This is a genomic window from Paracoccus caeni (genome assembly GCF_016629665.1).
Lineage (GTDB): Bacteria > Pseudomonadota > Alphaproteobacteria > Rhodobacterales > Rhodobacteraceae > Paracoccus > Paracoccus caeni.
Map to the genome: position 1 here is coordinate 110,990 of NZ_JAEPRQ010000003.1, position 53,764 is coordinate 164,753.

Here is a 53,764-nt window from a genome sequence, read left to right on the forward strand (position 1 = left end):
GCCTTCCATCAGCAACAGCTTGGCGCCGTGGAAGGGGGCTTCTTCGTTGTGAAAATACCCGGCTTCGGATGCCACCACAGCCATCAGTCGTTGATGTCGCGATCCCAGATCCGCACATCGCCCTTGCTGCCGCCGACCAGCCTGCGCAAGGCGAACCAGACCACCGCCGACATCAGCGCCGTCACGATCAGCGTTAGCGGCAAGCCCGCCGTCCAGACCCCGGACAGCAGCATCACCCCCATGATGCCGACCGCAGCGGCCAGCCCCATGAAGGCCCAGCCGGGCACGAACAGCTCGATCGCGGCCAGCACCAGCGCGGCGATCAGCCAAATCCAGCCGTTGACCCACATCACGATGATCTCCGGCCGGGCAGCAGTTTGAACGCGTCGGTAAAGGCATCCAGCGCCGCCGCAGGCACCACAACGGTTTGCTTGCCGGCGCCTTTGCCAACCTCGGCCAAAGCTTCGACCTGCTTCATCGCCACCTGATATTGCGCGGCTTCCAGACCGTTCTGCTGGATCGCGGCGGCAATCGCAGAGGTCGCGAAGGCTTCGGCCTCGGCAAGAACGCGCTTGGCCTTGGCCTGCTGTTCGGCTGCATAAAGGTCACCATCGGCGGCAAGTTCGACCGCGCGGCGTTTGCCTTCGGCCTCGGTCACCTGCGCGCGGCGGGCGCGTTCGGCGTTCAACTGTTGCAGCATGGCGGCGCGTGTCGCCTGATCCAGATTCACGTCCAGAATTTCGGCCCGCGTCACCTCGATCCCCCAATCGTCCACCACATTGGCCAGCGATTCGCGAATCCGGGTAATCAGAGAGGCACGGTTCGACTGCACCTGATCCAGCTCCATCGTGCCGATCTCGGACCGCACGATGCCTGTGACGGTGGTGGCAATGGCGGCGTCGATATCGCGGATCCGATAAACGGTCTTTTCCGGCTCGATGATGCGATAGAAGACGCTGGTTTCGACCTGCACCAACACGTTGTCAGCGGTGATCGCGTCCTGACTGTTGGTCGGCAATTGCCGCTCAAGGACTGAAATCTTGTGGGCGACCCGGTCAAGGAACGGGAAGATGAAGTTGATCCCCGGCCCAAGCACCGAACGCAGGCGACCGAAGCGTTCGACCACGAATTTCTCGGATTGCGGAACGATACGCACGGCCGAGCTGACGGCCAGGAAAATCACCACCGCGAGAACGATCAGCGCAACGTTCTGCAGCAGGAAATCGGTCAAATTCGTGGCTACGTCATCCATAGAAATGCTCCTTAAAGTAAATATGCCCTATTCGGCGGCGATGGCCGGCTCGGTCGGGCTGTCGGCCTGAAGGCCTGACAATCGACGGATCACGCGGGACATCCGCTCGGCGAAAAGCTCGAAATCGGGGCGCGGCGTGATCGATTTTTCGTCCATATACAGCGATCTGTTGATCTCGACCTGAATGACATGGACGTCTTTGCCGGGGCGGCCATAGGCAGAGCAGATATAGGCCCCCGAGAAGGGCGAGTTGCAGCGAACGCTCCAACCCTCTTCGCTGAGAGCGGCGGTGACCGCTTCGGTCACCCGGGCCGAGGCGGACAGCCCGTGGCGATTTCCCAAAACCATGTCGGGCCGAGGCTCGTTCAGGTGCAGCAGGGCATCTGCAGGCATCGAATGCATGTCGATCAGGATCGCCTGACCGAATTGCGCCCGCGCCTCGGCGATCAGCGCAGTCAGCGCCTGATGATAGGGCCGCCAATAATCGTTGATGCGGCGATCCGCCTCGACCCGGTCGATCGGCTGATCGAAGATCGGGCGACCTTGCGAAACGACGCGCGGAATCACCCCAAGTCCGGCCAATGTGCGCTGGTTCAGCGGATGACGCGGCACGCCGCGCACCGCCAGCGGGTCAATCTCGTCCGAGCCGCGATTCAGATCGACGATACAGCGTGGCACCTGCGCGCAGATGGTGACGGCACCAAGTTCAGGCGCGGGTTCGATCAGCCGATCGACGAACGCATCCTCGGATGAGCGAATCTGTTCGGGGGAAAGACGGGTATCGGCCAGGAACCAGTCAGGATATATGCTGCCGGAATGAGGCGACGCAAAAATGACGCCGCTGGCCCAGTGACGGGGCCGGCTGATCAAGACGGGCAGATCCGTATTGGTAGTCAATGCTAGACCCAGCAAGTGATTCAATATGGTCTTTATAGACGATATGTTTCTTGCGCGGATAGCCCTTGAATCCCCCTGAGGCCGACTATATAGACACGCGAACCGACGGCGGCTTGGCCACGTTTTCCCGAAGAAATTCAGGAGAATTGGCAGAATCACCGAAGGACGGGCGGTTAGCTCAGCGGTAGAGCACTACGTTGACATCGTAGTGGCCACTGGTTCGATCCCAGTACCGCCCACCATTTTTCGCCGCCCCCGGCTCAGGCGTCGGGGGCATTTCGTTTTCCTGCGGCTGCGAGCCGCGTGATGGAGAAGACCGATGAAGGTTCGCAATTCGCTCCGCTCGCTCAAGAGCCGGCACCGCGACTGCCAAGTCGTGCGCCGCAAGGGCCGTATCTACGTGATCAACAAGACCAACCGCCGCTTCAAAGCCCGTCAGGGCTGATCCGGGCGGGATCACTGCGAAGACGAAATGACCCGCCGCCGGCGGGTTTTTTCATGCGGATTTCAGAGATGATCGTCAGAACGCATCAGACAGATTCCAGCTTTTCGACCGCGATCTATTCCGTTTGCGAATCCTATCGCTACGCGCTGACCCGCGAATGGGGCGACGGGCGGCGGGTGATGTTCATCATGCTGAACCCCTCGACCGCGGACGAACGCCGCAACGATCCCACGGTCGAGCGTTGCGAGCGCAGGGCGCGGGCGCTTGGCTGCGGTGCGTTCCGGGTGACCAATCTTTTCGCGTTCCGTGCCACCGATCCGCGCGACCTGAAGCGCGCGGCGGAACCCGTGGGTCCGGCGAATGATCAGGCTCTGCGTGAGGGCGCGGCATGGGCCGATATGATCCTGTGCGGTTGGGGAGCCCACGGTGTTCATCAGGCGCGTGATGCCGAGGTAATCCAGTTGCTGCAACAAAGCGGTGCGGAATTGTGGCATCTGGGTCTGACACTGGCGGGCGCGCCAAGGCATCCGTTGTATCTGTCCTACGCCGTTCAGCCGAGCCTCTGGCGTTAACGCTGTTCCAAGAAAACATTTCGTTAACCGATGGTTGCGGGTGTATCGAGGGCGCGTGAAACGCCTTTAGGCAGTGGTGAAAGGTTCCTGACATGTTGTTGCTCGCCAGTCTGCTGGGGCTGGTTGTGGCGGGTCTGGCGATCGACCTGTCCGGCTCCTCGGCTTCGGATGATGCGCTTGGACAGGATGATGATGACGACGGCCTTTCCGGCACAGGGCAGACGGTTGATGTTGCGCCTCTGCATGTTGTTCTGGGTGAACCCGATCCGGGTGCCATCGGCGATACCCGCAGCAGCGAGGTAGAGACCGGCGGCCCGACCCCGGTTGAACCGCCCGTTGACGGGCTTACTGATCCCCCGGCACCGCAGATTCCTGTGCCCGATGGGCAGATCTATCTTGGTGGCGACGGTTCCGATTACCTGATGGGCGGTGCGGGTGGTGACTCGCTGGATGGCGGTGCGGGCGATGACGATCTGCGCGGCGGGCTTGGTGACGATACAATCCGGGCGGGCGACGGAAATGACTGGGTGCAGGGCGAGGCCGAATATGGGCCGGGCGGCAATGACGAAATCTATGGTGGTGCGGGCAATGATCTGCTGGCCGGACAGTGCGGCGATGATCTGATCTGGGGTGAGCAGGGCGACGACACCCTCTACGGTGGCGAAGGCAACGACACGCTTCATGGTGGCAGCGGCACTGACTGGCTGTCGGGAAATGATGGCGACGATGTGCTGATCTCGGGCGGCGGTGCCGACGATCTGGATGGCGGGCGCGGCAATGATCTGCTGATCGGGGACGACGACCCCGAGACCGTCTGGATGCATGGCGGCGAGGGCGACGATACGCTGATGCCGGGTGCGGGCGACTTTGCCGAAGGGTTGGCGGGCGCTGATCATTTCGTTCTGCGGCAGGTCGATGGCGAGGTGCCGGTGATCGCTGGTTACAATGGCGTCGAGGATCAGATTTTCCTGCATTTACCCGCAGATATTGCCGTGAATGCTGAGATCGCCTTGCAGCGGGATCAGGATGATACGTTGCTGATCACCGTCAACGGGTCGGCTATCGGTCGGTTGTTGCAGGATGGTGGTCTGACGGTTGAAGATATCGTCATCGTGCCTTTGGGCCAGCGGTGAGGGTGGCGGGACGAAGGCGATCAAGAATCGCTTTCATTTCGACGACATTTCCCCTATAGGCGCTCATCTGCCCGGCTAGGGTAGGTGACTCCATGGGCCAGTGCTGGACGACATCCCGGCTTGCGCCATAACCCCAATTTCCGAAAGGAGACCCCGATGTCGATTACTGTTGAAGAAAAAGCCCGCGTCATCAAAGAGTTCGGCACCGTTGCCGGTGACACCGGTTCGCCCGAAGTTCAGGTTGCGATCCTGTCGTCGCGTATTGCCACGCTGACCGAGCACTTCAAGACCCACAAGAAAGACAACCACTCGCGTCGTGGTCTTCTGAAGCTGGTCGCACAGCGCCGTAAGCTGCTGGACTATCTGAAGAAGAAAGACGAAGCCCGCTATACCGATCTGATCGGCAAGCTGGGTCTGCGTCGCTGAGGTGACGGTGGGCTGAAAGCCCACCCAAGGCTTTCTATGATGGCGTCCGTGGCGAAAGCTGCGGGCGTTTTTCTTTGCGCAACACCGCGTGGGTGTTGCGGTTTGGGTGTTAACTTGACGCAGAAATTGATCCTGCGGGTTGGGCCAGCAAATGCTGGAGTTTTAGCTGCACAGGGCGTGCACCGCGCATGCGCAGGACGTGCACAGGGCGTACACAGCTTGCGAACGGTGTGTTGCGTTCTGCCTGTGACCGCGCGGGACGATCAGCGGTCCTGCATGCCTTTGCCCTGAAGGATACGCGGCGCGGCCTTGTCGATGCGTGAGGCGCGGGTGGCCGACTGTTTCGCCTGCGAGAAATGCAGCACCCAGCCACGGCGGCGACCGGGGGTCAGGGCCTCGAAGGCGGTGCGGAAATCGGTGTCGCTGTCCAGACGGGCCACCAGCTCCTCGGGGTAGTCCAGATCGTCCTTGGGGAAATCGACCTTCAGACCGGCCTTCTCATTCGCGATCGCCTCGTCGATATAGGCGAGAAGCACCGGCTTCAAAGCCTCGATCCGGGCGGTGTCGGTGAAATTCACACCGCGCGACGAACGGGAATTGTCGCCGGGCGCTTCAAGGATGCCTTCGGAGTCTTTCAGCAGCACGCCCTTGAAAAAGCCCAGACTGGCGCGGTCCTTGAAGCCCCAGATGATCGCGACATTGGCGCCGTCATGGGTATAGACCGGCGAACGCCATTTGAATTCCTCTTTCAGCGGGCTTTCCAGCAGCAGGGCACGCAGCGCCAGAACCTCGTCGCGCCAGTCGGTGATGCCTGCAAGAAGCTTGTCCACCTTCGGGTCGGTATCGCTCATTCTGCGGCTCCCTGTCGTGAACGGCTACTGTGGCCCGCGCGAGGAATGTTGTCGAGGCTGTCTAAAAGCGGCGATCCCGCCTTCGCTCGCGGTGGTGAATTTCGCGCTGGCATCTGTCACGCTTTCATGCGACCTGCGCTGCGGTGGAGAAAATCTTGATGTGGTTCGCGCGTCTTTCCCAAGTCCTGTGCGGGGATGGCGTGTGACAAAACCGGAAAGGCCCTCCCTTGAAAACCCCTCCTCAATATTCCCCAGACACTGACGCGCGAAGCAAAGGGGCCACGCGCGGCCATGTCGTGATGAACCGCCGACAGCTTCTTGGCTCGACCATTGCGGCGGCGGCGGTCGCGGCGCTTCCGATCCCGCAAGCGCGGGCGCAGGAAAACGCGCGCACCGTTGATGTCGTCCTGATCGGCGGCGGCATGATGAGCGCAACCCTTGGCGTCCTGCTGCACGAGCTTGAGCCGGGCTGGACCTTCGAGATGATCGAGCGGCTGGATGCCGTGGCCGAGGAAAGCTCGAACGGGTGGAACAATGCCGGCACCGGCCATTCGGCGCTGTGCGAGCTGAATTATACGCCCGAGGATGTGGACGGAAACGTCACCATCAACCGCGCCATTGCGATCAACGAGCAGTTCCAGATCTCGCGCCAGTTCTGGTCGCATCAGATCAATCGCGGCACGCTGAGCAATCCGCGATCCTTCATCAACTCGACCCCCCACATGAATCTGGTCTGGGGCGAGGAGAATGTCGATTACCTGCGCCGCCGCTATGAGGCGCTGCAGGCCAGCCCGCTTTTCGCCGGGATGGAGTTCACCACCGACCACGCGCAGATTGCCGAATGGGTGCCGCTGATGATGGCGGGGCGCGATCCGGCGACGAAGCTGGCGGCGACGAAATCCAATCTGGGCACGGATGTGAATTTCGGCGAGATCACCCGCCAATATGTGGACTATCTGTCCGGGCAGGATCAGTTCAGCCTGCGCGTCTCTGCCGAAGTCCGGGCGATCTTCCGCAATGAGGACGGGACGTGGCGCGTGACCTCGGCTGGGCCGGACGGTTCGGAAGAGGTGGTCAACGCGCGCTTTGTCTTTGTCGGCGGGGGCGGCGGCGCGCTGCCGCTGTTGCAGCTTTCGGGGATTGCCGAGATCGATGATTTCGCAGGCTTCCCGGTCGGCGGATCGTTCCTTGTGACCGAAAATCAGGAGATCGTGCAGCAGCATCTGGCGAAGGTCTATGGCAAGGCCTCGGTCGGGTCGCCGCCGATGTCGGTGCCGCATCTGGATACGCGGGTGCTGGACGGGAAAGAGGTTCTGCTGTTCGGTCCATTTGCCACCTTCTCGACCAAGTTCCTGAAGAACGGGTCTTATTTCGATCTGCCCGCCTCGATCACGCTGGAAAATATCTGGCCGATGCTGAGCGTGGCCTGGGACGAATTCGATCTGGTCAAATATCTGGCCGGTCAATTGATGATGTCGCAAGAGGACCGGATGGCGGCTTTGCGCGAATATTATCCGCAGGCCAAGGACGAGGATTGGTATCTGTGGCAGGCCGGTCAGCGCGTGCAGATCATTCAGCGCGATGCGGATGAGGGTGGCGTTCTGAAGCTGGGGACCGAGATCGTCAGTGCCAGTGACGGATCAATCGCGGGTCTGCTGGGCGCGTCGCCGGGCGCCTCGACAGCCGCGCCGATCATGCTGAATCTGCTGGAGCGGGTGTTTGCCGACCGGCTAGCCACGCCGGAATGGCAATCGAAGCTGCGCCAGATCGTGCCGAGCTATGGGATCGAGTTGAACGGCGACCCCGACATGATCGCCAGCATCTGGGCGATGACTGAAAAGACGCTGGATCTGGCAATCCCGTCGCCGCAGGTCGAGGGGGCGGTGATGCCGATGCCCGCGCCGGAAGGCGAGATCGAACGGGTGCCGGATATGGCGCTTTAAGCTAACGTGCCGCGCCTGCCGTTATTCGCGGCGGGCGCGGAATTTCCCGGCGGATCGTCGGTGCCTGCCTTGTGAGGGGCATTTCGGCCCCTATCTCTGGACGAAAGCCCCCTCTCGCGCTACGTCACCTGCATGGAACATTCGATGTCGCCCCTGACCCTTTATCTTGCCGCGCCGCGCGGGTTTTGCGCCGGTGTGGACCGCGCGATCAAGATCGTCGAGATGGCGCTGACGAAATGGGGCGCGCCGGTCTATGTCCGGCACGAGATCGTCCATAACAAATATGTCGTTGATTCTCTTCGTGAAAAAGGCGCGATCTTTGTCGAAGAGCTGGACGAATGCCCCGATGACCGCCCGGTGATCTTCTCGGCCCATGGCGTGCCGAAATCGGTCCCGGCCGAGGCGCAGCGGCGCAATATGATCCATGTGGACGCCACCTGTCCGCTGGTCACCAAGGTCCATAACGAAGCTGCGCGGCACCATTCCGACGGTTTGCAGATGGTCATGATCGGCCATGAGGGGCACCCGGAAGTGCTTGGGACCATGGGGCAATTGCCGGATGGCGAGGTGATCCTTGTCGAGACGGTCGAGGATGTGGCGGCGATCCAGCCCCGCGATCCCGAGCGGCTGGCCTTCATCACCCAGACCACCCTGTCGGTCGATGATACCGCGGCGATTGTCGAGGCTTTGAAGCTGCGATTTCCGGCGATCACCGGCCCGGCGCGCGAAGATATCTGCTATGCGACGACCAACCGTCAGGCGGCGGTGAAGGCAGTGGCGCACAAGATCGATGCGTTGCTGGTCATCGGTGCGCCGAATTCCAGCAATTCCAAGCGGTTGGTTGAAGTGGGCAGTGCTGCCGGTTGCGCCTATTCGCAGCTTGTCATGCGGGCCGATCAGATCGACTGGCGCGCGATTGAGGGTGCCCGTGCGGTTGGTGTGACCGCCGGTGCCAGCGCCCCCGAGGTGCTGGTGAACGAGGTGATCGACGCCTTCCGTGCCCGTTATGACGTCACCGTGGAACTGGTTGAGACAGCGCAGGAAAATATCGAATTCAAGGTTCCGCGTGTCTTGCGCGAAAGCGCCTGAACCGCCACTCTCCGCCCTTGCATCTTTTTGGCGGGAAGGACCGTGATGAAGCTTTATTCGATGCCCTCTTCGGGAAACAGCTACAAGGTGCGGTTGCTGCTGGCATTGCTGGGGCGCGACTATGAGATCGTGCATGTCGAGGACGCATCCCCCGCGCTGGCCGAGGCCAAGGCAGAGGGTCGGTTACCCTTCGGCAAGGCTCCGGTGCTGGAGCTTGATGATGGTCGGTTACTGCCGGAATCGAATGCGATCATCTATCATCTGGCCGAGGGCTCGACCTATATCCCGACCGATCCGCTGCAGCGGGCCACGATGCTGAGCTGGCTTTTCTGGGAGCAGAATCAGCATGAAGGCGTGGTCGCGGTGCGTGGGGCGCTGAATTTCTATCCAAGCCGCAAGCATCTGGCGACGCCCGAGCGGATGGCCGATTTGCTGGATCGCGGGCATGCGTTGCTGCAGATCATGGAGGATCGGCTGAAGGGCCACGACTGGCTGGCGGGCGATCAGATGAGCGTCGCGGACATCTCGCTTTACGGCTACACTCACACCGCGGGCGCACGGGGCGGCTTTGACATGGCGCGTTTCCCCGCAATCAATCAATGGCTTGGGCGCATTCAGGCCCTGCCCGGATATGTAAGGATCGATGCATGAGCCTCGACTATCTTCTGACGGTTCTGATCGTCTGCGTCTCACCGGGAATCGGTGTCATCTACACGCTGTCGATGACGCTGGGCGGGGGGATGCGGGCGGGCTTCTGGGCTTCGGTCGGCTGCACCATCGCGACGGTGTTTCACATGATCGTTGCCATGGCCGGGTTGGCGGCCGTGCTGCATACCAGCGCGGTGCTGTTCCAGATCATCAAATTCGCGGGCGTGGCCTATCTGTTGTGGATGGCTTGGGCGGTGCTGAAGGATCGTGGCAGCATGTCGGTTGTTCCGGCGAAACCGGCCACGGCGGGACGGATCGTCTGGCGGGGCATTTTGCTGAATCTTTTGAACCCGAAACTGCCCTTGTTCTTCGTGGCCTTCATTCCGCAATTCATGCCCGCAGGCTCGGGCATGGGGTTGCTGATCGAACTGGGCGCGGTCTTCTCTGGCGTCACCTTCCTGACCTTTATTGGCTACGCGATTCTGGCCGCTTGCGGGCGTGATGCGCTGCTGGCCTCCGAGACGACGATGCGCTGGATGCGACGCGCCTTTGCGGCATCCTTTGCGGCGCTTGGGCTGAAACTGGCGGTGGCGCGGGCGTGACGGAACTGCATGCATGGACCGACGGCGCGTGCAGCGGCAATCCCGGCCCCGGTGGCTGGGGCGTGCTGATGCGGGCGCTGGATGGCGACAAGATCCTGAAAGAGCGTGAGCTTGCCGGCGGTGAGGCCGACACGACCAACAACCGGATGGAACTGATGGCGGCGATTTCGGCGCTGGAGGTGCTGACCCGGCCAAGCCAGATCATCATCACCACCGACAGCGCCTATGTTAAGAACGGCGTGACCCAGTGGATTCACGGCTGGAAGCGGAACGGGTGGCGGACTGCGGACAAGAAGCCGGTCAAGAATGTCGAATTGTGGCAGCGTCTGGACGAGGCGCAGAAGCGGCATCAGGTCGAATGGCGCTGGATCAAGGGCCATGCCGGCCATGCCGAGAATGAGCGTGCGGATGAATTGGCGCGGGCCGGGATGGCCCCGTTCAAGGAAGCCGCTGCGACATGAACCTGACCGCGATCCTGCCGGTTCTGGATTATGGATCGGTGCTGATCTTCGCGCTGACCGGCGCGCTGGTTGCCAGCCGCGCCCAGCTTGATCCGGTAGGGTTCATCTTTATGGCGGCGCTGACAGCTGTTGGCGGCGGCACCTTGCGCGATCTTCTGCTGGGGCGGGAATTCGTTTTCTGGGTGGCGCGACCGTCCTATGTGCTGATGGCGGCGGCGGCGGCCTTGCTGGTCTTCTGGACGGCGCATCTGTTCGAAAGCCGATATAAATGGCTGGTCTGGCTGGATAGTGTGGCGCTGTCGGTTGCGGTTGCGGCGGGCGCTGGTGTGGCGATGGATGGCGGCTTTGGGCCGGTGATCATCATCATCATGGGTGTCGTGACCGGGACATTCGGCGGGTTGATGCGCGATGTCGTCGGCAATGAGGTGCCGCTGGTTCTGAAGCAGGGCGAGCTTTACCTGACGGCGGCCTTTGGCGGGGCGACGGCGGCGGTTCTGCTGGATATCTGCGGGTTCGAGCGGGTCGTCGCGTTGATCTGCGGCGGGATTGTCGTCTGGACCCTGCGGGCGGGCAGTTTGTGGTGGGGCTGGAAGCTGCCGGTTTACAAGCCTCGCCCGCCACGCAACCGGGGATAGCCGGGGCGCTTCGCCCCCGGACCCCCGAGGATATTTCTTTGAAGAAGAAGCTATCGGAGTGAGGGCGGCGCGCCGGTCGGGCGTGTGTCCTCTTCCACGCCGAGGCGTAGGCCGCGTCCGATGCGATGGGCAAGCGCGGACCAGCTTGCGGCCTGATGTTCCGGCAGCGATTTGGTCAGGGTGTCATCGAACAGCGCCAGCCAATGCGCGAAATGTTCGGGTTTCACATCGCCTGCGGCACGGTGGACCTGCATCGGATTGCCGTCATAGGCGGGCTGGCCAAGGATCGCCTTGCGCCAGAAGCGGGCGATCTTGGCCTCGTGTTCTGGCCAGTCGGTGACATGGTTGGCAAAGACCGGGCCAAGGATGTCGTGGCGGCGGATGCGGGCGTAGAAGGTCGCGACGATCCGGTCGATCTGGTCTTCGGTGATGGGGAAGCGGGGCGGCAGGGTCATGCAGCCTCCGGCAGCAGTTCGGGGCGGGGATCGGGGAAATGCTCGCCCGCGATCGGTGGCAGCAGCGTGCCCGCGACCAGATGGGTCAGGATCTGGCGAATGCCCGGCAGTCGCGCAGTGGGGGCCAGCAGGTGATCGCGCAGCAGCGGCAGGGCGCGGCTGTGCGACTGATACATCGGGGTGAAGGCCGCGCTCATCATCTGGTAGCTGCGGATATGCCAGCGGCGCATCTGGGCATAGGCGGGCAAAGCCTCGTGCAGCGGTTGGCGCAGGGCCAGCGCGAGGGCGCAGGCGTCAAGCAGCGCCATATTCGCCCCCTGACCAAGTTGCGGGCTGGCGCGGTGGGCCGCGTCGCCGATATGGACCAGCGCCTCGGCATAGGGGCGGCGGAGGGTGCCGTGGGTATAGGTGGCCGGGGTCAGCGCCCCACGCGCGAGATTGGCGAGGAAGGGGCGGGTTTCGGGCCAGAAGGCCATCACCTGATCGCGCCACGCATCGAAGGGACGGTCCGACCAGTCGGGAATGCTTTTGGCGGGCAGCGACCAGAAGACAGCCGCCATCGGGGTCGGGTCGTCGGGCAGGTGGCCGATGGGCAGAATGCCCGCCATGTGGTCTGCGCGGCGGTAGCATTGGCGCAACTCGGTCCGCGGAAGGTTGGTGGCGTCGGGCCAAGGCACGCTGGCCCAGAGCGCACCGAAGTTAAGCGGGCGGGCCTTCAGCGGCGATAGTGGTGAGCGACTGCCCGAGGCGTCTATGATCAGATCGAACGGGCCTTCGCGGCGGCCATCCTTCAGGTGCAGCATCCGTTTCGCGCCGGTCAGAGGCGCATCGGTGATGATGGCAGAGGTGATGACCGGGATCGCCTTGGCCGCGACCTGTTGCCAGAGCAGATCGAACAGGCTGGATCTGTGAAAGGCGCGGCCCGGCGCACCAGCGGGGTAAGAGACATCAAGGATGCGGCGGCCGGATTTCGCCTCGTGACCCAGCATGTGTTGGACGGGTGAGGACAGTGCCCGCGCCTGTTCGCCCGCGCCCAGGATGTCCAGAACCGCAAGCCCGACCGGCTGGATCACCAGTCCGGAGCCGACCGGACGGGGGTGGTCGAAGCGTTCGAACAGCACCGGGCGGTGGCCTTCGCCTGCGCAGAGAATGGCTGCGGCGAGACCGCCGATCCCTGCTCCGACGATGGCGATGTCCTTGGTCATGTTCACTTCCTGCGACAGGCGGCGCGGGGACGCAAGCCGACAGTTTGACGCTGGCGGGGCGGGCTGCTATCCGCGCGGCTCCGGTCGCAGCCCACCCGGTCAAAACAGGAGCATCAGATGAGCCATTATACCGACGCGCTGACCCAGCTTGGCGCAAAGATCGATCTGCCGGACAGTCCCGAACAGGCCGTGCTGGAACGGGTGCCGAACCCGCAGCCGGGCGAGGCTTATGTCGTCCGCTTCACGCAGCCCGAATTCACCAGCCTGTGCCCGATCACCGGCCAGCCCGATTTCGCGCATCTGGTCATCGATTATGTGCCGGATGAGTGGCTGGTCGAGTCAAAGTCGCTGAAACTATATCTGGGCAGTTTCCGCAATCACGGTGCGTTCCACGAGGATTGTACCGTCGGGATCGGCAAGCGGCTGGTGCAGTTGCTGGCGCCGCAATGGCTGCGGATCGGCGGATACTGGTATCCGCGGGGTGGCATGCCGATCGACGTGTTCTGGCAGAGCGGGGCCGTGCCTGCCGGGCTTTGGCTGCCCGATCAGGGCGTGCCGGGGTATCGCGGGCGGGGGTAGCTGCGGCGGTCATTGGCCCGACCGCAGACCCGTTTCTTATCCGCCGAAGCTGCGTGATCCGCCGCTATTGCCGAAGCCCCCGCGCGATGTGGCGGTTGCCCGTGACATCGGCGGCTGGCCTGCGGTTGCGGTGGGGCGGGTGAATTGCTGGCTGCTCATCGCGCCGCGTCCGCTGTTCGAGTTGAAGGTGCTGGTCCGCGCCGCGTTGGTGTAGCCGCCCTGACCGTTGCTATACATCGGCTGCGATGCCGCCATGCCGCGCCCGGCGCCGCCCAGCATGCTACCGATCAGATAGCCCGCCAGCAGCGGCATGAAGATGCTGCCCGACCCGCCATTCGACACCTGCTCCTGTTCCGAGCCGCAATTGCCGGCGCCGTGCTGTTCCTCGCAGACGGCAAGGCTGTCATAGCGGGGGGCGGATTCGACATGCAGTTGCTCGGCCTCGGTGAAGGCCTGTTGGCACTGATCGGCTGTGATCAGTCCACCATCGGTCGCGGCGGCCTGACATGCGGCCAGATCGGGATAGGCCTGCGCCTCGACCTGTTCGTCGCGGCAACCGGCGATGGCGAAGGATGCGGCGCCAAGAATGGTCAGCGCGACGGTTCTGGAGCGTTTTCTCATGATTCCTCCTCGGCCTTTATTATTCCGTAATGAAATGGGGTTTGAAACGCGAAAGATCCTGGGTGATGCGCGAGCGATCCTCGCGCAGGCCCATGCCGACGCAGGTGCGGCCAACGATCCAAGCGCCGATCACCGGGCGGAAGCCGCCGAAATCGGGCAGGGGGGCATAGGCCTGAACGATGCGGGGATGCTGGTCATAGTCGGTATTGGGCGAGGCCTCGGTGACATCGCCATTCTCGACAATGCTGACCGAGGCGCCTTCGCGCGAAAAGATCGGTTTCACCACATGGCCCGCCCGCAGCAGATCGGCCGAGCGGGCATAGGCGTCGGCCACGGCGGGCACCGGCTTGCCGCCCGCGACCAGCGCGTCGGCCACGTCGTCGGCGAAGAAGGCAGGCAGCAAGTTCGGATGACCCTCGAACATCTGCCACAGGATCGGCAGGATGCCCTTGTTCGACAACAAAGCCTTCCATGCCGGTTCAAGGAACATCGCGCCTGACCCTGCAATATTGCGGGCGAAATCCTCGTTCAGCAGGTCTTCCCAGGGATAGAGCTTGAACAGCGTGCCGATTACCCGGTCGTCGCTGTCCACGAATTGACCGTCCTTGCTGATGCCGATCTTGTCGAGATCGGTGTAATGCGCGCCCATCCCGGCCTCGCGGGCGGCCCAGCCCATCGCCTCGACGGTGGCATAGTCTTCCGGGTTGTCGGCGATGGCGGTGAAATGCAGCTCGGTGTTCTTCGGGAACAATTCACGGAAGCGTTCGACCAGCGCCTCGTGAATGCCGTTGAACTGATCCGCGCCTTCGGGCAGGACGCCTGCCTCTAGCTGATCCTCCAGCCACTGCCACTGAAAGGACGCGCTTTCGTATAGCGAGGTCGGCGTGTCGGCATTGTATTCCAGCAGTTTCGCCGGGCCGTTGCCGTCATAGGCCAGATCGAAGCGGCCATAGATTTCCGGCTCGTTCCGCCGCCAGCTATCGGCGACCAGATCCCAATGCGCCTCGGGGATGCCCAGTTTGCCCATCAGCATCTCATTGCCGACGATTTCCTGCACCGCATCCCGGCACATGGCGTGCAGATCGGTCGAGGGATCCTCGATATCCTCTTCGATCTCACGCAGCGAGAAGCGATAGGCCGAGGTTTCGTCCCAGTAAGGCTCACCATGCATATCGGCGAAGGTGAAGCCTACTTCCTTGGCGGTGTCGCGCCAGTCGGGGCGCTCGGGCAGGTCGATCTTTTCCATGCCCGATTTCCTAGCGGTATTCTGCGGGCCGGACCAGAGCTTTCGCGGGATCAGAGCGCGGCATTCTGCTGCAAAGCAGGCTGCCATTCGTCATATTGCCAGACCGATTGCAGCGTTAGCCGATCGTCCAGCAATATCATGTCGGCATGGCGTCCGGGGATGATATGGCCGTAGCGGTCATCAAGGCCGATGGCGCGGGCCGGTTCGCTGGTCGCCATGGCAAGCGCGCGTTCGGCCGGGATACCAACTTCGCCAACCAGAACCTGAAGCGCGCGGTCAAGCCGCAGGTCGGCCCCGGCAAGGGTGCCGTCGGCCAGTGTCAGCCTGCCGTTCTGGCGATACATCAACCGGCCATTCAGCGGCATTTCGGTTAGATCGGTCCCGGCGAAGGCCATGCAATCGCTGACAAGGAACACCCCCTCGGACCGTGCCGAAAGGGCAATGCGCATGGCGGCGGGGTGGACATGGACTGCATCGGCGATCAGCCCGATGGCGCGGGATTCGGTCAGGGCCGCGCCGACCAGACCGGGCTGACGGTGGCCCATCTGGCTCATGGCGTTGAAGAGATGCGTGGTGCAGCCTGCACCCGCGGCATAGGCCGCGCTGGCCGTGTCAAAATCGCAATCGCTGTGACCAAGGCTGACCACCGCACCAGCCCCGACAAGCGTGGCGATCTGTTCCGGGGTCGCGGCCTCTGGTGCAAGCGTCACCATCAGAACGGGCAGGGCGCGGGCGGCATCGCAGAGAAGATCCAGATCCTCGGATGTCATCGGGCGCAGCACGGCGGGGTCATGGGCACCATGCCGGCGAGGGTCCAGATGCGGCCCTTCGAGATGTAGTCCCAGAAAGCCCGGCACGCCGGTCCATGCCGCCGCATAGGCGGCGGCGATGACCTGTCGTGTCGCCTCGGGCGTGTCGCTGATCAGCGTCGGCAGGATGCCCGCACAGCCAAGCCGCAGATGCGTGGCGCAGATATGGCGAAGGGCGTGCAGATCGGTCGCGCCGTCCACCATCACGCCGCCGCCACCATTCACCTGCAGATCGACAAAGCCCGGTGCGATGATCCCTTCCACCCGTTGCGACCCGGCAGGGGCGCTGTCGGCGGGGATGATGGACCGGATCACGCCGTCTTCGATCACCAGCGCATGACCAGAGATCAATCTCTGGCCATCGAAAATTCGGGCGCCGGTCAGGATCTGGGGCATCAGCGCGTCTCCGTCACCTTGCGCAGATGCGGGGGCGTGTCCGGGTCAAAGCCGCGTCTTCGGGCCAGCCCCTCGACGCAGGCATAATAGCTGACGATCAGGGATAGCGGTGCCAGCAGCGGATGCAGGCCGGGAACCGAGGGCAGGATGGTCGCGCCGGGAACGTCAGCTCCGGTCACGAAGACATCGGCCCCCTGATCTGCCAGACGGCTGGCCGTCGCCGCAAGCTGCGGAAGCGCCGCATCATCGACGCCAAGCGCCAGAACTGGAAAGCTGGACTGGACGATGGCAGCGGGGCCGTGAAGGACTTCGGCGGCGCTATAGGCCTCGGCATGGATGCCCGATGTCTCTTTCATCTTCAGTGCCGCCTCATTTGCAATCGCAAAACCGGGACCGCGCCCCAGAACAAAAGCATGCTGCGCGCGTGCAAGCCGGGCGGCCAGCGGCGTCCAGTCAAGCGACACCGCCTGTTGCAGCGCATCCGGCAGGGCTGCGATGGAATCGCGCAGTGATTCATCGTCGCTCCATTCGGCCAGCAAAGCCAGCCCCGCAAGCACGGATGCGACGAAAGTCTTGGTCGCCGCCACGCTTTTCTCTTCCCCCGCCTGCAGGGGCAGGCAATGGGCCGAGGCCAGCGCCATCGGGCTGTCGGCGTGGTTGGTGATGGCGATGGACAAGGCGCCGCTATCGGTGCTGGCCTGCATCATCTCGACGATGTCGGGGCTGCGGCCTGATTGGGAAATGCCGATGCAGGCCCCCCCGGCCAGCCGAAGCGGGCGTTTGTAGATCGAGGCGATGGATGGCCCGACCGAAGCGACCGGAATGCCGGTCTGCAATTCGATCGCATATTTCAGATAGGCTGCGGCATGGTCGGATGAGCCGCGCGCGACCGTGGCGATCACGCCCGGATCGGTCTGGCGAAGCGCTGCCGCCGCCGCGCCAAGAACGCCCTGCGAATCGGCCAGAAAGCGGGCCACGACCTGCGGGATTTCGGCCACTTCGCGGGCCATGTGGCTTTGTGTCATGCGATATTCCTTTCGGCCTCGCCCTGATCGGGACCGGGGGCCAGTTTCAGCTCGACGGCGAAGTCATAGGCATCGCCGCGATAGATGGACCGGGTGAACTCGACCACCTGTCCGGTGCCGAGATAAGACATGCGTTCGATCCGCAACGCCGCGACCGCCGCCCCGACGCCCAGCAATTCGGCGTCCTTGGCATTCGGATTGGTCGCCGAAATCCGTTGAACCGCCCGGACCGGGCGCAATCCCCGCGCCTCCAGCACCCCGTAAAGCGAGGTTTCGACCACCTCGGGGTCCGGCAGGATCGCAGAGGGCAGCGAGGCGCGTTCGATTGCCAGCGGCACACCGTCGGAGCTGCGCACCCGTTCAAGCCGCGCGACACGGTCGCCCGCGCCAAGGCCAAGCGCCATCACCTCTTCCGGGGCAGGGGCGTGCAATCCGCGCGCCAGCCAGCGGCTTTCGACCTGCCGACCACGCCGGGCCATATCCTCGGTGAACGAGGTCAGCAGCGACAGCGCCTGTTCCAGCCGCTCTACCTTTGGCGCAACGAAGGTGCCGGAGCCACGCCGCTGCACCAGTTGACCCGAGGCGACCAGCGCCTCGATCCCCTTGCGGATGGTGACCCGCGACAGGCCGGTCTGGGCGGCCATCTCACGCTCTGGCGGCAGGCTGTCGCCGGGTTTCAGGCGGCCCGAGATGATCGCCTCGGCGATGCGGCGGTGCAGTTGCAGATAAAGCGGACCGCCGCTGGCATCGTTGAAATCGGTGGCCTTGAACAACTCGCTCATGCGGCACCTGCCATCTGGCGGGCCATGAGCAAGGCCCCATCGACGCCATCGCCGCGTGCCTGCTGCACCGGCCATGGACCGCGCAGCCGGGCCGCATAGGACGCGCCCAGACCGCCGACGAAGACAACCGGCAGGCTGTCCCCGTCCTGCAGAACGGTCAGGATGTGGCGGACCTTATCCACCGCCTTGTCCAGGATGCGGCGCGCGGCCTCATCCTCGGAATTGACGATCCGTGGCGCGAGTTCGCCGAATTTTGCGGGGCTGGCATGGTTGCCGAAAGAGATGATCCCCTCGGCACCGCCAAATTCATCAAGCAGGCTTTGCAGCAGGGGCGTCATCGGCAGGAAACCATCCCCTGCCCGCATCGCATCGGCCAGCAGTGCCCGGCCCATGACCGCGCCGCTGCCTTCATCCCCCATCAGAAAGCCGCGCCCGCCGACCTGCCGGACATGGCCCGCACGCTGGACGGCAAAGACCGAGCCGGTTCCAAGCGCCGCGAGAATGCCGTCATCAGGGCCAAGCGCGCCGCGCGTGGCGGTAATGGCGTCGTTCACGATCTGGGATTTCGCGAAGGGCAGCAGGTCAGACAGACGCTGCGTCGCCGCCTTGATTGTGCCCCCGGCAAGTCCCAGTGTCGCGATCAGATCGCGAGGGTCGGCACCGCTATTGGCAAGCGCCTCGGTCGTGGCGGCAAGGATGTTGGCGGCGGCGGTATCGACATTGGTGTTGATATTGGCAGGCCCGCCATGGCCGCGACCGATCACGCGGCCATCGGCATCGGCCAAAGCCGCCCTGCACCCCGTGCCGCCACCATCGATTCCCAGAAAAAGCACCATTACGATCTCCTTGCTGACAAGATACCAAAGCAATACCAAATGAAAAGTCGAAAGTGAGTTTGCCTGCAAAATAGGCTATTTGGACCATTTTCGTTAACACTCTTTACAATTGGTATTGATTTGGCATTATCGGATCAAGTGAGGAATCAGATGCCCGAACCAAGGACAGAATCGCGACATCCCGAAGCCGAGGGGCTGCATCTGCGGTCCGCGGACCGGGTTTTGTCGGCTTTGCTGGACGCCCAGATCGGCGCGCTTGCCGCCCTGCATCCGGCCTTGCCCGCGATCGAGATGGCTGCCGAGGCCGCGGCTGCAGCTTTGCGTGCGGGCGGACGAATGGGTTATGCGGGGGCCGGAAGCTCTGGCCTGATGGCGCTGGCGGATTGCCTTGAACTGGCAGGCACGTTCGGACTGGCCCCGGCACAGACGCCGATGATGTTCGCAGGCGGCGCTGATGCGCTGCTGCATATGAAAGGCGCGGCAGAGGATGACGCCCGTCTTGCCATCGCCGATCTGGACGCCTCGGGTCTGCAATCGGGTGATGTGGTGCTGGTGCTGGCGGCGTCGGGGCGCACGCCCTATGCGCTGACCATTGCTGAACAGGCGCGGGCGCGGGGTGTGACCGTCGTTGGCTTCGCGAATGTGCCGGGGGCACCGCTGCTGGAAGCGGTCGATATTCCCGTCTTGCTGGATACGGGACCGGAGATGGTCGCCGGATCCACGAGGATGGGGGCGGCGACCGCGCAGAAAGTGGCGCTCAACATGCTGTCGGTGCTGGTCGGTATCCGGCTTGGGCATGTGCATGATGGCTACATGGTCAATCTGACCGCTGACAATGCAAAGCTGGTCGAGCGCGCCGCGCGGATCGTCGGCGATGTCGCTTCGGTGCCGCTGGCGGTGGCCGAGGCGGCGCTTGCGGCAACGCAAGGCGCGGTGAAGACGGCGATTCTGGTGGCACAGGGCGTGGAGCCCGACGCCGCCCGCGACGCGCTGACGCGCAGCGAAGGACATCTGCAACCACTTCTGAAATGATCGGAAGCAAAACTTTTTGGCAACGAAGGGCCGGAGAACAGGCCCAATATCAGGGAGAATGACATGACCGGAAAACTACGATTGGCCCTTCTGGCCAGCACCATGCTGGCGGGCACCGCCGCCGCGCAAGACGTGACGCTGACCGTCGAAAGCTGGCGTAACGATGACCTGCAAATCTGGCAGGACACGATCATCCCGGCGTTCGAGGCCGCCAATCCCGGCATCAAGATCAATTTCGCGCCGACCGCGCCTGCGGAATATAATGCCGTGCTGAATTCCAAGCTGGATGCAGGCTCGGCGGGCGATCTGATCACCTGCCGCCCCTTCGATGCCTCGTTGGAGCTGTTCAACAAGGGCCAGCTTGCCGATCTGACCGATCTGGCGTCGATGGCCAATTTCTCGGATGTGGCGAAATCGGCGTGGCAGACGGATGACGGCAGCGCGACTTTCTGCGTCCCGATGGCCTCGGTCATCCACGGGTTCCTGTATAACAAGAACGCCTTCGAGGAACTGGGGCTGGAGCCGCCGAAAACCGTCGATCAATTCTATGCCGTGCTGGACGCGATCAAGGAAGACGGCACCTATATCCCGATGGCCATGGGCACCCCGGATCAATGGGAAGCCGCCACGATGGGTTACCAGAATATCGGGCCGACCTATTGGAAGGGCGAAGAGGGCCGCAAGGCGCTGATCGACGGCAGCCAGAAGCTGACCGATGATGCCTGGGTCGAACCGTTCCGGCAGCTTGCCCGCTGGAAGGATTATCTGGGCGACGGCTTCGAGGCGCAGACCTATCCCGACAGCCAGAACCTGTTCACGCTGGGCCGCGCCGCGATCTATCCGACCGGCTCGTGGGAGATCGGCGTGTTCGAGCCGCAGATCGAAGGCGCCTTCGAGATGGGAGCTTTCGCTCCGCCCGTCGCGGCAGAGGGTGACACCTGCTATATCAGCGACCATACCGATATCGCACTGGGTCTGAACGCGGCATCGCCGAATGCGGATGCGGCCCGGACCTTCCTTGAATGGGTCGGCTCGGACGAATTCGCCTCGCTTTACGCCAATGCCTTGCCGGGCTTCTTCTCGATGAATTCGAATCCGGTCGAGATGCAGAACCCGGTGGCACAGGAATTCGTAAGCTGGCGCGAAAACTGCGAGCCGACGATCCGTTCCACCTATCAGATCCTGTCGCGCGGCACGCCGAACCTTGAGAACGAGACCTGGAATGCCAGCGCCAACGTGATCAACGGCACCGAGACCCCGGAAGCGGCCGCAGAACGGCTGCAAGAAGGTCTGGCCTCGTGGTACGAGCCGCAGAAGAACTGATCCGGCTCTCAGGCGGGGGCAGCTTTGCCCCCGCACCCCCAGACGGTATTTAAGCAACGAAGAAGGGGCGCGGCATGGCGCAGCGGAAGGCCTTTCGATGGCATATCGTGGTATTTCTGGCACCTGCTGTGCTGGTCTATACGGCGATCATGATCATCCCCCTGATTGGGACGCTGAACCTGTCGCTGTTCGGCAAGGCCGAGGGTGGCCGGGTATTCGTCGGTCTGGCGAATTTCGCGACCCTTTTCGGCGATCCGCGCTGGTCAACGGCGTTCTGGAACGCGCTTGCCAATAATGCCTGGTTCTTTCTGATCCACATGCTGGTGCAAAACCCGGTCGGGATCATGTTGGCGGCCTTGCTGTCATCGCCAAGGTTGCGGATGGCGGCGTTCTATCGCACCGCGATCTTCATCCCCACCATTCTGTCCTTCGTGATCGTCGGCTTTGTCTGGAAGCTGATCCTGTCTCCGATCTGGGGCATTGCGCCCGGCATGCTGGATGCGGTCGGCCTGAAAAGCCTGTTCGCCCCTTGGCTGGGGCGGGAAGGGACGGCGCTGACGACGCTGGCGCTGGTCTCGGTCTGGCAGTTCGTGGGGATCCCGATGATGCTGATCTATGCCGCGCTGCTGTCGATCCCCGATGAGGTGATCGAAGCGGCAGAGATCGACGGCGTGACCGGCTGGTCGCAGTTCTGGAAGATCAAGCTGCCGCTGATCCTGCCCTCGATCGGCATCATCTCGGTTCTGACCTTCGTGGCCAATTTCAACGCCTTTGACCTGATCTATGTCAGTCAGGGGGCCTTGGCCGGGCCGAATTTCGCGACCGATATTCTGGGGACGTTCCTTTACCGGACCTTCTTCGGGTTCCAGTTGCAGCTTGGCGATCCGCATATGGGGGCGACCATCGCCACCGCCATGTTCGGGATCATCCTTGTGGGCGTCTGCATCTATCTGTTCGCCATCCAGACGCGGCTGCGCCGCTATCAGTTCTGAGGAGCGTAAGATATGAGCGCCCGCAGTTCCCTTCCCCGCAGCGTTGCCGCCCACGGCATCCTGATCCTTTATACCCTGATCGCGCTGTTCCCGGTTTTCGTGATCGTCGTGAACAGCTTCAAATCGCGCCGCGCGATCTTTAACGAGCCGCTGGCCCTGCCGACCCGGGAAACCTTTGATCTGATCGGGTTTCAGACCGTGCTGTCGCAGGGGGATTTCTTCCAGTATTTCCTGAACTCGATGACGGTGACAGTGTTCAGCCTGTTCTTTGTCCTGCTGTTCGGGGCGATGGCGGCCTTTGCGCTGTCGGAATACCGCTTCCGGGGCAATACGCTGACCGGGCTTTATCTGGCGCTTGGGATCATGATCCCGATCCGGTTGGGCACCGTTGCCATCCTGCAATTGATGGTGGCGACCGGGCTGGTCAATACGCTGACCGCGCTGGTGCTGGTCTATACCGCGCAGGGCCTGCCGCTGGCGATCTTCATCTTGTCCGAATTCATGCGCGGCGTCTCGGACGATCTGAAGAATGCCGGGCGGATCGACGGGCTGTCCGAATATCGCATCTTCTTCCGTCTGGTGTTGCCGCTGGTCCGCCCGGCGATGGCGACGGTTGCCGTCTTCACCATGATCCCGATCTGGAACGATCTGTGGTTCCCGCTGATCCTTGCGCCATCCGAGGCGACCAAGACCATCACCCTGGGCAGTCAGGTGTTTATCGGGCAATTCGTCACCAACTGGAACGCGGTCCTTGCGGCGCTGAGCCTGGCCATCGTGCCGGTGCTGGTGCTGTATCTGATCTTCTCGCGCCAGTTGATCCGTGGCATCACCGCAGGAGCCGTGAAATGATCCGCGTCCTTGTCGCCGGGCTGGGCAATATGGGGCTAAGCCATGCGCTGGCCTATCACGCCGACCCGGCATTCCAGATCGTCGGGCTGGTCAATCGCAGCACGCCTGACCTGCCGGAAGCGCTGCGGGACTATCCGCTGAGCCACGATTATGCCGAGGCGCTGGAGCGGCTGAAACCCGATCTGGTCTGCATCGCCACCTATTCCGACAGCCATGCCGATTATGCAGTGGCGGCGATGCAGGCGGGGGCGCATGTCTTTGTCGAAAAGCCGCTGGCGACCAATGTGGCCGATGCGCAGCGGGTGATGGATTGTGCGGTGGAGACAGGGCGCAAGCTGGTCGTGGGTTATATCCTGCGGCATCATCCAAGCTGGCAACGCCTGATTGCCGAGGCGCGGGGCTTGGGCGGGCCATATGTGTTCCGGCTGAACCTGAACCAGCAATCCAGTGGCCCGACATGGGAGGTGCATAAGGCGCTGATGCGGACCACCTCGCCCATCGTCGATTGCGGGGTGCATTACGTCGATGTCATGTGCCAGATCACCGATGCCGCCCCGGTCGAGGTGCGCGGGATGGGCCTGCGGCTCAGCGATGAGATTGCGCCGGATATGTATAATTACGGGCAATTTCAGGTGCTTTTCGCCGATGGATCGGTCGGCTGGTACGAGGCCGGCTGGGGTCCGATGATGTCGGATACCGCCTTCTTCGTGAAGGATGTGGTCAGCCCGAATGGCGCGGTGTCGATCCGTATGCCCGAAGGTGTGCGCTCGGACGATGTGGATGCGCATACGATGACCTCGACCTTGCGTATTCACCGTGTCGGGCAGGGAGACGAGGATCTGTCGATGGCGGGTGAGCCGGGGCATCAGCAGCTTTGCGATGCCGAGGCGGCCTTTGTGGCAAAAGCCATCGCCGAGGATCAGGATCTGACCCGTCACATGCAGGATGCCGTTCGCTCGCTTGCCGTCTGCCTTGCCGCCGACGAAAGCGTCCGGACCGGCGTTGCAATCAAACTTTGAAGGAGGCGGCGACGTGTCAGCCCTGACTTTGTCCAATGTTACCAAATCCTTCGGCAAGACCGAAGTGATCGCCGGTGTCGATCTGAACGTCGAGCCGGGTGAGTTCTGCGTTTTCGTCGGGCCTTCCGGCTGCGGGAAATCGACGCTTTTGCGGATGATCGCCGGGCTGGAGGATGTCACCTCGGGCGATGTCACGATCGGGGGGAACCGCGTGAACGACGTGGCCCCGGCCAAGCGCGAAATTGCCATGGTTTTCCAAAGCTATGCGCTTTATCCGCATCTGACAGTGCGCGACAATATGGGGTTGGCGCTGAAGCAGGCGGGTGCCTCGAAAGCCGAGATATCGGGCGCGACCGAGAAGGCGTCGGGGATGCTGGGATTGCAGCCGCTGCTGGAGCGGCGACCGGCAGAGTTGTCGGGCGGTCAGCGGCAGCGCGTCGCCATCGGGCGGGCCATTGTGCGGCGACCGAAGCTGTTCCTGTTTGACGAGCCGTTGTCCAACCTTGATGCCGCCCTGCGTGTCGCGACCCGGATCGAGATCGCGCGGCTGCACCGCGAACTGGGCGCGACGATGATCTATGTGACACATGATCAGGTGGAGGCGATGACGCTTGCCGACAAGATCGTGGTGCTGCGGGCCGGGCGGGTCGAGCAGGTGGGGCGGCCGATGGATCTGTATAACGATCCGGCGAATACCTTTGTGGCGGGCTTTATCGGCAGTCCGCAGATGAATTTCCTGAAATCGGCGCCGCTTGGGATGTCCTCGGCGCAGATGGGAATCCGGCCCGAGCATGTGGCGATTTCGGCTGAGGCGGGGCAGATCGCCGGGCGCATCAGCCATGTCGAAAAGCTGGGCGGCGAGACGCTGGTTTATGCGCTGACCGAGGATCACGGGCTGCTGACCGTGCGACTGTTTGGCGAGCATGATTATGCGGTGGACAGCGCCGTCTGGCTGACCCCGGATGCGGCGCGGGCGTTTCATTTCGACGCGGACGGGGCGCGAATCCGGGGCTGAGGCAACGGGCTGCGGGCGTTGCAATCGGTATTTGCGCAACGAAGAAGCGGCGATGCGGGATCTTCAGCAAATGCTGGGGATTTCGCTGCACTGGGCGTACACCGTATAGGCACAGCCTGTGCACAGGGCGTACACAGCTTGCGCACGGTGGGCGTTGCGCGGGGTCTTTAGGACGATGATCCGGCGGCGATGCGGTCGAGAATTTCGGAAAGTAACAGGCGCTCGCCCTCGCTGAGCCCGTTGATCGCGGGAAGGCGGGCGCGCAGGGCCATGGCGGCACCTTTTTCACCGTGATCCGCGCCTTCGGGGGCGTCGCCGCTGATCGCTGCGATGATTGCCTCGCGCGCGGCATCGGCAAGCGACAGGTCGCGCCGGTCAGCTGGCTGACGCAAAAGCGTCAGGATGGTGCCGGTCGCGGCGGAGTGGATCAGATCCAGTGCCCTCTCCTCGGGCAGGCGCAGGCGGCCCGCAGTCGCCAACGCGCGCAGCTTTGCACGCAATGCATCGATGCCGCGCCTGCTGGCCGGTGAGGTAGGGCCGCTGCGCAGCGCGATCACCATGAAGATGCCCGGATTTGCAAGCGCGAAGGCCAGATGCTCGTCCCAACCGGAACGCAGATCGGCAATCGGATCCGCGTCGGGCAGGCGCTGGCCTTTCTGGGCCACGTAATCGGCCATCACCTGTTCGGCCACCGCGTCCAGCAGCCCGTCCTTGTCACCAAAGAGGCGATAGATCGTCGGAGCCTGCACCCCGGCGGCGGTCGCGACGGCACGGGTCGTGGCTGCCTCGATCCCGCCCGAAGCGATCAGGTCGCGGGCGGCGGCGATGATCCGGGCCTGTTGTGGTTGCAGGTCGTCAACGGGTTCTGGCTGGTCCATGGCCTCTGCTTAGCGCGGTTCTGTTATCGATGATAGCACAATCTTGCTATCGATGAAAATCGATGTTAACAACGATTCGTTTCCAATGATAACCAAGAGGTGTTTCCAATGTTCATTGCGACCGGAGCGACGGGCCAGCTTGGGCGGCTGGTCGTGGCGAAGTTGTTGGAGCTTGTCCCGGCCGCGCAGATCGGGGTCAGCGTGCGCAATGCCGGGGCGGCAGCCGATCTGACGGCGAGGGGTATCCGCGTCCGCGAGGCTGATTTTGACGACGCCGACGCGCTGCACCATGCGTTCGAGGGCGCGCGGCGGATTCTGTTGGTGTCGTCGAATGCCGCTGCGGTAGGCGGCGATTCACTGGCGCAGCATCGCAATGCCATCGAGGCGGCGAAGGCCGTGGGGGTAGAGCGTCTGCTTTACACCAGCCAGATGTCTTCTTCGCCGGATTCGCATTTCCCGCCGGGGCGCGATCATGCCGCGACCGAGGCGATGTTGGCCGAATCCGGGCTGAACTGGACGGCGCTGCGGCATGGTTTCTATGCGGGCAGCGCGCTGATGATGAACCGGGCGGGGTTCGAGGCGGGGATGCTGGTCGGGCCAGAGGATGGCAAGGTGGTCTGGACCGCGCATGAGGATCTGGCCGAGGCCGATACAAGGTTTCTGGCCGGGCTTCATCAGATCGACGGGCCGACGCCGCCGCTGACCGGGGCAGAGGCGCTGGATCTGTCGGATCTGGCGCGGATCGGCACCGAGGTTCTGGGCCGTGACATTGGCCGCCGGATCGTGAGTGAAGTGGAGATGGCCGGTGCCGCGCGGCAACGCGGTTTGCCGGAGCCGACCATAGAGATCACGCTGGGCTATTTCAGGGCCGCCAAGGCCGGTGAATTCGCGCAACCCGATCCGACTTTGCAGCAGATGTTGGGCCGGAAGCCGCAGGGGATGCGCGACTATATGGCGGCCAATCTGGTCGCTGCCGGGTAGCGCGTCAGGTCTTGTCGTCGTTGCCGAAGAGGCCTTTCAGACCGCGCGTCAGCAGGTTTCCGACCTTGGGGCGCGGCTGCGACAGGAAGGGCAGCGGGCGGCAGACCTCCATCGCGGCGATGCCGACGCGGGCAGTCAGGGCGCCGTTCACGATGCCCTCGCCAAAGCGGCGGCTGACCTTGGCCAGAACGCCGCCACCGGCGACGGTTTGCACCAGATCGTCGCCAGCGGCGACTGCGCCGGTGGCGATCAGGTGGGTGATGACCGTGCGCGCAAGGCGCCAGCCGCCCACCGCGCCCGCGCGGCCGCCATAGATTTCGGCCATACGGCGGATCATCCGCAGGTTCGCGGCCAGTGCTGCCGCCACATCGGCCAAAGCCAGCGGGATCAGCGCCGTTGCGGCGGCGACGGTGCGCGAGGCGGCCTCGATCTCGCGGCGGGCTTCCTGATCGAGGGGGGCCAGAAGCTCTGTCTCGGCCATAGTCAGCAGGGTGCGGGCGTCGAAAGTCTCGGCCCGGCGGTCGGTCAGGCGTTTGCGGTTCCATTCCAGCTCGGGGCGGCGATGGTAGAGCGCGAGAAGCTGGTCGGTGACCTCTCGGGCCTTGTCCATGCTGTCCTCGGTCAGCGCGGTTCCGGCCTTGCGCTGCATGGCGTCGATCTTGGCGAAGCGCGCCCATGCCCGGTATTCGCGCCATGCCATGCCAAGCGCGGCCAGCGTGAACAGCGCAAAAAGCGTGACCGCGATCCAGCCCAGAACCGGATAGCTGATCAGCAGCCGGTTGATATAGTCGAGCGCCGCGATACCCAGCAGAAAGGTGAACAACGCAACCCCGGAATTGATGAAGAAGGCCGTCAGCTTCGAGGGTTTCCGTCCGACCAGCCTTGTCACCATCTCCATCGTGCGCGGGCGCGGCAGGACGGCGCTGGCCATGTCGATGGGGGCGGCATCGGCGGGGTTGGGCTGGTCCGGGCGGTCGGCGAAGTCCTGATGCGGGGCTTGCCGGGGATCGGGCGCGTCGGGGGTGTCGATCTCGATCATCACCGGGCCGCGATTGGGGCCGCGTTTGCGGGGTGTCTCGTCACTCACAGGCGGTCTCCGATCAGGAATTCGGCGGCGCGGTCCAGCCGGATATGCGGCGGGCCGTCGCCGGGACGCGCGGTCATCGGGGCGGGGGCGAAGTTCATGATGGAATAATCGCCGTCGAGCCATTTTTCCGCCCCCTGCCGGGCCGGGTGCAGCAGTTCGGCGGGGTCGGCGGGCAATTCGCCGGGATAAAGCGCGGCCATGCGTCCGTCGATCAGGCGGCCACGAACGGCGGGCAGTTCCTCGCCATTCTGGCGGATCACATCCTCGGTCGTGGCGCGAAGGGCGGCGATGGCCATGGCCTCGGTCCGTGCGCCCGAGAAATCGGCGCGGTCGCGGGCCTCGCGCAGCATGGCCGAGGCGATGGCGGTCAGCCGGTTGTGCTGGACGTGGTTCAGGTGGTCGGCCTTGGTGGCCGCGAAGAGGATGCGTTCCACCCGGCGGGTGCCAAGAAGCTGCGCCAGCCAGCCTGCGCGACCGGGACGGAAGGCGGTCAGGATGTCGGCCATGGCGCGGCGCATGTCCTCGACCGCTTTCGGGCCTTGATGGATCGCGCCCAAGACATCGACCAGCACCACCTGCCGGTCGATCCGGGCGAAATGTTCGCGGAAGAAGGGTTTGACGACGCGGGATTTATAGGCGTCGAAGCGGCGGCGGAATTCCTTGTAGAGGCGGCTGTTTTGCAGATCGGCGGGCAGGGGCGCGAAGGTAAGCGCCGGAGAGCCTGCCATCTCGCCGGGGATCAGGAAGCGACCGGGGGTGCAATCGGACCAGCCTGCCTCGCGCGCTTCGTGGAGATGGGCGGTATAGACCTCGGCCAGCGTCTTGGCGGTCGGCTCGTCAAAGGGGGGCGCATCGGTCAGGGCGGCGAGGGCTGCCATGTATTCAGGCGCGCCGGGGCGGTCCTGCATGCGGTCAAGCACCTCGGCGGACCAGTCGGTGAAGTCACGCTCCATCAGGCGCAGATCAAGCAGCCATTCGCCGGGATAGTCCACGATGTCGAGATGCACGGTTTGCGGGCCGCGCCAGCCGGACAGGAGGCCTTGGCGTTCGATGCGAAGCGACAGGCGCAACTGGCTGACATGGCGGGTGCCATCGGGCCAGAAAGGGTCTGGGCCGGTCATGGCGGCGAGGAAGCGTTCATAATCAAAGCGCGGGACGGTATCGTCGGGCTGCGGTTGTAGCCATGCCGCCTTGAGGGTGCCATCGGCTGCGACGCGCAGGGCGTGCATACGGCCGCGGTCCATGAGATTGGCGACCAGAGAGGTGATGAACACCGTCTTGCCCGCCCGCGACAGGCCGGTCACGCCAAGCCGGATCACCGGATCGCCAAGGCCAATCCCTTGCATCAGATCGCTGCCGATACCCATTCACGCTCCGTCCGGTCAACTGCGCAACAGAACGCGCCGAGGGGAAGATAAGTTCGCATCCGGGAAATGTGTAGTGCAGAGCAGCGGTTAGCCCGTCAGCTTCAGCTTCGCATCGAGCGCCAGAGGATCACGGCGGCGTCGCTTAGATCGCCCAGTCGGGCAAGGATATGCTCTCGCTCCAGCCCGCCGCCTGCTGCTGCGCGGTCAAGGCGGTCCAGCATCCGCATCAGGCGACGACGATGGGTGCCGGTAATGGTTTGCAGCGGATCGGCCAGAACCCCCGCGAAGGTGGTCACAAGCGAGCCGATGACGGCAAGGATAACCCCGGTCAGGATCACTTCCCACGGGGACAGCTCGACCGGGAAGGCCCAATACCACATCCGCCCCATGCCGCTGCCAAGGGCGAAATCGCTGACGGCGGTGGAATGGGCGCGCATCTCGGCCAGCGGACCGGCAAGCGAGATGATGCCCGGCGTTGCCTGATGGAACAGCAGGAACCCGGCCAGCAGCACCACCAGAGAGGTGGCGATTTCCGAGACGGCGTTGCGGGTCTCGGCGTAGCTCGCGATCTGGTCGCGGATCAGGGCGGGAGGCGCATCGGGGCCAAGGCCCTTGGCCTGAAGATCGGCGATGAAGGCGGTCATGTCCTGCTGGATCTGTGTCGCCACATTGGATTGCAGGAAGATACGGCGGGACGACAGCCATGAAGCGGCCCGTTTCGCGCCCAGTTTGCCGAAAAGCAGCGCCAGCAGTCGGGTCAGCAGAAAGACCGGCGACAGCATCACGTTGACCGGCGCGCGGACCAGGTCCCAGCCAAGCGCCAGACGGTGCAGGCTCAGCGTCCCGCACAGGCCATAGCGGGCGCGGGTGAAGCGGGCGACCTCGGCCCGGCGTTGGGAAAGTCGGTCGGCTGGCGTCATCATGGGGCAAGACATAATCGGCCAGCGGGCGTTCGGCCAGAGGCAGGTTCCGCGCTTGCAGGCCAAGCGCCGCCTTTCTATAGAGGGCGGCATGGAATTTCTGGCGTTCGGCATACGAATTAGCATCCCGGTGGCGTAAGGTTTTACGCCGCCGGGTCACGCCTGCCTGAACCTGTCACGAAGGAAGCCCCGATGGCCGCCGAGAATAGCGCCGACGCCCCCGATTACCGCGATACCGTTTTCCTGCCCCAGACCGATTTTCCGATGCGTGCGGGCCTGCCGCAGCGCGAGCCGGAATGGCTGGCCCGGTGGGAGCGTATCGGGATCTATGACCGCCTGCGCGAACGCGCCGAGGGGCGCGCGCCGTTCATCCTGCATGACGGCCCTCCTTACGCGAATGGCCATCTGCATATCGGCCACGCGCTGAACAAGACCATCAAGGACATCATCGTGCGCAGCCATCAGATGATGGGTCGCGATGCGCGCTATGTCCCCGGCTGGGATTGCCACGGCCTGCCGATCGAGTGGAAGATCGAAGAGAAATACCGTTCCGAAGGCCGCGACAAGGACGCGGTGGATGTGGTCGAGTTCCGTCAGGAATGCCGCCGCTTCGCCGATGAATGGATCGACATCCAGCGCGAGGAATTCAAGCGCCTTGGCATCACCGGAAAATGGGACGACCCCTATCTGACGATGGATTTCCACGCCGAGGCGGTGATCGCGGCGGAATTCATGAAGCTACTGATGAACGGCGCGCTTTATCAGGGGTCGAAGCCGGTGATGTGGTCGCCGGTCGAAAAGACCGCGCTGGCCGAGGCCGAGGTGGAATATAAGGACCATACCAGCCATACGATCTGGGTGCGGTTCGGTATTCAGCGTCCTGTAGGCGAAATAAACGCCGACGGTCGGATCTATGAAGATATTCGCTGGACAGACGGTGCGTCTGTTGTCATCTGGACCACGACGCCCTGGACCATTCCACAGAACCGCGCGGTAGCTTACAATCCGAGCATCGCTTATGGCCTCTACGAGGTCGGAAATGTGGCTGAAAACGCGACTGCCAAGTCCGGAGAAAAACTAATTCTCGCAGATGCATTGGCGCAAGAGGTTATGACAGCCGCCAAGGTTGATGGCTTTACTCGTCTGCGTGATGTCGGCCACGACGAGTTAGTCGGCCTGACCCTTGCCCATCCGCTGCGTGGTGTCGAAGGTGGCGCGGGTGAATGGGACTATGATGTTCCCATGCTGCCCGGCGATCACGTCACCGATGATGCGGGCACCGGCTTTGTACATACCGCGCCCAGCCACGGTGATGACGACTATCAGTTTGGCCTGAAATTCAAGCTGCCGATGACCTATAACGTCGAGCCGGATGGCAGCTACCGTGCCGATCTGCCGATCTTTGGGGGCGAGGCGATCATTCAGCCCGATGGCAAGGATGGCCCGGCCAATGTCAGCGTCATCAAGCAGTTGGCCTATGCCGGCGCGCTGCTGGCCAAGGGCAAGATCAAGCACAGCTATCCGCATAGCTGGCGGTCGAAAGCGCCGCTGATCTATCGCAATACGCCGCAATGGTTTGCCGCGATCGATGCCAAACTGAACGACGGCATGGGCGAATATGGCGACACCATCCGCACCCGCGCGCTGACCAGCATCGACAAGCTGGTGAAATGGTGGCCTCAGTCGGGGCGGAACCGCATTCACTCGATGGTCGAGAACCGGCCCGATTGGGTGCTGTCGCGGCAGCGGGCATGGGGTGTGCCGCTGACCTGCTTCGTCAAGAAGGGTGCCAAGCCCACCGACCCGGACTTCCTGCTGCGCGATCAGCGGGTGAACGACAATATCATCGCAGCTTTCGAAGAGGGCGGGGCCGATGTCTGGTATCGCGACGGCTTCAAGGCGCAGGTGCTGGGCAATGTCGTGAACCCTGACGATTACGATCAGGTCATGGACGTGCTGGATGTCTGGTTCGATTCCGGCTCGACCCATTCCTTCGTGCTGCGCGACCGCGCCGATGGCGTGCCGGACGGCATCGCCGATGTCTATCTGGAAGGCACCGACCAGCATCGCGGCTGGTTCCAGTCCTCGCTGCTGCAAGCCTCGGCGACCAAGGGCCGCGCGCCTTATCGCAACGTGGTGACGCATGGTTTCACGCTGGACGAGAAGGGCATGAAAATGTCCAAATCGCTTGGCAATACCATCGTTCCGGCCAAGGTGATCGAACAATACGGCGCCGACATTCTGCGTCTCTGGGTGGCGCAGACCGATTATACCGCCGACCAGCGGATCGGGCCGGAAATCCTGAAAGGCACCGCCGACAGCTACCGCCGTTTGCGCAATACCCTGCGGTTCATGCTGGGCGCGCTTTCGGGTTTCGACGAGGCAGAGCGGGTCTCGCCCGCCGATATGCCCGAGTTGGAGCAATGGGTGCTGCACCGGCTGGCGCAACTGGATCATGCGGTGCGCAAGGGGTATGACCAGTTCGACTTTCAGGGCGTGTTCCAGACGCTATTCCAGTTCTGTACCGTCGATCTGTCGGCCTTCTATTTCGACATCCGCAAGGACAGCCTGTATTGCGACGCGCCGGGCAGCCTGACCCGCCGGTCGGCCCGGACGGTGCTGGATCTGGTGTTCCATCGTCTGGTGACATGGCTGGCCCCGATCCTGCCCTTCACGATGGAGGATGTCTGGCTGTCTCGCTTCCCGTCGCTGGACGACAGCGTGCATCTGCACGACTTCCCGGTGACGCCTGCCGATTGGCTGAACGAGCCTCTGGCCGCGAAATGGGACCATGTTCGCCGCGCCCGCCGCGTTGTGACCGCCGCGCTGGAGGTGAAGCGGAGCGACAAGACCATCGGTGCCAGTCTGGAGGCCGCGCCGGTCGTGCATGTCGAGGATGCCGAGATGCTCAAGGCGCTGAAATCGGTGCCGTTTGAGGATGTCTGCATCGTCTCGGACCTGCAACTGACCGCCGATCCGGCCCCGAACGAGGCGTTCCGCATGGCTGAACTTCCGGGCGTGGGCGTGGTGTTCGAACTGGCCGAGGGCGAGAAATGCCAGCGTTGCTGGAAAATCCTGCCCGATGTCGGCACGCATTCGCATCCGGGCGTCTGCGCCCGCTGTGACGCGGTGCTTAGCGGGGCGTGAAACCGGCCGGGCGCGGCTTTGGCTGCGCCCGAGCTAGGCCTGCTTGCGCCGCGTGGCCATTGCGCCCGCGCCAAGCGCGCCGATCCCGGCCCCGATCAGGGCGCAATTGATCAACGTGACGGCCAGCCCGCGATGATGCGAGGCGGCGATGGCGGTTGCGGCACGCTGGGCGTCGGTATTGCCCAGACGCGCCTCCATCATCGCGACCATGCTGGGCTCATCACAGTGGATCAGGATGGATTCGGCTGTCTGCTGGTCATTGGGATGGGTGTCGCGCACGACCTGTTCGCACTGGGCGCGCTCTTCCGCCGTCGCTTGCGGCGCCAGAAATTGGCGGTAGATGCCGAAGGCCAGAAGAACGATGCCGATCAGAAGATAAGCCGCAGGTTTCATGCTTGAATCCCCCTGTTACGCCGTAACCAGCGTAGCGGATTTTCGACTTTCGACAAAGGCTTATTCCAGCCACCACCCGTTCTTGCGCAGCACCTGCCGGATCGCCTTTTCCCGCGTCGGCAAGGGCTTGTCGCTGAACAGCGGGCGGATTTTGTCGCGCCCTTTTGTCTGATAGATCAGCTTCTTGGCGGGTTCCCATTCGCGCAGGCGGCGCTTGATCCGGTTCGGCGCGACCGCCGTTTCCAGCGTCTCCAGCACCTGTTCATTGTCGCGCGCATAGAGCAGGGGCAGTTTGCGGTAATGGCAGGTGATCGCACCATCAAGCCCGGCCAGTTCCGGCCCCGGACGACCGCCGCCGAAGCTGTGAATGACCAGAGGCAGGATGATCTGATCCAGCCACGGGTCAAGCGACTGACAGGCCAGTTCGACATGCGGCGCGGATTTCACCTCCAGCGCCCAATCCAGAAAGCGCCGCCCGAATTCAACGGGATCGGCGCCGAAGAACCAGCCCGCATTGAAGTAAAGATAACGCTCCCAATGTTCATCGGGTTGGGCAAGGTCCAGAGAGGACGGGAAATCCAGCCCGAAGCGGTCATAAAGCGATTTCCAGATGCCGCCATAGCCCGGCCCGTAAAGCGGCGGCTCGGGCCATGTCCCCTCGCGCCGCATCGAGGCAGAGGGGCGGTTGAAGTCGAAGGCGACCTGATCCAGCGGGCCGGTGATCAGCGTGTCGGTGTCGAAGAAGATGAAGGGTTCGCCTGCGGGCAGGGCCAGCAGCGCCTCGATCTTGTTGCCATAGGGATAGGCCGCGCCGAAATGCCTTGAGGTGAAAGGCAGGAGCTCCGCGCCGAGACCGATCAGCACCTCGCGCGTTTCCGGCGCGATGGCGATGTCGTGACCTTCCCACGCGGCCTCGGGCAGGGGTTCGGCCACGATCAGGCGGCCTTTCCAACCGGGCGCGGCATGGCGCAGGCTTGCCGCGAAGATGATCGCCTCGAACTCAAGCCTTCCCGCCTGAGCGACGATCATCACATTGGCGGGACAACCACCACTCATGTGCGCTTCACCGACCTTGTTCGGTGAGGAAATCGTGAATCCGCTCTTTCGGGCGGGTCAGTTCGCCGCCGTTCGGGCCGATGACCAAAGGACGCTCGATCAGCAGCGGGTGTGCTGCCATCGCCGCGATCAGCGCATCATCGGACAGGGTCGGATCGCCAAGCCCCAACTCGTCATAGGGTGTGTTGTTGCGGCGCAGCAGGCCGCGCGGGCCGGTGCCAAGCTGATCCAGCACACGGCGAATCTCTGCCTCGGTCGGCGGCTCTTTTTGATAGTCGCGCACCGTCAGCGAGACGCCGGATTCCTGCAACGCATTCAGAACATAGCGCGAAGTAGAGCACCTTGGATTGTGCCAGATGGTAAAGTCGGACATGCGGGCCTCTTGTCACCTGCCACAACGCTAGCGTGTGGATTCAGGGATGGGAAGCGCGCTTGTCGCCTTGATCTCCTCCATCGACAGCAGGGCGGTGACGTTGTGGATCTTCACCTCGTTGATCAGCGACTGATAGAAGCGATCATAGGCGCGGGCATTCCTGACCTGCACCTTCAGGATATAGTCGATATCCCCGGCAAGCCTGTGCGCCTCGACCACTTCCGGGCGGTCGCGCAGCGCCTTGAGAAAGCGTTTTGCCCAGTCCTTGTCATGTTCGCTGGTGCGGATCAGCACGAAGAAACAAGCCTCCAGCCCAAGCGCCTCGGGGTCCAGAATCGTGACCTGCTTGCGGATCACTCCGGCCTCGCGCAGCTTGCGGATTCGGTTCCATACCGGGGTCTTTGAGGCCCCTACCTGATCCGCGATCTGGTCCAGCGACAGGGTGGCATCCTCCTGCAGCAGGGAAAGGATTTTGCGGTCAACATCGTCCAACCGGACGGATGTTTGCGAGTCTGCCGGTTTTTCAGTATGTGGTTCCGCCATCGCCGCCTCTTGGGTCATTCCGTCCTTATTTCGGCGAAGGTATCGCAAAAATCCAGAACAATATTCTATATAGAGGACATCATAGGAGAGGTCCAACCCATGAGCAAAGCCTTCGCCCCCTCGGCCGCAAAACCCGGTGTCATCACCGCAAATGATCTGCGTGAGGGACACAATGTCTGGATGTGTGAGGATGGCTGGACCGCCGATCCCGCGCAGGCGACGTTGTTCGAAGACGAAGCGATTGCGGAACTGGCGCTGCTGAAGGCCATCGGTCAAAGCGGCATCGTCGTCGGCCCCTATGTGATCGAGGCCCGCCGTGGCCCCAATGGCCCCGAGCCCACGCATTTCCGCGAGGCGTTCCGTCAGCGCGGCCCCTCGAACTATTTCCACGGCATCCAGACCACCAAGCAAGCCGAGGCCAGCAATGTTTGACGTTCGTCCCGTCGATACCGAATATGTCCGCTACCGCGCGGCCCAGTTCCGTGCGCAGGTTGAACGTCGCCTTGACGGCAGCCTCACCGAGGATGAGTTTCGTCCGCTGCGGCTGATGAACGGCGTCTATTTACAGCTTCACGCCTATATGCTGCGGATCGCCATTCCTTACGGCACGATCAGCCCGGATCAGATGCGGATGCTGGCCCATCTGGCGCAGAATTACGACAAGGGCTACGGCCACTGGACCACCCGACAGAATATCCAGTTCAACTGGCCGAAGCTGGTGGAAATCCCCGATATGCTGGATCATCTGGCCTCGGTCGGGCTGCATGCGATCCAGACTTCGGGCAACACGATCCGCAACACCACGACGGATGCCTTTGCGGGCGCTGCCGCGGATGAATACATGGACCCGCGCCCCTATGCAGAGCTGATCCGGAGCTGGTCCACCGACCATGCCGAATTCCAGTTCCTGCCGCGCAAGTTCAAGATCGCCATTTCCGGCGCCAAACGCGACCGCGCCCTGGTTGCCGCCCATGACATCGGCCTGCGCCTGATCGAGCGTGACGGCCAGACCGGCTTCGAGGTTTGGGTTGGCGGCGGTCTTGGCCGGACGCCGATGATCGGCCAGGTGATCCGCGACTTCCTGCCGGAAGAGGATCTGCTGCCCTATCTGGAAGCGATCATCGAGACCTATAACCTCACCGGCCGCCGCGACAACAAATACAAGGCGCGGATCAAGATCACCGTGGCCGAGCGTGGTCTGGACGTGTTCAAGGCCGAGGTCGAGGAAGAGTTCATCCATCGCCGCCGCGATTTCACCGGCGTTGATCGTGACGCGCTGGACACCTTCCGCGCCCGCTTCACCCCGCCTGCCTTCCGCAATGCGGAAATCGGCGAGTATGAGGCAGAGCGTGCGAAGAACCCGGCCTTCCGTAGCTGGACCGATACCAACCTGCACCCGCACAAGGTCGATGGCTATGCCAGCGTCATTGTGACCTTCAAGGCTCCGGGTGCGACGCCGGGCGATGCCTCGCATGAACAGATGCGGCTGCTGGCCGATCTGGCGGAACAATATGGCCACAGCGATCTGCGCATCATCCACGATCAGAACGTGGCGCTGCCGCATGTCCACAAATCCGACCTGCCGGCGCTTTACGCGGCTTTGCGCGGGGCTGGCCTTGCCACTGCCAATGCCGGGCTGACCAGCGATATCATCGCCTGCCCCGGCATGGATTATTGCGCGCTGGCCACCGCCCGCTCGATCCCGATTGCGCAGGAGATCTCCGAGCATTTCCGCGAGGCCGGGCTGGAGCAGGAAATCGGCAAGCTGAACATCCGTATCTCGGGCTGCATCAATGCCTGCGGTCACCACCATCTGGGCCATATCGGGATCCTTGGTCTGGACCGCGCGGGCGTGGAGAATTACCAGATCACGCTGGGCGGTGACGGCTATGACATCCCCTCGATCGGCCAGCGCGCCGGTGCCGGTTTCCCGGCCGAGGAAGTCGTGCCCGCCATCGACCGCCTGCTGCGCGCCTATCTGGAGCTTCGCGAAGACCCGGCGGAACGGTTCATCGACGCCTATCGCCGCCTTGGCGCCGACCCGTTCAAGGCCGCGCTTTATCCGGCCGAGGCCGCCCATGCTTGATGAAGCGCTGGATGGTCGTGCCGCGCGCCTGAACGAACGGTATCGCCACCACGCGGCGACCGAGGTTCTGCGCCGCGCGGTCAGCGATCCCGATCTGGGTCGCGTCACGCTGGTATCGTCCTTCGGGGCGGAATCGGTGGTGCTGCTGCATATGGTCTCGGTCGTGGCGCCGGGTCTGCCGGTGCTGTTCATCGACACGCAGATGCTGTTTCCCGAAACGCTGGAATATCAGCGAGAGGTTTCGGCAAAGCTGGGCCTGACCAATGTGCAGGTGATCACCGCCAGCGAACAGGAAATCGCCCGGAACGACCCGGACGGCACCTTGCATAAATTCGACGCCAATGCCTGCTGCGATTTCCGCAAGACGGTGCCGCTGGAACGGGTTCTGTCGGGCTATGACGCGTGGATCACCGGGCGCAAGCGGTTCCAGAATGGCGAACGCGCCGCGCTGGAATTCTTTGAGCCGGAGCCGCCTGCACGCCTGCGCATCAACCCTTTGGCCCATTGGCGGTCCGAGGACGTGCAGGAATACATGATCGAGAACAAGCTGCCCCGGCATCCGCTGGTCGCCAAGGGCTATCCCTCGATTGGCTGCGCGCCCTGCACCTCGCCGGTCAAAGAGGGCGAGGATCCCCGTTCGGGCCGCTGGCGCGGTCAGGACAAATCCGAATGCGGCATTCACTTCATTGGCGGGCGCATGGTTCGCGGAAAGGTTTCGGCATGAGCGATCGCATTATCGTCCGCGACGACGGCTTTCACCCGCTGACCGAGGAAGCCCAGATCGTTCTGGCCCCCGACACCAAGACCGAGGAACTGGCGGATCATCTGCATCTCACGCTGATCGGCATCGACTTTCCCAGCTTCAGCGACGGGCGCGGCTTTTCGCTGGCCCGCCGCCTGCGCTCGCTGGGCTATACCGGCACGCTGCGGGCCGAGGGTCGGCTGATCGCGGATCAATATGCCATGGCCCGCCGCGTCGGCTTTGACGAAGTGTCGGTCGCCCCCGATATCGCAGAACGCCAACCCGAAGCGCAGTGGCTTGCCCGCGCCGACTGGCAGGCATGGGATCACCGCGCGCTGCATGCCGGCTGATGCCCCTTTCATCCGCCGGAACAATCGCCTAAAACGCTCAGGAATTTTCACATGACGCTGGATCTGCCCGTGGCCGAAGCCGCCCAAAAACCCGTGACCAAGACGCTTCCCGACGCCCAGACCGTGACCTCGGTGAAGCACTGGACCGACCGCCTGTTTTCGTTCCGGGTGTCGCGCCCGGCCTCGCTGCGCTTCCGCTCGGGCGAATTCGTGATGATCGGGCTGCTGGGCGACAATGGCAAACCGCTGCTGCGCGCCTATTCCATCGCCTCGCCCAACTGGGATGAAGAGCTTGAGTTCTATTCGATCAAGGTGCCGGATGGGCCTTTGACCTCGAAGCTGCAACATATCCAGCCGGGCGATGAGATCATCCTGCGTCCGAAGCCGGTCGGCACACTGGTCCTTGACGCGCTGCTGCCCGGTAAGCGGCTGTGGTTCCTAGCCACCGGCACCGGCCTTGCGCCCTTCGCCAGCCTGATGCGCGACCCGGAAACCTACGAGCGGTACGAGCAGGTCATCATGATGCACACCTGCCGCACGGCGGAAGAGCTGACTTATGGCCGCGAACTGGTCGAAAACCTGCGCCACGACCCGCTGCTGGGCGAGCTTTACGGCGAGGATTTCGCCAATCGTCTGCTGTATTACCCCACCACCACCCGCGAAGAAACGCCGCTGATGGGTCGGATCACCGACAACATGACCTCGGGCAAGGTGTTCCAGGATCTGAACCTGCCGCCGATGTCGCCTGAAACCGACCGCGCGATGATCTGCGGCAGTCTGGCCTTCAACATCGATGTGAAGGAAGTGCTGGAAGGGTTCGGCCTGAACGAGGGCGCAAACTCTGATCCGAAGGAATTCGTGGTCGAGAAGGCTTTCGTCGGCGACGGTATCTGACGCACCAATCGCGTTTGAGGAATGGAAAAGGGGCCGGGCGAAAGCCACGGCCCCTATTCATTGGCGAAATGCGGCGGCTTAAAAGAACGCCTGCAACCCGGTGATCGCGCGACCAAGGATCAGCGCGTGAACGTCATGCGTGCCTTCATAGGTATTTACCGTCTCAAGGTTCATCATGTGGCGGATCACCTGATATTCCTCGGAAATGCCGTTGCCGCCATGCATGTCCCGCGCCCAGCGGGCGATCTCCAGCGCCTTGCCGCAATTGTTGCGCTTGACGATCGAGATCATCTCGGGCGCGGCCTTGGCCTCGTCCAGCAGGCGACCGACGCGCAGGCTGCCTTGCAAACCAAGCGAGATCTCGGTCAGCATATTGGCCAGTTTGAGCTGATGCAGTTGCGTCTGCGCCAAGGGCTTGCCGAATTGCACCCGGTCCAGCCCGTATTGCCGCGCGGCATCTAGGCAGAATTCGGCAGCGCCAAGCGCGCCCCAACTGATCCCGTAACGCGCCCGGTTAAGGCAACCGAACGGCCCCTTCAGCCCCTCGACATTCGGCAGCAGCGCATCCTCGCCCACCTCGACGCCGTCCATGACGATTTCGCCGGTGATCGAGGCGCGAAGCGACAGCTTGCCGCCGATTTTCGGGGCTGACAGGCCCTTCATGCCCTTTTCCAGCACGAAGCCACGGATCTTGCCGCCATGCGCCTCGGACTTGGCCCAGACGACGAAGACATCGGCGATGGGCGAGTTCGAGATCCACATTTTTGACCCGTGAAGGCTGTAGCCGTCTGCGGTTTTGCGGGCCACGGTCTTCATGCCGCCGGGATCGGAACCGGCATCAGGCTCGGTCAGGCCGAAACAGCCGATCCATTCGCCCGAGGCGAGTTTGGGCAGATATTTCTGACGCTGCTCTTCGGAGCCATAGGCATAGATCGGATACATGACCAGCGAGGATTGCACCGACATCATGCTGCGATAACCCGAATCCACCCGCTCAACCTCGCGGGCGATCAGACCGTAAGCCACATAGGACGCGCCGATGCCGCCGTATTCTTCGGGCACGGTGACGCCCAGCAGGCCCATTTCGCCCATTTCGCGGAAGATGGCCGGGTCGGTTTCCTCGTCGCGGTAAGCGGCGATGACGCGGGGTTGCAGCTTGTCCTGCGCATAGGCGCGGGCGGCATCGCGCAACATCCGCTCTTCCTCGGTCAACTGATCCTCCAGCCGGAACGGGTCCTCCCAGTCGAAACGACCCAGATCCGGTGCGTCCTTCGGTTTCAGCGTGCCAGCCATGTCCATCCTCCTGTCATTTACCAATGTGTATGTCTGATGCGGATGAGTGGCAATCCGCGCGTTCACGGGGTGTTCACGCAGTGTTCGGGAACCTCGGCAAAGGCCGTCTGTTAGTGTGCTGATCAGATTTCACCGTGTAGGGGCAAAGGAGACCTCATGCGCCGGTTCATTCACAATAGCACAGCAATCGTGGCCTGCCTGTCGATTCTGGCGCCACAGCTTGCCGAAGCCCAGCTTATCGGGGCAGGGGCCGCCGGTCGCGCGCAAGAGCAGCGACCATTGGCGGACACTCCGCTGATCTTGGCTGAAAGCGGGGACGGCGGCTCGGTCATTCGTAAAAACCCTCAGCGCAATGCTGAGGAACAGCGGCCTCGCGAAGAGCGTGAACGCCAGCGTCCTCAACGGGCGCAGGAGGGCGAGCGTGGTGAGCGGGCCGAGCGTCGGCAGCAGCGTCAGCGCGCCGAGGATGCGGAGCGCGGCGAACGTGCAGAGCGTCGCGAAGAACGTCAACAAAATCAACAGCGCCAGCGCGCGCGCGCAAATGCCGAGCGTCCCGACCAGCCTGAGCGTGAACGGCGGCAAGAGCGTCCTCGTGCAGCAGAGCGTGAGAATGATCGCGAGCGGCCAGAGGCCGTGACGCGTCAGCGTAACGATGAAAGCCGCTTCCCGCGGGCCATTCAGGACCAGAATCGCGAGAACCGCCCTGCGCGTGCCGAGCGCCGCGAACGGCAGGCCGAAGAGCGCCGCCGTGACGAGGCGCAGGCTGAAGAACGCCGCGAGAACCGCGAAGAGCGCGCCGAGCGTCGTCAACAGCAGATAGAAGAGCGTCGTCGTGATGAGGCGCAGGCCGAACAGCGGCGTGAGAATCGCGAAGAACGTGCGGAACGCCGTGAGCGTCGAGAGCAATCGATCGAAGAGGCTTTGCGCCGCGAGCGCAATGACAGACCCCGGAACGGTCGGCTGGGGCTTGCCGATTCGGACGATGCCAGACAGCGCGGCAGAAATATGGCGGGTCTCAACGGGGTGCTGACCGAAGAGGTCGATCGCGGGTTGAATGATTCCGATCTGCGTTGCCTTTCGGGTGGCAGCTACCCTTGTGCCGATGGTGATCGGATGGTGACGCCGAGGGGGGTGGTTGTCGAACGCCGCCGCGATGGTGGTCTGATGCTGGCCGAAGGCAGGGATCAGATGTTCCGCGTTGCGCCGAACGGTCGGATGATCGCGCGTGCCGCAGAAGAAGGTAGCCGGGAAACCGATATTTCGCGGCAGGCCGCGCGTGAAACGCGTGCATCGGATCTGGCCGCCGCGCTGTTCGATGATCGCCGGGGTCAGCGTCGGGAAGAACGGATCACGCGGGAAAACAGCAGATCCTCATCCCAGGATTTCGCCACCAGCCTGCGCGATGCTCTTAACCGGGATGATCGTCGCCGCGACAATCGACGCGATGATGACGACGACGACAATGATTTGACCAAGGCCCTTCTTCTGGGGGCTGGTGCCTTGGCAGTCGGCGCCATGCTGAACAACAATCGTCAGGTTGCGCTAAGCTCACCCGACCGGGTGGTGGTGACACGCGCCGATGGTAGCCAAGAGGTCGTCAAGGACGAGGTCGCGCTGCTTCGCCAGCCCGGATCGACGGTGACCACCGAAGAATTCGACGACGGGTCGTCGCGTACCATTGTGACGCGCGAGGACGGCAGCAAGGTCGTCACCATTCGCGACGCCGATCTGCGGGTGTTGCGGCGAACGCTGATCTCGGCCGACGGCAGATCGACGCGGCTGATCGATGATACCGAGGCTGTCCAACCGGTCGATATCGCCACCCTTCCCGAGCCTGCACCGGTCTATCAGCCGAACACCTCGCTGGACGAACAGGCGCTGCGCGATGCGCTGAGCCGCGAGGCGGGGGTGGACCGGCGTTTCACCCTTGGTCAGGTCCGCAACATTCCCGAAGTGCGGGCTTTGGTTGCGCCGGTCAATCTTGACGCGATCACCTTTGACACCGGATCGGCAGCGATCAACCCGGATCAGGCGAAGCAATTGTCCACTTTGGGCGAGGTGATCGAGGAAGCTGTTGCGGCGAACCCGCAGGAGATTTTCATGATCGAAGGTCATACCGATACGGTTGGGTCCGACGTTGCCAATCTTGCGCTGTCGGATCGCCGTGCGGAATCGGTCGCACTGGCGCTGAGCGAATATTTCGACGTGCCGCCGGAAAACCTCGTCGTGCAGGGCTATGGCGAACAGTTTCCGCAAATCCGCGCCGAGGGCGATATCCGCGAAAACCGTCGGGCATCGGTGCGGCGCATCACTGACCTGCTGCAAAGCGCGCAGGCCGAATAGCCGCGGCGATGATGTACCAGAAAGGCCCCGGATTTCCGGGGCCTTTTGCTATCCGCTCATCAGATGTTGAAATTGCTTACAGGTGACGAGGAAATTCGATCTTGGGGCAGCGGTCCTGAATGACGGTGACGCCCTTCTGACGCGCTTTCTCTGCCGCCTCGTCGTCACGCACGCCCAATTGCGTCCAGACGGTCTGGAGATTGGGCAGGATATTAAGTGCCTCATCCACCACCGGCCCCACGGCATCCGAGCGCCGGAAGATATCGACCATGTCCACATCCTCGGCATTCGGGATGTCGGACAGGCTGGCATAGACGGTTTCGCCTAACAGGCTTTTGCCAGCCAGGCCCGGATTGACCGGGATCACGCGAAAACCTTGTGCCTGCAGATAGCGCGCCACACCCCAGCTGGGCCGCGATTCGCTGGCAGACATGCCGACGATCGCGATCACGCGTGCGGTTCGTGCAATTCGGGCGATATCATCATCTTCTTGGAGCTGAACATCCATCGCGAGACTCCCCTTCCTCGTCCTGAAGTTGTGCCTACCTGACATATAAAAGGCGCCCGGTCCAGAACTGGCCGGGCGCAAGTCGCGGAACGAGGGACAGTGATCTGAACATGACCGTTCCGGGGTCATGTTCTGAGAGGTAAATGGGCATCACCCGCATAAAGTTCCAGCACTGTCGCGATTTCGTGATTATGTCGACTGATTTCCCGCAAGTGATTGACCCTATTTCAGGCGTGCGAAGTTTTGTTCGGCACGGGCCAGAATTCCCTGCGGATCGCCGGTGAATTCCTGCAGCGCGGCGTCGGATCGCATCAGATAGACCCGATCCTCGAAAACGGTGAAATATTCGGGATCTCCCGGCTCGGCCCGGCCTGCGGCCAGCATTACCGGGCAAAGACCGTCGAACTCGGGCGCGAAGGATCGGGGATCGGATTCGAATCGCGCCCGGTTCTCTTCACTGGTGAAATGCCAGACCTGACCTTTCCATGTCGTCGCGATGTCGCTGCGCCCCGGCATGGCCCGTCCCGATTCGAGAAACCCGACCGCGTCATAGCCATCGACCGCCCAGTCGTCAGCGAACGACGGAAGCGCCGGCACGGCAAGCAACATCAGAGGCAGGATCAGTGGTTTCATGACAGTCTGTGTGATCGGATGCTTTTTAATTGGCAGCGCATCCGGCGATTCTCAACTTGCCGTCGTGTCATGTCGCACGGATGTGAACTCACGCCTGCGCCGCCGAATACAGCGCCACCGCCGCAGCATTCGACACATTCAGCGAACCGAAATCAGCCGCAAAGGGAATCCGCGCGACGTGATCGCAGGTCTTGAGCGTCAGATCCCGCATGCCGGGCCCCTCTGCGCCCAGCACCAGACAGACGGCGCGTCCTGACAGCTTAGCCATCAGCTCGGGCAAGGGCGCATCGCCCGTCCCATCGAGGCCAACCAGAATGAAGCCCATATGTTTCAATTGCGTCAGCGCTTCGGCGAGGTTCGGCACCCGCAGATAGGGTTGCCGCTCCAGCGCGCCCGAAGCGGTCTTCGCCAAGGCTCCGGTCTCTGGCGCGGAATGGCGGGCAGGGGCGATCACTGCGCGCGCCCCGAACACCTCGGCCGAGCGCAGGATGGCCCCGATGTTATGCGGATCGGTCACCCTGTCCAAGGCGACTAAAAGCGGGCGTGTCTCACCCGGAGCCTCGCGCAGGGCAACCTCGCTGAGACTTCCCCATTTCAGCGGCTTCACCTCAAGCGCGGCGCCTTGATGGACGCTGTCAGGCGACAGCGGGACCGTCTTGCCAAAGACCCGGGGGTCGGTGATCTCGGGCGTCATGCCATGCAGATCGCCCAACCGATCAACCGCGTTCTGGGTCACCACCAGCCGCAATTTCTCGCGCGCGGGATTTGCCAAGGCGTCGCGGACGGCATGAAGCCCGAACATCCAGACGGTTTCAGCCGCCGCGGCACGCCTGGCGCGTTCCTTGTCGATCACCCAGGTGGGTTTCTTCGGCTTTCCGGGTCGTTCGGACATCTGCAATTCCTTTTCCTGCGGTCCTTCATCGCGCGTTCCGGTCCTTTCGCGCAAGTCCCGGAAATCCGCTTGACGCCCTTCGGTCGTGCGGCTAATGACCCCCCACGCCGAGGCGTTCGGCGGGCGACGTGCTGCAAGGTGCGGCAGCGGACTGTAACTCCGCCGGGGAGACCCATGCCTGGTTCGATTCCAGGGTCGCCCACCATTTTCCCCTATATCAAGTGCTTAGATGCTCAAAACCCTTGGTGCGCCATACAGGTGAGCCATAATGCTGCATCTTACGGCCTATCTGAGTCGTTCACGGCACGGGGTTTTTACTTCCGTCGGCCTATCCCGGCTCAGCTTCATCCTGACCGGAAGCAAAGGAGTTCAAGCGGGATGCGTTCCGCCTTCCGCTCACCAGCGGCCTGACACGGGGTAGGTTGCGTCTGAATTTAGAGTTGGTCTTTCGACACCCGGCAAGCGGATACGGTCGATTTCCGATGAGACGAAGGTGCCTGACCGGCACGCCGATCTTCCGCACGAGAACGAACGGCTGCGCAAAGAGGACCGGGTTCTCAGGGACTTGCAAGGATCAGGAAACAGTGCTGGGGACTGTTTTCCCGCAGCAAGAGGGAGGTATTAAGAAAGGCGGCTCAGTTTTTTGCGGTTCATGGAGGGCTGGAACGCTATCGGTCCGATTGACAGAGCGACACCGTGAAGTTTCAGTTTATTGCCAGCTATCGGGGCAGTCTGGCGCACAGCTATTTATGTCGGCTGATGGGCTTTTAAGAGCGAGGGTTCCATGCGTGGCGGCACCGGCCTCCATCGCATCGTCAGCGGCGCGACGTGGTGCTCCTTTCCCATATTCGGGACCAGCATCGGTTGAGTCTGTACAGCTACGGCAGACCACGCATGGCCGAGGAGCTGAACGAATTGGGCCTGCGGGTCGGGCAGCGCCGCGCTGGCGGTTTGATGCGCCAGAACGTAGGCAAATCATCCGCAGCCGGAATTTCAGGTGCATGACGGACAGCAATCACAGCTTCAACATCGGGCCGAATCTGCTGAAGCAGGAATTTTCGGCGAGCGGGCCAAACCAGAAGTGGGCGGGTGAAATCACCTATGTCTGGACGAGGGGAGGTTGGGTCTATCTGGCCGTCATCATCGACCCGTTCTCAAGGCGCTTCATTGGCTGGGCCATCAGCAACCGCATGAAGCAGGATCAGGCGATCAGGGCGTCGAACATGGCGATCGCGCTGCGCAGCCCGCCATCTGGCTGCATTCACCACACAGATCGCGGCTCGCAATATTGCGCCCACGATTACCAGAAAGTCCTGCGCAGCTTTTGGTTCGTGGTGTCGATGAGTGGCAAGGGAAGCCGCTACGATAACTCAGCCGTCAAAAGCTTTTTCAAATCACTGAAAGCCGAGTTGGTCCGGCGGCGCGACTGGCACGCCCGCCGAGAGGTCGATATCGCCCTTTTCGAATACGCCAACGGCTTCTACAATCCGCGGCGCAGGCATTCAGCTTTGGGGTGGAAATCGCCCGTGGCCTTCGAACAGAAGGCCGCCTAACATGAGCACCCGACCGGAACGAAACCGGTGCAGGTCCACGTGCCGAAAGGAGCAATGTGAGGGTCTCATGGCGGGATCTTCCCGGTAACTCCATAATTCTTGAATATATTCTCTGGCAGTATAATCCAGTCACGAAAAGAGATGAATGGGTCTATACCGGCAGCGTTGATGATGGAACGTCGATGGATGATCTGGATAATAGCCCGAGAAAGTAGGGTAGAGTGGAGCGAAACAGAGAGCTTACTGCGGCGCATCTGATCGAGCGGGACCGAATGCGTCATATGAAAAGTGACGACGACGTTGTTCTTGCAATTAATAGGTTCGATCATTGGATAAAAAAACAGAATTTGAACTATGCTGACGCAGTGTCACAGATGCTTCATTTCATGCGGAATGGGATCCAGCAGGGTATGCAGATTCGCGATGCTCTGAATGATAGACTTGGAATATTGATCGATGAAATGATCGAAGATGCTGAAAAAGTTGATTCGAGAATTTTATACGCGGTGCGATACGTGGCAGAAAAATATCGCACGGATATTTTTCATGCATCAACGGAGCCCGAATTTATATATATGGGAAGGCTTATTGGCGCGACCGATTGGATATTTGGCGATGGAAAATATGCAATCGGCGTTGTTGCGGTTTATAACACAATATTTAATGAGGCATTTTCTAACAAGGTGAGTTATGCTTTTTCTCTGAGTAATGGGCTGGATATCAGTGAGCGGGAAGGAAATTCAGGGAGAGAGCTTTTCGATGTTGCCGTGATGAAAAATTATTACAATATATCCTATCACAATGACAATATGTCGGGTCGGATGGCCTGGGCGGAAGGTGAAGACATAGCTCTTGGGATATATAAGTTCATTCAGAGCCCGGAATCGAGGGGTTTGCTTTGTTCGCTCTTACCGCCAGCCGGGCTGCTTGAGGTCGATTGGTCTAAGCAGCAATGGGTTTTCGAGGCGCGGAATCGACAATGGTTAAATTACAAGCACCCTAGGGACCTTATCAGCTATTTTGACCAAATGGCTGCGACCAGTTAGGATGACCTATATGGGGTTCTGTCTTGTCTAGGTCATTTTGACAAATGTCGGCGCCCTAGCCTGATGCAGGCGATGTCTATGAAGCAGAGGAAGCTGTCTGTGGTTTCGTTGTAACCTGTGGCGAGCCGACGGCTGTTCTTCAACTTGTTGAAGCAACGCTCGACCATGTTGCGCAAAGTGTAGATGACCTTGCGAACCTTTCGGTTCTTGCGCATCGGTAGTGAGAAGGGTCTGAAAACAGTCCGGAGGACTGTTTTCCCGACGAACGGTAGGGCGTTACGGTTTTCGATATCTTCCCGAATTTTGTCGGTATCATAACCTCTGTCCGCCACCAGCACGGCGGGCTGTAGCAGGTTGTCGGCCATCACCAGATCATAGCCGATATAATCGGAATCCTGCTCCGGCGTGATCACGGTCGACATCGGGAGGCCAGCGCCGTTGACGCGGAGATGGATCTTGGTCGTAAAGCCACCTCGCGAACGGCCAAGGGTCTCTTTCTGAGGCCCCCATTTGCGCCCGCCGCATGATAATGGGCGCGTATTGCGGTGTTGTCGAGCATCTGTAGCGTGTCGGGCGCGATCCCCGCATAGTTCAGCGCGTCCAGAATGTCCTCCCACAGCCCCGCCAATTTCCAACGACGGAACTGGCGGTAGACCGATGACCACTTACCGAACTCCTCGGGCAGATCGCGCCAAGCGGCACCAGTCCGTGCGATCCAGAAAATTCCTTCTATAACAATATGATGGTTGGATGGCCTGCGCCTGTTTGGATGCCTGACAGCACGCATGGAGGCTTCGAAGAGGACCCACTCTTCGTCGGATATCAACTTGCGTGCCAAGCTCATCTCCCACGTGGAGATGAACGTGAATCACAAGTCCACGGACAAGGAAATCCATTCTGTCAACACAACCTAATGACCGATGTATCAGCGGTTTACGCCTATTCGCGGGCAGAATGCGTGATCTTGTGACAGCATTTTTCACAGGTTACCGCACTTCTGCTTCGAAATTGTTCAGCGATGTTGGCAGTCAGAAGCTTTTCGCGCGAGTCGATATGGCTTGCGCGAAAAATTTTGCCTTTTCTGGAAATCAACTCCCGTATAGATGGATGGAAGTTATGCGCTAACATTCAAAAATAGTTAATAAACGGGATGTTTTGCGTCATGTTAACGATTTGATCCAAGCGCCAGTGCGCGAGTAGGTTTCGTCTTATGGTTGATTACGCCAGAACCGTTCTGTATCTCGGGAACCGCCCGATCGCGGATACGCTTGAGGGAGTGAACAACGGAGCAACCGAGAATACCGCTGCTTTGCTGGGCAACTACACCCCAGATGACGGTTTTCAACTGACGACGATCATCTTGCGCGATCTTGAAGGCCTCACCCCAGGCAGCGCGCCGAATGGTTCGATCGACGAGGATGTCACCAACTACATCGAAGGCGGGATTCTGAATCCTGACAGCGACGACCGTGTGCTTTACAATATCGGTGCGGGAACCGTTACCGCGCGGTTAGACATGGTCCAGCTTGCCAATGCTCGGCTCACCTTGGGCGACGGTTCCACTCTCACGGTCAACAACCTTGTCATCGTGCAGATGACAAACGGCGCGGTGTTTCTGGCAGAGCATCCCAGCCTTCCGTCGACATTGGACAATATGAAGATTCAGTCTGTTCAAATTTTGGCAGTTAATACAACGAATTACATCAACTGGACACTTCCGCCGGATATTACCGGGTCAGAGATCGTCTGCTTCGCCACCGGCACATTGATCGACACGGAACATGGGCCGATTCCGGTCGAGGACCTGGAAATCGGTATGAATGTCAGGACGCTTGATCGGGGTTTGCAACCGATCCGTTGGCTTGGATCGCGCAGGCTTACCTCAGCAGAGCTTGCGGTGAATGAAAAGCTACGTCCGATCCGCATCCGACGCGGGGTCTTGGCCGAGAATGTCCCGGATCGCGACCTGATCGTCAGCCCGCAGCACCGTATCCTCGTCAGTTCGCCTATCGCGCAGCGCATGTTTGGCGCGCGCGAAGTTCTGGTGGCAGCAAAGCAATTGCTGGTCCTAGACGGGGTCGAGATTGCCGATGATATCGGCGACGTGACCTACCACCACTTTCTGTTCGACAGGCACGAGATCGTCACCTCGAACGGGGCGATGACGGAATCGCTGTTTCCGGGTGGCGAGGCGCTGAAAGCGGTCGGCCCTGAAGCACGTGAGGAAATCTTTGCGATTTTCCCCGAATGGCGCGACAACCTTCCCCATTTCGAAGCCGCGCGAGAGTTTCCCGCAGCGCATCAGGCGCGCAAACTTGCCTTGCGGCACCAGCAAAATGGCAAACCTTTGTTCGCATCCGACTAGACCCCGCTACATTTTGCGGATCATCCGGTCCTTCTGATCTAAACGGTGCATTTGTTCTTTATCGCCGCCAGAACGGAAACTCGATCTGACAGTAGTTCCCGACGGCCATGCCAATCGAGACCGAGCCATCGCGGGGACCGCCGCCGAAATGCGACAATCCGGCCCCTTCGGCCTTTTGCGCCCCATCCAGCGTGAAAACGATCCCGTCGCCGCCACGCCGTGGTTTCGGCGATGCGCGCCAGAGCCGTGTATCGCCCGGCTGATCCAGCACACGCTTTGCGAAATCACCGGCAGCGCACCAGTAATCGGTATCCCCACGTCGCGGATGAAACTCGACCGACATCTCGGTCGGACCAATCTGTCTTACCGTCATCCCGTTCTGCGCGATGAAGGCGGAAGCGGGCAGCGGCCACAACAGCAGCACAATGGCGAATAGTCGCATCAGAGCCTCCTTGCTATAGCACAAGCCTTGCGCGCAAGACCTTCGCTTGCAAGCCCCGCTGGCCGGTCAGCGCTTCTTGCCGGTGCCTTTTGCAGGAAACCAGATCGCCATCCATCCGTCGATCCACGCGCGTTGCCAATCCTGCATCATCTTGGTCTGGTTTCGGCTGATCTCGGCCATCATCTGCCCACGGGCCGCGCCCGCCGCGCTGTTCGCTGCAGATAGCCACGCACTCATCCATGGATTTTTCATCTGAACCTCCGGCAACAGGATGTGACTCAATACGGCAGCCTCGATCCGGTTCCGCCCGTACCTGGTCTATTCGCGCCCGACGACATCGCGCCACGCCGTTTCGTCCACCTTCCGCAGCCGTTCCAGCGCGGCCACGGCCTCGGCGCGAAGTTCGTCAATGCTACGCCGCTTCACCTCGGTGATCTCGGCGGTCAGGGCGTCGATCTCGGGCAAAGGCGTCCCTGTGGATAGCGACAGCGCCTGCAATGCCTCAAGCACCTTGCCAAGTTGCTTGCCGTAGCTGGCAACCTCGGTCACCACTTTGTCCTCGATATAGGGGCTGCCCTTGATATCTGACGACCAGAAGCGCGGATGAATTTCCTGACTGACCTCGACATCCCCGGAGAACGGAGCCTTCCAAAACGGTGTGAGCAGATTGAAGGGAAGGGCCATGGCAACCTCGTCAACCAAACATGCCATATGTTTGGATGCGCCGGGTATCCGGTCAAACAAGAACGCATGACCGGAACCGGCAACTCTGGTTTCCGGTGAAGTGGCCCTAAAAGCGTGCAGTGGCTGGCGGTATTGCCGGTTTTATCGGCGCGGTGATCGCGAGAAGTCAGCAACAGCAGGGCTTTTCCTAGCTGCGACCGAACACCGCCCGCGCATAGCCACGGCGCCACAAGTCAGGCAAATCGGCCGGTCCTCTACGCATCGCGCTTGCGCCTCATGGATGGTTCCGGCAACCCTAGGCTGAATATCGTCCCATCCGCCGATGGGCCAGTGGAGGAACCCATGAACAACGCCATCGAACCGGCTTATGGCACAGCAACGCTGCTGCTGATCGCCGCTGCCGCTGTCGCCTTTCTTTTGCTGCTGATCCTCAGATTCAAACTGCACGCCTTCATCGCGCTGGTTCTGGTCAGCCTGATCACGGCGCTTGTCACCCGCATCCCCTTTGCCGATGTGGTGCCGACGCTTTTGGGCGGCTTCGGATCGACGCTTGCCTCGGTCGCGATCCTTGTGGGCTTCGGCGCGATGATCGGACGGCTGCTGGAAGAGACCGGCGGCGCGCAGGTGCTGTCCGAGAGGCTCATCGACACTTTCGGAGAAAAGCGCGCACCCTTTGCGCTTGGCCTCGCCTCGCTCATGTTCGGCTTTCCGATCTTTTTCGATGCCGGTCTGGTCGTCATGCTGCCGATCATCTTCACCGTCGCGCGGCGTTTCGGCGGCTCGGTTCTGACCTATGCTCTGCCTGCGGCGGGCGCGTTTGCGGTGATGCACGCCTTTGTGCCGCCGCATCCGGGTCCGGTCGCAGCAGGGGATCTGCTGGGCGCGGATATCGGACTGTTGGTCATCGTCGGCCTGATCATCGGTCTGCCGACATGGTATCTGGGTGGCTATCTTTACGGTCTCTATGCCGGGAAGAAATTCAACCTTCCTGTCCCCGCCCTGCTGGGTGAGGTGAAAGAGTTCCGGCCCGAAGACCTGCCGCGCTTCTCGACGGTCCTGTCGGTCCTACTGCTGCCGCTGGCGCTGATCTTTCTGAACACCGGGCTGAACACGCTGGCGACAGCAGGGTATCTGGATCGCGGCGCGCTGTGGTTCCAAATCCTGCGGATGCTGGGCGATACCTCGATCGCGCTGCTGATCACGGTGATCTATGCGATGTGGGCGCTTGGCAACGGGCGCACCGGCGCGCAGCTTGAAAAGATCATGAACGACTCGCTTGGTCCGGTTTGCGCGATCATCCTTGTGACCGGCGCGGGCGGCATGTTCGGGGGCGTGTTGCGCGCCAGCGGCATCGGGCAGGCGCTGGCCGGGTCGCTGGAGCAGATTGGCATGCCGCTGATCGTGGCGGCCTTCCTTGTGGCAACCGCGCTGCGGGTGGCGCAGGGCTCGGCCACGGTGGCGCTGACGACGACGGCGGGGCTTCTGGCACCAACGGTTGCGGCGACCACGGGGCTGACCGGGCTGGATCTGTGCTTCCTCGTCATCGCCATCGCCTGCGGCTCTACCGTGCTGAGCCATGTGAACGATTCCGGCTTCTGGCTGGTCGGGCGGTTCCTTGAGATGGATGAAAAGACCACGCTGAAAACATGGACAGTGATGGAGACGCTTCTGGGCACCATCGGCTTCCTGATCGCATGGCTGGGGTGGGTGCTGCTGTAGCGGCGCCAAACAGGCACGCTGCACACGGACTATGGAGGGGGTATTTGCCCCCTCTTCTCGCGACAAAAAAGAAAAAGGGCGGCACCAAGGCCGCCCGAATCCCCTGGCAGAACGCCGGGTGTGGGTCAGTAGCCCTGCTGCGCCTGAGCGCTTTCCTGCTGCACAACCTGACCTGCGGTCTGAATGTCGCGACCGGCACCCTGCATCGTCTCGCAAGCCGAAAGCGCCATCATCGCCAACACGGCACTCAAACCCAAAACTTTCTTCTGCATTGGTCCACTCCTACATAAATAGCTGTGATCGCAACGCTATTGCGCAGTATGGGTTCCCG

59 protein-coding genes, 2 tRNA genes and 1 pseudogene (1 of these 62 only partly in view) are annotated in these 53,764 nt (G+C 62.2%); 31 read left to right on the plus strand and 31 right to left on the minus strand.

Annotated features, from left to right (window positions below; all coding sequences use genetic code 11):
• The 4 genes in view from JJJ17_RS10045 to JJJ17_RS10060 are tightly spaced (at most 27 nt apart) and all read right to left on the minus strand, a layout consistent with a single transcriptional unit that may run on beyond the window.
• Positions 1-84: the start of an NUDIX hydrolase gene (locus JJJ17_RS10045; RefSeq protein WP_200685999.1), read on the minus strand. The gene continues 366 nt to the left of window position 1, outside the view; only the first 84 of its 450 coding nucleotides appear in the window; it begins with the start codon at positions 82-84; its stop codon lies off the left edge, out of view.
• Positions 84-350, minus strand: coding sequence for an NfeD family protein (locus JJJ17_RS10050; protein WP_234464049.1), 267 nt, complete (start codon positions 348-350; stop codon positions 84-86). Before JJJ17_RS10050 ends, JJJ17_RS10045 begins: the two co-directional genes overlap by 1 nt.
• On the minus strand, positions 350-1,252 hold the full coding sequence (locus JJJ17_RS10055; protein ID WP_200686003.1) for an SPFH domain-containing protein: 903 nt from the start codon (positions 1,250-1,252) through the stop codon (positions 350-352). Before JJJ17_RS10055 ends, JJJ17_RS10050 begins: the two co-directional genes overlap by 1 nt.
• A 27-nt stretch (positions 1,253-1,279) precedes the next feature.
• Positions 1,280-2,122 carry an N-formylglutamate amidohydrolase gene (locus JJJ17_RS10060; RefSeq protein ID WP_234464023.1) on the minus strand — a complete coding sequence of 281 codons (843 nt, stop codon included), beginning with the start codon at positions 2,120-2,122 and terminating at the stop codon, positions 1,280-1,282.
• A 194-nt stretch (positions 2,123-2,316) separates the two neighbouring features.
• Here JJJ17_RS10060 and JJJ17_RS10065 point away from each other — a divergent pair.
• The 5 genes from JJJ17_RS10065 (at position 2,317) to rpsO (ending at position 4,725) form a co-directional block, all read left to right on the plus strand.
• A tRNA-Val gene (locus JJJ17_RS10065) sits at positions 2,317-2,391 on the plus strand.
• Between the two features lie 77 nt (positions 2,392-2,468).
• On the plus strand, positions 2,469-2,594 hold the full coding sequence (gene ykgO, locus JJJ17_RS10070) for a type B 50S ribosomal protein L36 (protein WP_042245282.1): 126 nt from the start codon (positions 2,469-2,471) through the stop codon (positions 2,592-2,594).
• 68 nt (positions 2,595-2,662) lie between these two features.
• Positions 2,663-3,166 carry a DUF1643 domain-containing protein gene (locus JJJ17_RS10075; RefSeq protein ID WP_200686005.1) on the plus strand — a complete coding sequence of 168 codons (504 nt, stop codon included), beginning with the start codon at positions 2,663-2,665 and terminating at the stop codon, positions 3,164-3,166.
• A 92-nt stretch (positions 3,167-3,258) separates the two neighbouring features.
• A complete protein-coding gene (locus JJJ17_RS10080) occupies positions 3,259-4,299 on the plus strand; it encodes a calcium-binding protein (RefSeq protein ID WP_200686007.1) in 1,041 nt (346 codons plus the stop codon).
• Between the two features lie 156 nt (positions 4,300-4,455).
• Positions 4,456-4,725 carry a 30S ribosomal protein S15 gene (rpsO, locus tag JJJ17_RS10085; RefSeq protein WP_200686009.1) on the plus strand — a complete coding sequence of 90 codons (270 nt, stop codon included), beginning with the start codon at positions 4,456-4,458 and terminating at the stop codon, positions 4,723-4,725.
• A 263-nt stretch (positions 4,726-4,988) separates the two neighbouring features.
• Here the strand turns inward: rpsO and JJJ17_RS10090 are convergent, their stop codons facing one another.
• Positions 4,989-5,576, minus strand: coding sequence for a YdeI/OmpD-associated family protein (locus tag JJJ17_RS10090; RefSeq protein ID WP_200686011.1), 588 nt, complete (start codon positions 5,574-5,576; stop codon positions 4,989-4,991).
• A gap of 299 nt (positions 5,577-5,875) precedes the next feature.
• On the opposite strand from JJJ17_RS10090, the gene mqo reads away from it, so the two are divergent.
• From mqo to JJJ17_RS10120, 6 genes are all read left to right on the plus strand, one after another.
• Positions 5,876-7,519: a malate dehydrogenase (quinone) gene (gene mqo / locus JJJ17_RS10095; protein ID WP_200686013.1), complete on the plus strand. Its 1,644-nt coding sequence runs from the start codon at positions 5,876-5,878 to the stop codon at positions 7,517-7,519.
• A 144-nt stretch (positions 7,520-7,663) separates the two neighbouring features.
• Positions 7,664-8,608 carry a 4-hydroxy-3-methylbut-2-enyl diphosphate reductase gene (gene ispH, locus JJJ17_RS10100; RefSeq protein ID WP_407673351.1) on the plus strand — a complete coding sequence of 315 codons (945 nt, stop codon included), beginning with the start codon at positions 7,664-7,666 and terminating at the stop codon, positions 8,606-8,608.
• Between the two features lie 45 nt (positions 8,609-8,653).
• On the plus strand, positions 8,654-9,259 hold the full coding sequence (locus JJJ17_RS10105; RefSeq protein WP_200686018.1) for a glutathione S-transferase family protein: 606 nt from the start codon (positions 8,654-8,656) through the stop codon (positions 9,257-9,259).
• Positions 9,256-9,858 (plus strand): LysE family translocator, encoded by a 603-nt coding sequence (locus JJJ17_RS10110; RefSeq protein ID WP_200686020.1) that lies wholly within the window; start codon positions 9,256-9,258, stop codon positions 9,856-9,858. The genes JJJ17_RS10105 and JJJ17_RS10110 overlap by 4 nt, the downstream gene beginning before the upstream one ends.
• Complete coding sequence (gene rnhA, locus JJJ17_RS10115) at positions 9,855-10,319, plus strand: ribonuclease HI (RefSeq protein WP_200686022.1); 465 nt, start codon at positions 9,855-9,857, stop codon at positions 10,317-10,319. The genes JJJ17_RS10110 and rnhA overlap by 4 nt, the downstream gene beginning before the upstream one ends.
• Positions 10,316-10,954, plus strand: coding sequence for a trimeric intracellular cation channel family protein (locus JJJ17_RS10120; RefSeq protein ID WP_200686024.1), 639 nt, complete (start codon positions 10,316-10,318; stop codon positions 10,952-10,954). Before rnhA ends, JJJ17_RS10120 begins: the two co-directional genes overlap by 4 nt.
• Positions 10,955-11,004: 50 nt before the next feature.
• On the opposite strand, the gene JJJ17_RS10125 is transcribed toward JJJ17_RS10120, so the two are convergent.
• Together JJJ17_RS10125 and JJJ17_RS10130 are read right to left on the minus strand one after the other, a co-directional pair.
• Positions 11,005-11,409: a group III truncated hemoglobin gene (locus JJJ17_RS10125; RefSeq protein WP_200686026.1), complete on the minus strand. Its 405-nt coding sequence runs from the start codon at positions 11,407-11,409 to the stop codon at positions 11,005-11,007.
• The gene (locus JJJ17_RS10130; RefSeq protein ID WP_200686028.1) at positions 11,406-12,614 is read right to left on the minus strand and encodes an FAD-dependent oxidoreductase; all 1,209 of its coding nucleotides are present in this window, start codon (positions 12,612-12,614) and stop codon (positions 11,406-11,408) included. The genes JJJ17_RS10125 and JJJ17_RS10130 overlap by 4 nt, the downstream gene beginning before the upstream one ends.
• Before the next feature lie 117 nt (positions 12,615-12,731).
• On the opposite strand from JJJ17_RS10130, the gene queF reads away from it, so the two are divergent.
• Positions 12,732-13,193, plus strand: a complete 462-nt coding sequence (gene queF, locus JJJ17_RS10135) for a preQ(1) synthase (protein WP_200686030.1) — start codon at positions 12,732-12,734, stop codon at positions 13,191-13,193.
• A 36-nt stretch (positions 13,194-13,229) separates the two neighbouring features.
• Here the strand turns inward: queF and JJJ17_RS10140 are convergent, their stop codons facing one another.
• Genes JJJ17_RS10140 through JJJ17_RS10165 form a run of 6 tightly spaced genes read right to left on the minus strand, consistent with a single transcriptional unit; the run spans position 13,230 to position 18,908 of the window.
• Positions 13,230-13,814 carry a DUF1190 domain-containing protein gene (locus JJJ17_RS10140; RefSeq protein WP_200686032.1) on the minus strand — a complete coding sequence of 195 codons (585 nt, stop codon included), beginning with the start codon at positions 13,812-13,814 and terminating at the stop codon, positions 13,230-13,232.
• A 19-nt stretch (positions 13,815-13,833) separates the two neighbouring features.
• Positions 13,834-15,060, minus strand: a complete 1,227-nt coding sequence (locus JJJ17_RS10145) for a glutathionylspermidine synthase family protein (protein ID WP_200686034.1) — start codon at positions 15,058-15,060, stop codon at positions 13,834-13,836.
• Between the two features lie 50 nt (positions 15,061-15,110).
• Complete coding sequence (nagA, locus tag JJJ17_RS10150; protein WP_200686036.1) at positions 15,111-16,265, minus strand: N-acetylglucosamine-6-phosphate deacetylase; 1,155 nt, start codon at positions 16,263-16,265, stop codon at positions 15,111-15,113.
• The gene (locus tag JJJ17_RS10155) at positions 16,265-17,290 is read right to left on the minus strand and encodes an SIS domain-containing protein (protein ID WP_200686038.1); all 1,026 of its coding nucleotides are present in this window, start codon (positions 17,288-17,290) and stop codon (positions 16,265-16,267) included. The genes nagA and JJJ17_RS10155 overlap by 1 nt, the downstream gene beginning before the upstream one ends.
• Positions 17,287-18,072: a GntR family transcriptional regulator gene (locus JJJ17_RS10160; RefSeq protein WP_200686040.1), complete on the minus strand. Its 786-nt coding sequence runs from the start codon at positions 18,070-18,072 to the stop codon at positions 17,287-17,289. Before JJJ17_RS10160 ends, JJJ17_RS10155 begins: the two co-directional genes overlap by 4 nt.
• Positions 18,069-18,908: a BadF/BadG/BcrA/BcrD ATPase family protein gene (locus JJJ17_RS10165; protein ID WP_200686042.1), complete on the minus strand. Its 840-nt coding sequence runs from the start codon at positions 18,906-18,908 to the stop codon at positions 18,069-18,071. The genes JJJ17_RS10160 and JJJ17_RS10165 overlap by 4 nt, the downstream gene beginning before the upstream one ends.
• Positions 18,909-19,058: 150 nt before the next feature.
• On the opposite strand from JJJ17_RS10165, the gene JJJ17_RS10170 reads away from it, so the two are divergent.
• The 6 genes from JJJ17_RS10170 to JJJ17_RS10195 all read left to right on the plus strand — a co-directional run bounded on the left by JJJ17_RS10170 (position 19,059) and on the right by JJJ17_RS10195 (position 25,138).
• Positions 19,059-19,940: an N-acetylmuramic acid 6-phosphate etherase gene (locus tag JJJ17_RS10170; protein ID WP_200686044.1), complete on the plus strand. Its 882-nt coding sequence runs from the start codon at positions 19,059-19,061 to the stop codon at positions 19,938-19,940.
• Positions 19,941-20,003: 63 nt separating this feature from the next.
• Complete coding sequence (locus JJJ17_RS10175; RefSeq protein WP_200686046.1) at positions 20,004-21,263, plus strand: ABC transporter substrate-binding protein; 1,260 nt, start codon at positions 20,004-20,006, stop codon at positions 21,261-21,263.
• A 74-nt stretch (positions 21,264-21,337) separates the two neighbouring features.
• Complete coding sequence (locus JJJ17_RS10180; RefSeq protein WP_200686048.1) at positions 21,338-22,255, plus strand: carbohydrate ABC transporter permease; 918 nt, start codon at positions 21,338-21,340, stop codon at positions 22,253-22,255.
• A gap of 12 nt (positions 22,256-22,267) precedes the next feature.
• Complete coding sequence (locus tag JJJ17_RS10185) at positions 22,268-23,104, plus strand: carbohydrate ABC transporter permease (protein WP_200686049.1); 837 nt, start codon at positions 22,268-22,270, stop codon at positions 23,102-23,104.
• Positions 23,101-24,123 carry a Gfo/Idh/MocA family protein gene (locus tag JJJ17_RS10190; RefSeq protein WP_200686050.1) on the plus strand — a complete coding sequence of 341 codons (1,023 nt, stop codon included), beginning with the start codon at positions 23,101-23,103 and terminating at the stop codon, positions 24,121-24,123. Before JJJ17_RS10185 ends, JJJ17_RS10190 begins: the two co-directional genes overlap by 4 nt.
• Positions 24,124-24,136: 13 nt before the next feature.
• The gene (locus JJJ17_RS10195) at positions 24,137-25,138 is read left to right on the plus strand and encodes an ABC transporter ATP-binding protein (RefSeq protein WP_200686051.1); all 1,002 of its coding nucleotides are present in this window, start codon (positions 24,137-24,139) and stop codon (positions 25,136-25,138) included.
• A gap of 167 nt (positions 25,139-25,305) precedes the next feature.
• On the opposite strand, the gene JJJ17_RS10200 is transcribed toward JJJ17_RS10195, so the two are convergent.
• Complete coding sequence (locus JJJ17_RS10200; RefSeq protein WP_200686052.1) at positions 25,306-26,016, minus strand: TetR/AcrR family transcriptional regulator; 711 nt, start codon at positions 26,014-26,016, stop codon at positions 25,306-25,308.
• Positions 26,017-26,124: 108 nt separating this feature from the next.
• On the opposite strand from JJJ17_RS10200, the gene JJJ17_RS10205 reads away from it, so the two are divergent.
• A complete protein-coding gene (locus JJJ17_RS10205; RefSeq protein ID WP_200686053.1) occupies positions 26,125-26,997 on the plus strand; it encodes an NAD(P)H-binding protein in 873 nt (290 codons plus the stop codon).
• A gap of 4 nt (positions 26,998-27,001) precedes the next feature.
• Here the strand turns inward: JJJ17_RS10205 and JJJ17_RS10210 are convergent, their stop codons facing one another.
• From JJJ17_RS10210 to JJJ17_RS10220, 3 genes are all read right to left on the minus strand, one after another.
• Positions 27,002-28,084 carry a YcjF family protein gene (locus JJJ17_RS10210; protein ID WP_325168798.1) on the minus strand — a complete coding sequence of 361 codons (1,083 nt, stop codon included), beginning with the start codon at positions 28,082-28,084 and terminating at the stop codon, positions 27,002-27,004.
• Positions 28,081-29,451: a YcjX family GTP-binding protein gene (locus JJJ17_RS10215; RefSeq protein ID WP_200686054.1), complete on the minus strand. Its 1,371-nt coding sequence runs from the start codon at positions 29,449-29,451 to the stop codon at positions 28,081-28,083. Before JJJ17_RS10215 ends, JJJ17_RS10210 begins: the two co-directional genes overlap by 4 nt.
• 101 nt (positions 29,452-29,552) lie before the next feature.
• Positions 29,553-30,374 carry a DUF6635 family protein gene (locus tag JJJ17_RS10220; protein ID WP_234464024.1) on the minus strand — a complete coding sequence of 274 codons (822 nt, stop codon included), beginning with the start codon at positions 30,372-30,374 and terminating at the stop codon, positions 29,553-29,555.
• A 189-nt stretch (positions 30,375-30,563) separates the two neighbouring features.
• Between JJJ17_RS10220 and ileS the strand changes: the two genes are divergently transcribed.
• Positions 30,564-33,518, plus strand: coding sequence for an isoleucine--tRNA ligase (gene ileS / locus JJJ17_RS10225; RefSeq protein WP_200686056.1), 2,955 nt, complete (start codon positions 30,564-30,566; stop codon positions 33,516-33,518).
• A 33-nt stretch (positions 33,519-33,551) separates the two neighbouring features.
• Here the strand turns inward: ileS and JJJ17_RS10230 are convergent, their stop codons facing one another.
• The 4 genes from JJJ17_RS10230 to JJJ17_RS10245 are packed head-to-tail and all read right to left on the minus strand — an operon-like array spanning position 33,552 to position 35,901.
• Positions 33,552-33,911, minus strand: coding sequence for a hypothetical protein (locus tag JJJ17_RS10230; RefSeq protein WP_200686057.1), 360 nt, complete (start codon positions 33,909-33,911; stop codon positions 33,552-33,554).
• 60 nt (positions 33,912-33,971) lie between these two features.
• Complete coding sequence (locus JJJ17_RS10235) at positions 33,972-34,967, minus strand: hypothetical protein (protein ID WP_200686059.1); 996 nt, start codon at positions 34,965-34,967, stop codon at positions 33,972-33,974.
• 7 nt (positions 34,968-34,974) lie between these two features.
• Positions 34,975-35,340: an arsenate reductase (glutaredoxin) gene (gene arsC, locus JJJ17_RS10240; protein ID WP_200686061.1), complete on the minus strand. Its 366-nt coding sequence runs from the start codon at positions 35,338-35,340 to the stop codon at positions 34,975-34,977.
• A 27-nt stretch (positions 35,341-35,367) separates the two neighbouring features.
• Positions 35,368-35,901 carry an Lrp/AsnC family transcriptional regulator gene (locus tag JJJ17_RS10245; RefSeq protein WP_234464025.1) on the minus strand — a complete coding sequence of 178 codons (534 nt, stop codon included), beginning with the start codon at positions 35,899-35,901 and terminating at the stop codon, positions 35,368-35,370.
• Positions 35,902-35,982: 81 nt separating this feature from the next.
• Here JJJ17_RS10245 and JJJ17_RS10250 point away from each other — a divergent pair, with 81 nt between their 5' ends.
• From JJJ17_RS10250 to JJJ17_RS10270, 5 genes are read left to right on the plus strand one after another with little or no spacing between them, the layout of a single operon-like run.
• Positions 35,983-36,315 carry a DUF2849 domain-containing protein gene (locus JJJ17_RS10250; protein ID WP_200686063.1) on the plus strand — a complete coding sequence of 111 codons (333 nt, stop codon included), beginning with the start codon at positions 35,983-35,985 and terminating at the stop codon, positions 36,313-36,315.
• Positions 36,308-37,969: a nitrite/sulfite reductase gene (locus JJJ17_RS10255; protein WP_200686065.1), complete on the plus strand. Its 1,662-nt coding sequence runs from the start codon at positions 36,308-36,310 to the stop codon at positions 37,967-37,969. Before JJJ17_RS10250 ends, JJJ17_RS10255 begins: the two co-directional genes overlap by 8 nt.
• On the plus strand, positions 37,962-38,693 hold the full coding sequence (locus tag JJJ17_RS10260; protein WP_200686067.1) for a phosphoadenylyl-sulfate reductase: 732 nt from the start codon (positions 37,962-37,964) through the stop codon (positions 38,691-38,693). Before JJJ17_RS10255 ends, JJJ17_RS10260 begins: the two co-directional genes overlap by 8 nt.
• Positions 38,690-39,061 (plus strand): DUF934 domain-containing protein, encoded by a 372-nt coding sequence (locus tag JJJ17_RS10265; RefSeq protein WP_200686069.1) that lies wholly within the window; start codon positions 38,690-38,692, stop codon positions 39,059-39,061. The genes JJJ17_RS10260 and JJJ17_RS10265 overlap by 4 nt, the downstream gene beginning before the upstream one ends.
• A gap of 51 nt (positions 39,062-39,112) precedes the next feature.
• Positions 39,113-39,955, plus strand: coding sequence for a ferredoxin--NADP reductase (locus tag JJJ17_RS10270; protein WP_200686071.1), 843 nt, complete (start codon positions 39,113-39,115; stop codon positions 39,953-39,955).
• Positions 39,956-40,033: 78 nt separating this feature from the next.
• On the opposite strand, the gene JJJ17_RS10275 is transcribed toward JJJ17_RS10270, so the two are convergent.
• Positions 40,034-41,248 carry an acyl-CoA dehydrogenase gene (locus JJJ17_RS10275; RefSeq protein ID WP_200686073.1) on the minus strand — a complete coding sequence of 405 codons (1,215 nt, stop codon included), beginning with the start codon at positions 41,246-41,248 and terminating at the stop codon, positions 40,034-40,036.
• A 129-nt stretch (positions 41,249-41,377) separates the two neighbouring features.
• Entirely contained in the window at positions 41,378-42,154 is a 777-nt protein-coding gene (locus tag JJJ17_RS10280; protein WP_200686075.1) for a hypothetical protein, read from the minus strand.
• Positions 42,155-42,253: 99 nt separating this feature from the next.
• Here JJJ17_RS10280 and JJJ17_RS10285 point away from each other — a divergent pair, with 99 nt between their 5' ends.
• Positions 42,254-43,591, plus strand: coding sequence for an OmpA family protein (locus JJJ17_RS10285; RefSeq protein WP_200686077.1), 1,338 nt, complete (start codon positions 42,254-42,256; stop codon positions 43,589-43,591).
• 76 nt (positions 43,592-43,667) lie between these two features.
• Here the strand turns inward: JJJ17_RS10285 and JJJ17_RS10290 are convergent, their stop codons facing one another.
• From JJJ17_RS10290 to rlmB, 3 genes are all read right to left on the minus strand, one after another.
• Complete coding sequence (locus JJJ17_RS10290) at positions 43,668-44,099, minus strand: CoA-binding protein (protein WP_200686079.1); 432 nt, start codon at positions 44,097-44,099, stop codon at positions 43,668-43,670.
• A 222-nt stretch (positions 44,100-44,321) separates the two neighbouring features.
• Positions 44,322-44,732: a YHS domain-containing (seleno)protein gene (locus JJJ17_RS10295; RefSeq protein WP_200686081.1), complete on the minus strand. Its 411-nt coding sequence runs from the start codon at positions 44,730-44,732 to the stop codon at positions 44,322-44,324.
• Between the two features lie 88 nt (positions 44,733-44,820).
• Positions 44,821-45,624, minus strand: a complete 804-nt coding sequence (gene rlmB / locus JJJ17_RS10300; protein WP_200686083.1) for a 23S rRNA (guanosine(2251)-2'-O)-methyltransferase RlmB — start codon at positions 45,622-45,624, stop codon at positions 44,821-44,823.
• A 121-nt stretch (positions 45,625-45,745) separates the two neighbouring features.
• Here rlmB and JJJ17_RS10305 point away from each other — a divergent pair.
• From JJJ17_RS10305 to JJJ17_RS10315, 3 genes and pseudogenes are all read left to right on the plus strand, one after another.
• Positions 45,746-45,829, plus strand: a tRNA-Tyr gene (locus JJJ17_RS10305).
• Positions 45,830-46,001: 172 nt separating this feature from the next.
• A pseudogene (locus tag JJJ17_RS10310) lies at positions 46,002-47,177 on the plus strand (IS3 family transposase); the annotation flags it as partial.
• A 281-nt stretch (positions 47,178-47,458) separates the two neighbouring features.
• Positions 47,459-48,223 carry a hypothetical protein gene (locus JJJ17_RS10315; protein WP_200686085.1) on the plus strand — a complete coding sequence of 255 codons (765 nt, stop codon included), beginning with the start codon at positions 47,459-47,461 and terminating at the stop codon, positions 48,221-48,223.
• 32 nt (positions 48,224-48,255) lie between these two features.
• Here the strand turns inward: JJJ17_RS10315 and JJJ17_RS10320 are convergent.
• Positions 48,256-49,067, minus strand: a protein-coding gene (locus tag JJJ17_RS10320) for an IS5 family transposase (RefSeq protein WP_200686087.1) whose coding sequence is annotated in 2 segments (ribosomal slippage) — positions 48,256-48,731 and positions 48,731-49,067 — 813 coding nt in all. Because the reading frame shifts where the segments join, the coding sequence is not laid out codon by codon here.
• A gap of 366 nt (positions 49,068-49,433) precedes the next feature.
• On the opposite strand from JJJ17_RS10320, the gene JJJ17_RS20390 reads away from it, so the two are divergent.
• Complete coding sequence (locus tag JJJ17_RS20390; protein ID WP_234464027.1) at positions 49,434-50,588, plus strand: Hint domain-containing protein; 1,155 nt, start codon at positions 49,434-49,436, stop codon at positions 50,586-50,588.
• Between the two features lie 58 nt (positions 50,589-50,646).
• Here the strand turns inward: JJJ17_RS20390 and JJJ17_RS10330 are convergent, their stop codons facing one another.
• The 3 genes from JJJ17_RS10330 to JJJ17_RS10340 all read right to left on the minus strand — a co-directional run bounded on the left by JJJ17_RS10330 (position 50,647) and on the right by JJJ17_RS10340 (position 51,714).
• On the minus strand, positions 50,647-51,030 hold the full coding sequence (locus JJJ17_RS10330; protein WP_200686089.1) for a hypothetical protein: 384 nt from the start codon (positions 51,028-51,030) through the stop codon (positions 50,647-50,649).
• A gap of 66 nt (positions 51,031-51,096) precedes the next feature.
• A complete protein-coding gene (locus tag JJJ17_RS10335; RefSeq protein WP_200686091.1) occupies positions 51,097-51,282 on the minus strand; it encodes a hypothetical protein in 186 nt (61 codons plus the stop codon).
• 66 nt (positions 51,283-51,348) lie between these two features.
• The gene (locus tag JJJ17_RS10340) at positions 51,349-51,714 is read right to left on the minus strand and encodes a hypothetical protein (protein WP_200686093.1); all 366 of its coding nucleotides are present in this window, start codon (positions 51,712-51,714) and stop codon (positions 51,349-51,351) included.
• Positions 51,715-52,056: 342 nt separating this feature from the next.
• On the opposite strand from JJJ17_RS10340, the gene JJJ17_RS10345 reads away from it, so the two are divergent.
• On the plus strand, positions 52,057-53,433 hold the full coding sequence (locus JJJ17_RS10345) for a GntP family permease (RefSeq protein ID WP_200686095.1): 1,377 nt from the start codon (positions 52,057-52,059) through the stop codon (positions 53,431-53,433).
• Positions 53,434-53,558: 125 nt separating this feature from the next.
• Here the strand turns inward: JJJ17_RS10345 and JJJ17_RS10350 are convergent, their stop codons facing one another.
• Positions 53,559-53,705, minus strand: a complete 147-nt coding sequence (locus JJJ17_RS10350; protein WP_200686097.1) for an entericidin A/B family lipoprotein — start codon at positions 53,703-53,705, stop codon at positions 53,559-53,561.
• Positions 53,706-53,764 lie beyond the last annotated feature (59 nt).

Bases quoted from the DNA above. Each gene is read 5' to 3' on its own strand.
- JJJ17_RS10340 (WP_200686093.1), bottom strand. From the start codon at position 51,714: ATGGCCCTTCCCTTCAATCTGCTCACACCGTTTTGGAAGGCTCCGTTC.
- JJJ17_RS10295 (WP_200686081.1), bottom strand. From the start codon at position 44,732: ATGAAACCACTGATCCTGCCTCTGATGTTGCTTGCCGTGCCGGCGCTT.
- JJJ17_RS10200 (WP_200686052.1), bottom strand. From the start codon at position 26,016: ATGGACCAGCCAGAACCCGTTGACGACCTGCAACCACAACAGGCCCGG.
- ykgO (WP_042245282.1), top strand. From the start codon at position 2,469: ATGAAGGTTCGCAATTCGCTCCGCTCGCTCAAGAGCCGGCACCGCGAC.
- JJJ17_RS10090 (WP_200686011.1), bottom strand. From the start codon at position 5,576: ATGAGCGATACCGACCCGAAGGTGGACAAGCTTCTTGCAGGCATCACC.
- JJJ17_RS10175 (WP_200686046.1), top strand. From the start codon at position 20,004: ATGACCGGAAAACTACGATTGGCCCTTCTGGCCAGCACCATGCTGGCG.
- JJJ17_RS10110 (WP_200686020.1), top strand. From the start codon at position 9,256: ATGAGCCTCGACTATCTTCTGACGGTTCTGATCGTCTGCGTCTCACCG.
- JJJ17_RS10205 (WP_200686053.1), top strand. From the start codon at position 26,125: ATGTTCATTGCGACCGGAGCGACGGGCCAGCTTGGGCGGCTGGTCGTG.
- JJJ17_RS10075 (WP_200686005.1), top strand. From the start codon at position 2,663: ATGATCGTCAGAACGCATCAGACAGATTCCAGCTTTTCGACCGCGATC.
- JJJ17_RS20390 (WP_234464027.1), top strand. From the start codon at position 49,434: ATGGTTGATTACGCCAGAACCGTTCTGTATCTCGGGAACCGCCCGATC.
- JJJ17_RS10155 (WP_200686038.1), bottom strand. From the start codon at position 17,290: ATGACACAAAGCCACATGGCCCGCGAAGTGGCCGAAATCCCGCAGGTC.
- JJJ17_RS10120 (WP_200686024.1), top strand. From the start codon at position 10,316: ATGAACCTGACCGCGATCCTGCCGGTTCTGGATTATGGATCGGTGCTG.
- JJJ17_RS10180 (WP_200686048.1), top strand. From the start codon at position 21,338: ATGGCGCAGCGGAAGGCCTTTCGATGGCATATCGTGGTATTTCTGGCA.
- JJJ17_RS10140 (WP_200686032.1), bottom strand. From the start codon at position 13,814: ATGAGAAAACGCTCCAGAACCGTCGCGCTGACCATTCTTGGCGCCGCA.
- JJJ17_RS10255 (WP_200686065.1), top strand. From the start codon at position 36,308: ATGTTTGACGTTCGTCCCGTCGATACCGAATATGTCCGCTACCGCGCG.
- JJJ17_RS10220 (WP_234464024.1), bottom strand. From the start codon at position 30,374: ATGATGACGCCAGCCGACCGACTTTCCCAACGCCGGGCCGAGGTCGCC.
- JJJ17_RS10265 (WP_200686069.1), top strand. From the start codon at position 38,690: ATGAGCGATCGCATTATCGTCCGCGACGACGGCTTTCACCCGCTGACC.
- JJJ17_RS10290 (WP_200686079.1), bottom strand. From the start codon at position 44,099: ATGGATGTTCAGCTCCAAGAAGATGATGATATCGCCCGAATTGCACGA.
- ileS (WP_200686056.1), top strand. From the start codon at position 30,564: ATGGCCGCCGAGAATAGCGCCGACGCCCCCGATTACCGCGATACCGTT.
- JJJ17_RS10330 (WP_200686089.1), bottom strand. From the start codon at position 51,030: ATGCGACTATTCGCCATTGTGCTGCTGTTGTGGCCGCTGCCCGCTTCC.
- JJJ17_RS10055 (WP_200686003.1), bottom strand. From the start codon at position 1,252: ATGGATGACGTAGCCACGAATTTGACCGATTTCCTGCTGCAGAACGTT.
- arsC (WP_200686061.1), bottom strand. From the start codon at position 35,340: ATGTCCGACTTTACCATCTGGCACAATCCAAGGTGCTCTACTTCGCGC.
- JJJ17_RS10165 (WP_200686042.1), bottom strand. From the start codon at position 18,908: ATGGTGCTTTTTCTGGGAATCGATGGTGGCGGCACGGGGTGCAGGGCG.
- JJJ17_RS10335 (WP_200686091.1), bottom strand. From the start codon at position 51,282: ATGAAAAATCCATGGATGAGTGCGTGGCTATCTGCAGCGAACAGCGCG.
- JJJ17_RS10245 (WP_234464025.1), bottom strand. From the start codon at position 35,901: ATGACCCAAGAGGCGGCGATGGCGGAACCACATACTGAAAAACCGGCA.
- JJJ17_RS10125 (WP_200686026.1), bottom strand. From the start codon at position 11,409: ATGACCCTGCCGCCCCGCTTCCCCATCACCGAAGACCAGATCGACCGG.
- JJJ17_RS10345 (WP_200686095.1), top strand. From the start codon at position 52,057: ATGAACAACGCCATCGAACCGGCTTATGGCACAGCAACGCTGCTGCTG.
- mqo (WP_200686013.1), top strand. From the start codon at position 5,876: ATGAACCGCCGACAGCTTCTTGGCTCGACCATTGCGGCGGCGGCGGTC.
- JJJ17_RS10285 (WP_200686077.1), top strand. From the start codon at position 42,254: ATGGCGGGTCTCAACGGGGTGCTGACCGAAGAGGTCGATCGCGGGTTG.
- JJJ17_RS10130 (WP_200686028.1), bottom strand. From the start codon at position 12,614: ATGACCAAGGACATCGCCATCGTCGGAGCAGGGATCGGCGGTCTCGCC.
- JJJ17_RS10275 (WP_200686073.1), bottom strand. From the start codon at position 41,248: ATGGCTGGCACGCTGAAACCGAAGGACGCACCGGATCTGGGTCGTTTC.
- rlmB (WP_200686083.1), bottom strand. From the start codon at position 45,624: ATGTCCGAACGACCCGGAAAGCCGAAGAAACCCACCTGGGTGATCGAC.
- JJJ17_RS10270 (WP_200686071.1), top strand. From the start codon at position 39,113: ATGACGCTGGATCTGCCCGTGGCCGAAGCCGCCCAAAAACCCGTGACC.
- JJJ17_RS10185 (WP_200686049.1), top strand. From the start codon at position 22,268: ATGAGCGCCCGCAGTTCCCTTCCCCGCAGCGTTGCCGCCCACGGCATC.
- JJJ17_RS10235 (WP_200686059.1), bottom strand. From the start codon at position 34,967: ATGAGTGGTGGTTGTCCCGCCAATGTGATGATCGTCGCTCAGGCGGGA.
- JJJ17_RS10215 (WP_200686054.1), bottom strand. From the start codon at position 29,451: ATGGGTATCGGCAGCGATCTGATGCAAGGGATTGGCCTTGGCGATCCG.
- JJJ17_RS10050 (WP_234464049.1), bottom strand. From the start codon at position 350: ATGTGGGTCAACGGCTGGATTTGGCTGATCGCCGCGCTGGTGCTGGCC.
- rpsO (WP_200686009.1), top strand. From the start codon at position 4,456: ATGTCGATTACTGTTGAAGAAAAAGCCCGCGTCATCAAAGAGTTCGGC.
- JJJ17_RS10260 (WP_200686067.1), top strand. From the start codon at position 37,962: ATGCTTGATGAAGCGCTGGATGGTCGTGCCGCGCGCCTGAACGAACGG.
- JJJ17_RS10170 (WP_200686044.1), top strand. From the start codon at position 19,059: ATGCCCGAACCAAGGACAGAATCGCGACATCCCGAAGCCGAGGGGCTG.
- JJJ17_RS10230 (WP_200686057.1), bottom strand. From the start codon at position 33,911: ATGAAACCTGCGGCTTATCTTCTGATCGGCATCGTTCTTCTGGCCTTC.
- JJJ17_RS10145 (WP_200686034.1), bottom strand. From the start codon at position 15,060: ATGGAAAAGATCGACCTGCCCGAGCGCCCCGACTGGCGCGACACCGCC.
- JJJ17_RS10160 (WP_200686040.1), bottom strand. From the start codon at position 18,072: ATGAGCGAGTTGTTCAAGGCCACCGATTTCAACGATGCCAGCGGCGGT.
- JJJ17_RS10080 (WP_200686007.1), top strand. From the start codon at position 3,259: ATGTTGTTGCTCGCCAGTCTGCTGGGGCTGGTTGTGGCGGGTCTGGCG.
- JJJ17_RS10190 (WP_200686050.1), top strand. From the start codon at position 23,101: ATGATCCGCGTCCTTGTCGCCGGGCTGGGCAATATGGGGCTAAGCCAT.
- nagA (WP_200686036.1), bottom strand. From the start codon at position 16,265: ATGCCCCAGATCCTGACCGGCGCCCGAATTTTCGATGGCCAGAGATTG.
- ispH (WP_407673351.1), top strand. From the start codon at position 7,664: ATGTCGCCCCTGACCCTTTATCTTGCCGCGCCGCGCGGGTTTTGCGCC.
- JJJ17_RS10105 (WP_200686018.1), top strand. From the start codon at position 8,654: ATGAAGCTTTATTCGATGCCCTCTTCGGGAAACAGCTACAAGGTGCGG.
- JJJ17_RS10250 (WP_200686063.1), top strand. From the start codon at position 35,983: ATGAGCAAAGCCTTCGCCCCCTCGGCCGCAAAACCCGGTGTCATCACC.
- JJJ17_RS10350 (WP_200686097.1), bottom strand. From the start codon at position 53,705: ATGCAGAAGAAAGTTTTGGGTTTGAGTGCCGTGTTGGCGATGATGGCG.
- JJJ17_RS10315 (WP_200686085.1), top strand. From the start codon at position 47,459: ATGAAAAGTGACGACGACGTTGTTCTTGCAATTAATAGGTTCGATCAT.
- queF (WP_200686030.1), top strand. From the start codon at position 12,732: ATGAGCCATTATACCGACGCGCTGACCCAGCTTGGCGCAAAGATCGAT.